Here is a 44750-nt window from a genome sequence, read left to right as displayed (position 1 = left end):
GAGATGAGGACAATGTCGGCTCATCTCATTCTGCCGGGGCTAGCCCCGGCAGAATGAGATGAAGGGGCCACCAACTAGGGAATTTTCAAAGCCCACTTTTGCGGAGAATTGCACGACCGATGACAGGTAGAGGCTGCCGTGCGCGAAGCGTTGGCGAACGGAACGGCCAGCGACGAGCTGATCCTCAACATCCTCTCCCGGCGCCGCGAGCCGGCGACACCCCACAGCATCGTCACTTCGGAAGACCGGATGCTGCAGCATCCTCCGCTCGCCGACTGTGCCCGCTATGATCTGCTGCGAGGCTATGATGCAGCGGCATGATATGATCGACACGATGCGCGGCCTCGGACTCAAGGGCATGGCGGCGGCGTTCGACGAGGCGGTCACTACCGGCCTCCAGCGCAAGCGCACCACCATGGAGATACTGACCGACCTGCTCCGTGCCGAGGCGACCCACCGGGATGCAGCCTCCATCCGCTATCGGATGACGGCTGCGAGGCTGCCCGTGGTGAAGGACCTGGAGCGGTTCAGCTTCGAGGGCACACCGATCAATGAGGAGATGATCCGCTCCCTTCACGACGGCTCCTTCCTCCCGCCTCGCCGCAATATCGTGCTGGTCGGCGGCACGGGGACAGGCAAGACCCACCTCGCCATCGCGATCACCGCCAATGTCGTGCGAAGGGGCGCTCGCGCCCGCTACTTCAACACCGTCGATCTGGTGACACGCCTCGAAGAGGAGACCCGGATCGGCAAAGGCGGGACCCTGGCGGCGCAGCTGTCGCGGCTCGACCTGATCGTGCTTGACGAGCTCGGTTATCTGCCGTTCGCCCGCTCGGGAGGGCAGTTGCTGTTCCACCTCATCAGCAAGCTTTATGAGCGCACCAGCGTCATCATCACCACGAACCTCGCCTTCGGTGAATGGCCGACCGTGTTCGGCGATCCCAAGATGACCACGGCGCTGCTCGACCGCGTCACCCACCACTGCGATATCGTCGAGACGGGCAACGACAGCTGGCGCTTCAAAAACCGCAGCTGACAGCCACCTTCGGCGCCTTCAAAAATCTATCTTGCGCTGCGCGCGCCTCCGGTCGGGCTACGCCCGCCCTCCGCCGCACGCAGCGCAAGGCCATCTTCAACAAACCAACATCATATCCGAAAAGGGGTCCCTCTTCGACGCCGATCGGGGGTCCCTTTTGAACGCCGTTTGACAATCACGACGATCCTCTACTCGGTCATGCGCGTCCCCGAACTGCCGCTCGACCCGCAGGATCGCGCGCGCATCGATGGCGAGGCTTTGACGGCGAAGGCGGCGGCGCGCGACTTTATGGCGGCGCTGCGCGATATGCCTCGACCCATGCGGCAGTTGGCCGTCGCCATGCTGTTCCAGTGGTTCGCGATGTTCGCCTACTGGCAATATATCGCTTTTGCCCTTGGCCGGTCGCTGTTCGGCACGGCGGACGCGAGCAGCGCTGCGTTCCGCCAAGCCGTCCTTGTGACGGGGCAGGCGGGCGCGCTCTACAATTTCGTCGCCTTCATCGCGGCGTTCGCGATGATGCCGATCGTCCGGCGGGTCGGCGCGAGGCCGGTGCATGCGGGCGCGATGCTGCTGGTCGGCGCCGCCATGCTGTGGCTCAGCCTGGTGACGAGCAGGATCGGCCTCGTTCCCGCAATGATCGGCGTCGGCGTCGGCTGGGCCAGCCTGATGGGCAACCCCTATGTCATGCTGGCGCGCGCCATCCCGCCTGCCAGAACCGGAGTCTACATGGGCATCTTCAACATGTTTATCGTCATTCCGATGATGATCGAAACGCTCGTGATGCCGCTCATCTACCGACCGTTGCTGGGGGGCGATCCCCGCAACGTGCTCCTCCTGTCGGGCGCCATGATGCTGGTCGCGGCGGCGGCGACGTTGCGCATGACGGAGGAGCGTGGCGTGGCGGCCTGATCTAGGCCGACCCGCGCAGGATCAGTTCTGGTTTCATCGCGACGGACGACACCGTCTCACCGCCCATGCGGCGCATGAGGAGATCGACGAGCAGCCGCGCGCCGCTGCGCATATCCTGGCGGACGGTGGTGAGTGGCGGAACCGTATGCGCGGAAATGCTGATGTCGTCATAGCCGACGATCGACACGTCCTGCGGCACGCGCAGCCCTTGGTCCGCCACAGCCCGCATCGCGCTCATCGCGATCACGTCCGAGGCGGCGAAGATGCCGTCCGGCGAAGCGTGTCCTTCCAGATAACGCGCCATGTCCTGATAGGCGTCCTGATCGGTCAGGTGCAGGGGAAGCAGGATTTCCTCGACCTCCGCGGCCCGACCGATGGCGCGGTGGAAGCCCGCATAGCGGTCGGCGAATTCGGGGACGGTCGGATCGCCGAGAAACGCCAGCCTGCGCCGCCCGATGGTGATAAGATGTCGCGCCGCCATCTCTCCGCCCGACAGATTGTCGGTGCCGACGGTGATCTGCGCCAGATCCGGGCGATGCGCGCCCCAGACGACCAGCGGCGCGAACTGTTTCGCCACGCCTTCTATGACATCGGTCTGGTCCGATTGACCGATCAGGATGATGCCATCGACCCGGCCGGACAGAACCATATTCTCCAGCCAGCTTTCGTCGCCCGGCACGACGCGGGACAGCAGCAGGTCGTAACCCTGCTCCGCCAGCGCGTCGGCGAGGGGGCCGAGCAAACCCATGAAGAAGGGATCGGACAGGCTTTGCTGCACCTCGTGCCCCAGCGGAAAAACCACGCCCACAGCGCCGGTCCTGCGCTTGCGGAAGAAGCTCGCCGTCTGATTGAGGCGAAAGCCATGTTCTTCCGCCAGCGCCCGGATGCGCGTCTTCGTCTTGGCCGAAACCCGGGGATTGTCATCCAGCGCGCGCGACACCGTGGAGACGTGGACGCCGGCGATCCTTGCGAGTTCCACCAAACCTATCGTCTTCATCGGAATGGCAAATCCTCCGCCGCCTGCAGATGCCTATGCCCGTTCGGCGGCGGACGTCCTACCATGGTTTGAGGTGTGATCCCAATCCCCAGTTCTCAGGGGCAAGGATACCGGAGATGGCGCGATCTTCACGGCTGGTTGTGCGCCTCGCGGCCCGGTGCGCGAGGCCTAGTTGATGGCGGCGATCATCTGGTCGGATAGCCACGCGCCCAGCCATTGTCCGACCACCGCCGCGCCAGCCTGGTCGCCAAGCGACAGCGCGCTGTCGCCGCACAGCTCGCCGAACGTCATGCCTCGCCGTAGGTTGAGCAACGCCTTCAACTCGGCGTCGCCCACGATCCTGATGCGGCATTGTTCGCCCTCGCGCCACAGGAGGGCGACCTCGGGCTTGTCCAGATATCGGGGCTCGGGGGGCTCCTTCTGGTCGACCAGGGCCTGCCATATCGCAAACCCGTTGGTTTCAAGATGCAGGAGGTCGATCGACGGCGCGAAGGTCACTATCGCGCGATCCCAATCAACGTCGGCCAAATCTTCCACTCCTACGGCGACGCAGTCAGCTGCGACGAACAGGTCTTCCAGCGCGAGCTCGATGGCGGCAATCTCCGCGATCTCAAGATCTGCGGGATGAAGCCGCGCCAGCGTGGCCGGAAAGTCCCGCCCGTAGGCGTCGAGCGTCCAGCTGCTCGGCGGCACGCTGTCGATATGATTCACCGCGGCATGAAGAAACATGTCCTCGCCGATCCAGTCGCGGGTCCGCTGAAAGCTGCTTTCGAGGCAGGCGACCAGTTGGGTGCGGTAATTGTTCTGATAGACGGCCAGACCGGGCTCCGCAGTCACGCCGATGCGTGCGGCTGCGGCCATGTCTTCCTGCGTCAGCCAGTCCCGCATGTCGCGTTGAAGCGCCAGCAGGCTCATGCCGCCTTCTCCATACCGCCGGCGGCGATTCCGCGGGCAATGGCGAGTTCGGCCATCAGGTCCGCCAAGGGCGGAATGGCGTCATCGCGCTCGATCATGGTCGCGACCGGCCCGAGCTTCGGGAGGACATGCGCGTAGAGATGCCAGACGGACAAGGGCACCGGCTGGTCATGCGTATCGATCAGCAGGCGTTCGCCCTGGCTGTGCCCGGCGAGGTGAATCTGGCGCACGCGGTCATGCGGCACGGCGTCGAGATAGGCGATCGGGTCGAAGCCATGGTTGCTGGCGCTGACGAACACATTGTTGACGTCCAGCAGAAGCCCGCAGCCCGTTCGCGCGCACAGGGCGTCCAGGAACTGCCATTCGGTCATGTCCGCCGGAGCGAAGTCGATATAGGTCGACGGGTTTTCGATCAGCATCGCGCGTCCCAGCGCATTCTGCGCGCGGTCGATATTGGCGCTGACGATATCCAATGCTTCCTGCGTGTAGGGCAGGGGCAGCAGATCGTGTGAACTGAACCCCTCGATCCGCGACCAGCTGAGATGATCGGACACGAACAGAGGCTCGATGTCGTCCACCAGCGCGCGAAGCCGGGCGAGATAGGTGCCGTCGAGGCCATCGGCGGAGCCTATGGACATGGACACGCCATGGAGGGCGACGGGGTAGCGCGCGCGAATATCGCGCAGGATCCGTCGCGGTCGGCCGCCGTCGATCATGAAATTCTCCGAGATCACCTCGAGAAAATCGACGTCGATACGGTCGTCCAGAAAGTCGGCATAATGCTGTTTGCGCAGGCCAAGTCCGAAACCTGGAAATGACGGGATCATGGGCACGCTTCCTGTTGGCAAGGACTGTCCGGCGCACCTGTGCGCGCCGGACATGGGAACGTCATTTCGGTTCGGTCAGGCTGCCTCCGGCCGCCTTGCACGCCTTGACGGTCATGGCCTTGAAGCCCTGGCCCTTGCAGCCATTCTGGCCCTTGCATTCGTTGCTGGCGGTCTTGCAGTCCGACGTGCCCTTGCAGCTGTTGACGCCGTAGCAGTGAACGACCTTCGTGTTCGCGTCGTCCTTCGCCACGGCAGGGGCGGCGGCGGCCACGATCGCGATGGCGGCTGCGGAAGCGGCGATGCCGATGCCGGTGTTGTAGGTGTGCATGAGGAACTCTCCGGAAGAATGTTGAGCCAAGATGGCGTCTGTCTTTCGGTCGGGCGCGGCCGGCGGTTACAGGGCAGTCCGAAATTTCCGCGACCGGCGGCGACATGGTCTGGCGGAGCTGGAATCCGGCTTCACCAGCGGAGCAACCGCGGCCCCACAATCATGCCGAGAAAGGCCGCGAGCAGCATTCCCAGCGAATACCATGTCAGCACGAAGATCGCCGACACCTCCGGACAATGGATGCAGTAGACTGTCGCAGCGAAGGCTCCCGCCGCCAGTCCAGCGGCTGCCCCGGCGGCGCGCAGACGGGTGGGGGCTAGACGGCGGAAGGACCATAGCAGGCCTACAAAGATCGGGACGGACAGCGAAAGGACCAGCCAGGGGCAACTCTTCCAGCTATGACCGAGCCACATCGCCATCCATTGCGAGTGCGGCGTTTGCGCCAGTTCGACAAGGCCGACCACGCCAAGAAGCATGACGGGTGTTGCAAGCGCCCACAAGCCGCGCAATCGCCCGCTGTCGGGGCGCGCCAGCTGGGCGGTCGTCATCAGCGCGGCGATCGACAGGGACAAGGTATATCCCCACTTCAACCAGAAGGACGCGCCCTGCATGGCCGCTCCCAGATCCGGGCGAACGCCGATCGACGCCATGATCATCAGCGCGGATGCGACGCCGCCGGCGAACACACCGACGACCAACCGCCGCGCGATGCTGTTTCGGGCCACCGGGCGGGTGTCGCCGGCAAGGGTCTGGATCAGATCGTCCGTATTCATCGCACGGCCCCGTGCACCCGCGCCATCAGCGCTTTCAGCCCGCGATGCACCGATACCTTGACGTCGGATTCGCCGATTCCCTCCGCGCTCGCGGCTTCGGCGACGCTCAGTCCCTCAAGCCGGATCGCGCGGATCATCCGCGCCTGCTTGGGCGGAAGCTGCTCCAGCAGATCATTTATATCGAGCCTGGCGATGCTGCTGGCCTCGAATTCGTCCGCGACCAGGGAATCCGCCAGATCGTCGATCGGCCTCAGCCGGCCGACGCGGCGAAAATGGTCGATCATCTTGTACCGCGCAACGGCGTAGAGCCACGCTGTGAAGGCGCGCTCGGGATCATAGGTCGCACGGCGTGTGTGAACGGCAATAAGGGTGTCCTGCACCATATCCTCGATATCGTCGTCGGCGCCGCGAACCCGGCGTCGATAGAAACCCCGCAGCAGCGGGACAAGCAGGCGCAGCAACGCCGCATGGGCGGCGGCGTCTCCGCCAAGCCCATCGATCATCAACGCGCGCAGATGCCCCTCTGTCGTCTGCATTCAGTCTCCTCGCCCGCTTGTTCGCACGAGCCCGGTCGTCGGTTACGACAGCGACCGATAATTTTTTGCGCGAGCGCATTGTAACCGCACCCTGTCGTTTCCCGAACTGGTCGATGTGACACGGGCTTCCCCGCCTCCTCCCCGGTCACCGCGCGGTCCGGCTCCTGTCCGGGCCGCGCGAAGAGGCGACGGATCGAAGAGGACATCATCATGCGCACCACTCATGCGGCGATCGCCGCCAGCATCGCCATCGCTTCCGCCAGCGCTCTCGCGGCGTCCGCCCATGCCGAAACGAAGCCGAAGATGGAGAAATGCTACGGCGTCTCGCTGGCCGGCAAGAACGACTGCGCGGCGGGCGCCGGCACCAGCTGCGCGGGCACGTCGAAGGTCGACTATCAGGGCAACGCCTGGAAGCTGGTGAAGGCCGGAACCTGCACCTCGATCAAGACCCCCAAGGGCAACGGCTCGCTTTCGCCCAAGGCATGAACATCGCGGCCGGGGCCTCATCTCGCCCCGGCCGACCTTCCTGGAGACCAACGATGACCCAGTTCTTGCCTTTGCGTGACGCCGTTGTCCGGCGGATAGAGGCGCTGTTACCGGACGCGCTGCTGCTGCTGGTCGCCCGCCTGGGCGTCGCGGCCATATTCTTCCAGTCGGGCCGGACGAAGGTGGAAGGCGTCATCACCATCACCGACAGCACATATGAGCTGTTTCGCACCGAATATGCCCTCCCGCTCGTCCCGCCCGGGATTGCGGCGACGATGGCGACCTGGTCCGAGCACCTTTTTCCGATATTGCTGGTGCTGGGCCTGTTCACGCGGTTGTCGGCGGGCGCTCTGCTCGGCATGACCCTGGTGATCCAGACATTCGTGTATCCTGACGCTTGGCCGACGCATCTGAGCTGGGCCGCGATCCTGCTGCCTCTGATCGCGCATGGCGGCGGCGCCCTGTCCATGGACGCGCTGATTTTTCCGCGATCGAAGATGTGAGGCGAGGGGGCCGCGATCGCGCTGGCCACACCGCTTGGCCAGATGAGACGTTTATGCGGGCTCATTGCCTGTCACGCTTGCGAAAGCCGTAGAGTGGTGACACGCCTCGAAGAGGAGACCCGGATCGGCAAAGGCGGGACCCTGGCGGCGCAGCTGTCGCGGCTCGACCTGATCGTGCTTGACGAGCTCGGTTATCTGCCGTTCGCCCGCTCGGGAGGGCAGTTGCTGTTCCACCTCATCAGCAAGCTTTATGAGCGCACCAGCGTCATCATCACCACGAACCTCGCCTTCGGTGAATGGCCGACCGTGTTCGGCGATCCCAAGATGACCACGGCGCTGCTCGACCGCGTCACCCACCACTGCGATATCGTCGAGACGGGCAACGACAGCTGGCGCTTCAAAAACCGCAGCTGACAGCCACCTTCGGCGCCTTCAAAAATCTATCTTGCGCTGCGCGCGCCTCCGGTCGGGCTACGCCCGCCCTCCGCCGCACGCAGCGCAAGGCCATCTTCAACAAACCAACATCATATCCGAAAAGGGGTCCCTCTTCGACGCCGATCGGGGGTCCCTTTTGAACGCCGTTTGACAGCGCAGACTGGCGCTATGGTCCCGTTCATCAACGAAAATCAGCTGAACCAAGCATGAAGGCGGCCTTTTGAGCGCCACGGTAAACGCTTGCTCCTTTCGGGAGCACCGCGGCGCACAGCGCCGCGTTCCACGGCTCAATCTGGCGTTGGCGGCTGTGGCTAGTCGGGGTTGGTGGTTCTAGGGCTGTCTCGCCGTCAGGCGTTAGGGCGTTGGCCGACCAGGCCAACTCTTCTCACAGCTTATATAATATGAATCTAGGAGCGGTTGACCATTTTTTTGAGACTCTTGGTTCTCGATGGCCATGGCGAGGCTGTCCAATATGCGCCGCAGGTCCACATCCACAATCTCCTCGGCAACAACCTGTCGGGGCGAGCGCCATAGCCTCATCGCCTCGATCTCTTCGATCCGGTCGACCTCACGCTGCACCACGTCATCGGGGAGAGGAATGGGCCGTAGAAAACGCGGAAGGAATCGCGCGAGCCTGTTGGGAAAGCTCATCCGATAGACGTTGGACGTTTGTGCGTTGCGGGCCTTTGGACGATCGGCGGGAGGATCGATCGGTACGCACCGGCGCTGTTTGTCGAGCAATCCCATTTTGGAGAGGATCGATAGCCCGCGTCCAACGCTCGCGCGAGAGAGTCCGGTGTGCGTCTCGATCCATTCCCAGGTTGGGAACACCTTGCCAGCGCAGTTGCGGGCAAGATCGGTAAGCTCCTTGAACACGCGTACCGCTGCGGGCGTTATCAGCGTGAGGAGCTGTTCATCTTCGGTGAGTGGTCGCCCCTCGGCGCGGGCAAGCCGGCGGACCGCGTTCTTGCGCTTCAGCAGTTCCGTGGCGTTCTTGTAGAGCCGATCCGGCTCGCCCTTGGCGTAGCGGTAGAAGAAGTCGTCCTCGAACGTGCCGGCCTTGCGGCTGTTTGGGTGAACATGCGCGCGCGTCGGGTTTGCCGCCCCCGATCGTGATTTCGGCCGCGTACGCTCGATTTGGTCGAGCGCCATGAAGCTGGCTTTCGCGAGGGTAATAGCTCCCATCTTCCGTCCCCTTGTTGGGACCGGGACCAGGCAAAACTATAGCGTGGCGCGAAGGGCGCTCCCTTGAACAAAAGCTCGGGAACGGGTATGAGAAGGGACTGTCTGTGGCCCGATCGATGCCTGCAAGCATCGCTCATCACGTTCCAGGGTGCCCGGCCTTCGTGCCGGGCATTCGTTTATGTGGTCACGGTCGCTCCATATCTTCGATCATCGCTCGCGATTATCTGCGGCCCCGATTTTGCAAAATTAGCTTTGCTGATGAAAGAAGAACCGTTCGTGCTTTCGCGGATGGGGAAGGGGAATCGTTCGTGCTTTCGCGGATGAAACGGCTTCTCTTCGTGCTTTCGCGGATGAAGGGGTCGGTTCCGGCTGAGGGCGAAATGACACCCTAAGCGAAACGGCAAGAAGGGGTGGGGAGCGGACATCGCGCCCCCGCCTTGCGTCATCCTGAACTTGTTTCAGGATCCATCGGGCGATTGGTGCCGGAGCGTGGTGGCTCGTGCCGCCATCTCGGTTGGCCGATCATAAACTGGGCTTTCGGATTGATGGACCCTGAAACAAGTTCAGGGTGACGGCTGATTTGGGGTGGGGCGCGGTCATCCGTCATCCCGGCGCATGCCGGGACCGTGGGCAAGTCTTGAGGCGATAGCTATCGCCAGGGCGCCCGGACGTGAGGCTGCTTCTAAAGACAGCCCACGGTCCCGGCATGCGCCGGGATGACGACCATTGGGAACGTCTGCAACGGGGCGGATGCTGCCCTTCACCATTCCGCCGGATGGATGTCGATCAAATGGATCAAATGTCAGTGAGATCCTCAGGGTACATCCCACCGCGCTGGCAGAAGAGAGCCCATGTTTCCTTCCCCTGTGCGGTTACGATCATGCGAACCGGTAAATCGACTGCGAGCGCGATAAGGCCGAGGCGGACAAGCGGGCCAATGCTCCTATCGCTGATCACCCTGTCAGGGGTGTACCCTCCTGCCACGAGTGTCCATCCGGGCGTTCCGCGTTCGGTAATAGCCGGAGCGAGATGGCCGTCACGTGGGAGATCGGTATCGCGGCCCAGGGTGTATAGGCAGATACTCCAGAAGGCATCTCGCGGTCGTGGTGGGATCAACGCCCATTCCAGCGGGCCGGCATCATCCTGTTCGGGCGCTTGAACGGCTGCGGCCGGGTCGTCCCGGACTCCATCGCGGTACGCGCGCTCTAGCGCCTGCGCGATGGCGCCAGCAGTGTCGACGGCGATCCCGTACTTCCGATTGTAGCGATCCTTGGCGACAATGCCTCGGGCGATTTCGCGAAACCGCGCCTTGCGCCGGGGATCGGGACGCAGCCGTCCAGACGCCCCGGTCATGTCGTCACCGTGACATCAGGGCTCACGTTACCCCGTGCGCGAGCCACGATCCCGGCGACCGTGTTCTTGCTGAGTCCCAGGTCGCGAGCGATCCAGCGATAGCTCCGCCCCTCGGCGATATGCGCCAACACTTTGGGCGCGAGGCGGTCCGACTTGGGTCGCTCCCCCAGTTGCCGGCCGAGTTTGCGGCCACGTGCCCGCGCTGCAGCAAGGCCAGAGCGGACCCGCTCGCTCAGCATGTCGCGCTCAAACTGGGCTATACCTGCGAGCATCGTCGCCATCATCCGCCCATGCGGCGTATCGACCTCGAACGTCATGCCGCTCATCGCGACCACCGACACGCGCCAGCCCGACAGCCGGTTGAGTGTATCGAGCAGGTCCTGGGTCGAACGCCCCCAGCGACTGAGTTCGGTAACGAGGATCGCATCGATATGGCGTGCCTGCGCCAGCTTCATCACCTCAGCCCGCGCCGAACGGTTTGCCTTCATGCCCGACGCGGTTTCGCGGAAGACCTCGACCACTTCATAGCCGCCACGCTCGGCAAAGCCGGCCAGGTCGCGGAGCTGCCGTTCGCACGACTGGTCGGCTGTCGAAACCCTGGCGTAGATGGCGGCGCGCTGTCCCAATTGAACCCTTCTGGAATTAGGCCTCGAAAAGCCTTGATTTGCGTGGGGTCAGTGTTGTCCAAAACAGACTTCTGTTCAATGGGGACAAGCCGTGCATGCCGAGACGCCATATCCTCAGCGCCCGACAGCGTTCGGCCCTACTCGACCTACCGACTGACGAAGCGGCGCTGCTGCGCCATTATCTTCTGGCAGACGATGACCTGATTCATATCGACCGGCGTCGCCGACCGGAGAACCGCATCGGGTTCGCCCTGCAGTTGTGCGCGCTGCGATATCCAGGCCGGACCCTTGCTCCCGGCGAACTGATCCCCCACACTGTATCTGCCTTTCTAGGCGCCCAGCTTGGCATCGCTGGCGAGACGCTCGCGGCCTATGCCGTTCGACGCCAAACCCGCCACCAGCACATGGAGGCGCTGCGCCGTATCTACGGATACAGAATGTTCCCCGGACGGGGACCGTATGCCAGGGCTTTCCGCGATTGGCTTCTCGCCGAAGCCGAGCAGGCACGCTCAAACGACGACCTTGCCCGGCGCTTCATTGCCCGCTGCCGTGAAACCATGACCATCCTGCCGGCGATCACGACAATCGAGCGTTTGTGCGCGGACGCGCTCGTCGCCGCCGAACGTCGGATCGAGAAGCGGATCGCGGCCCGTCTCGATCCCGTCGCCTGTGATGGGCTCGACCGACTGACTACCGAGATGCTGCCGGGGGCGATCAGCCGCTTCATCTGGCTGCGCCGGATTGAGCCGGGCAACAACTCCGCCGCGGCGAACCGGCTGCTCGACCGGCTCGAGTTCCTGCGCGCGATGAACCTCAATGATGGTATACTTGCCGGTGTTCCACCGCATCGCGTCGCCCGGCTACGCCGGCAGGGCGAGCGCTACTTCGCCGATGGCCTGCGCGACCTCGGCGCCGATCGGCGCCGCGCTATCATGGCGGTCTGCGTCATTGAATGGGCCACGGCGACTGCGGATGCGGTGATCGAAACACATGACCGGATCGTTGGCCGCACCTGGCGCGACGCGAAGCAACTGCATGACGCGCGGGTCGTAGAAACCAGAGGCGCTACCACTGCGACTTTGAACGGCTTCACTGCACTCGGTCAATCATTGCTCGAAGCGCATGGCGACGGCGCGTCGCTGGAAGATGCGGTCGCGGGCGGGGCGGGATGGGAACGGCTCACCAGCCTCGTCGCTACGGCCAAGACGTTGACGGACACCTTGGGCGATGATCCGCTGGCCTATGTTGATCAGGGGTATCACCGCTTCCGTCGGTATGCCCCGCGCATGCTGCGATGCCTCGACCTCAAAGCTGCGGCGGTTGCACGGCCTTTGCTGGACGCGGCTACCGTCATCGCTACCAAGGGCGCAGTTCCGGCGGCCGACGATTTCTTGCGCCCGCATTCCAAATGGCGGCGACAGTTGCGGGCGAAGGGCGATGATGATGCCCGCCTCCGGGAAGTCGCGGTCATGTTTCACCTGCGCGACGCGCTGCGCTCGGGCGACATATGGCTCGACCGCTCGCATCGATATGGTGACCTGCGCCACGTCCTCGTGCCGATGGCGGTCGCGCATGCCGCGAAGCTGGCGGTCCCGTCCGACCCGCATGTCTGGCTGGCTGACCGCAAAGTGCGTCTCGCTGATGGCCTTGCCCGGCTCGGTCGCGCCGCGCGCAGCGGTACAATTCCGAAAGGCAGCATCGAGGACGGCACGCTGCGCATTGATCGGCTCACCGCTGACGCGCCGGATGGGATCGAGGATCTGGTGCTTGATCTGTATCGCCGGCTGCCGCCCGTCCGCATCACCGATCTGCTGCTCGAAGTCGATACCGCGCTGGGTTTCACTGATGCCTTCACGCATCTGCGCACCGGCGTGCCATGCGGCGACCGAATCGGCCTGCTCAACGTCCTGCTTGCCGAGGGCCTGAATTTGGGTCTGCGTAAGATGGCAGAGGCTTCCAACACTCACGACTATTGGCAACTCTCCCGTCTCGCTCGCTGGCACGTCGAAAGCGAGGCGATCGACCAGGCGCTGGCCAACGTGGTCGCGGCGCAAGGGGCGCTGCCGATGGCCCAGGTCTGGGGTATGGGCAGATCCGCATCGGCCGATGGCCAGTTCTTCCCCGCCGCACGGCAGGGCGAAGCGATGAATACGATCAACGCCCGCTACGGCAACGATCCCGGCATCAAGGCCTATACCCACGTCAACGACCGCTTCGCGCCGTTTGCATCGCGGACCATTCCAGCCACGGTCAGCGAAGCACCTTATCTACTCGACGGGCTGACGATGAATGAGGCAGGGCGACGGATCGAAGAGCAGTACGCCGACACTGGCGGGTTCACCGATCATCTGTTCGGGATCAGCGCGATGCTCGGCTGCCGCCTTGTACTGCGCATCCGCGACCTCCCATCCAAACGACTGTACGTGTTCGACCCTGCCGCGACGCCGAGCGAATTGCGCCCGCTGGTGGGCGGCAAGGCGCGTGAGGCGCTGATCGTTTCCAACTGGCCCGATCTGTTCCGCTGCGCCGCCACCATGAGCGCTGGACAGGTCGCGCCGAGCAGCATCTTGCGCAAGCTCGCCTCCTATCCGCGCCAGAACGATCTTGCCTCCGCGCTGCGCGAGGTGGGCCGGATCGAGCGGACGCTGTTCATCATCGAATGGATACTCGACGTCGGCATGCAGCGCCGTGCACAGGTCGGCCTCAACAAAGGCGAGGCACATCATGCGCTGAAAAATGCCCTGCGCATCGGCCGTCAGGGCGAAATCCGCGACCGCACGACGGAGGGTCAGCATTACCGGATCGCCGGCCTCAACCTGCTCACCGCCATCATCGTCTACTGGAACACCCTGCACCTTGGCCATGCCGTTGAGGCCCGGCGCCGCGAAGGGCTCGATACCCCCGACCATCTTCTCGCCCATATTTCGCCGCTCGGATGGGCACACATCCTCCTCACTGGCGAGTACCTTTGGCCCAAGGACGCCGGCGCTTAGGGTGTCATTCCGCCCTCAGCCGGAACCGACCCCTTGCAGGCCTATCGTGAAAAGACGAAAGGGGATCTGCTGGTGATGGGCGCCTTCGGACATTCCCGGGCACGGGAATTCGTGCTTGGCGGCGCGACCAGGTCCGTGCTCGACCACCCGAGCTGCCCGGTCCTGCTCTCCCATTGATTATCGAGTTCGCATCGAATGACGGGGCAGTGCTTCATGAAAGCGTGCTCAGCAACCGATCGACGTCGACGGTCGCGAAGCTGATGAAAGAGTCAGCGATGCCGTAGGGCAGCAGCAAGGTTCGCCCGTGCAGCAGCGCGCCGCAGCTATAGACCACGTTCGGGACATAGCCGTCGCGGTATTTGGGATCGGTGGTGATCAGCGGAAGGCGGCTCCGCCCCAGCACTTGGCTCGGGTTTTCCTTGTCGAGCAGACATGCGCCCAGGCTATAGTTTCGGACCGGCCCCACGCCGTGAGTGATCACCAGCCAGCCTTCGTCGAGCTCGATCGGTGATCCGCAATTGCCCAGCTGTACGAATTCCCAAGGCCAACGCGGGCGCAGGATAATCGCGCCATCGGTCCAGTTGTAGAGGTCGTTGGAGCGAAGCAGCCAGATGCTCTCATGATCGAGCCGTGCCAGGGCGGCATAGTGTCCGGCAATGCGCCGCGGGAAAACAGCGATGCCTTTCGTGTCGGGCACGTCGGTACGCAGCGCGCTGAGTTCGAAGCTCTGAAAGTCGCTGGTTCGCAGCAATTCCTGGCGAACGGTCTCGCCACCGACTGCAGTGTACGTCCCGAGGTAGAAGCTGTAGCCATTTTCCTCCTGGAAACGCACGAGACGCAAGTCCTCGAGGCCGTGTCTTTGGCGGAAGGTGACCGGAAAGATCACCAGGGAAGAGATATCGGTGCAGCTGCCGCATGTCAGGCGCACGCCGGGGTCGTCAGGATGCCCTCCGGGCAAAGGCTCGATATGCGGAGGTATGGAAACATCGCTGATCGGGTCGAGCGTGACGGATGCGCCATCGAAATGCCCGGTGCGGAAGGTAATTGAGGAAAGATGGCCTTCGCCAACAGCTCGCAACGAGAGCACGAAACGGGCCGCGCCGCTGAGGGTCGGCGGCTCGGGATGCGGCACGATGCTGGGATTAAACAGGGCGGCCGACGCGTAGGAATATTCGGCGCTCATATAGGCGCCCACAAGAAGCATCTGATCCTTGGTCAGCGTCGGCGAGGGAAGTGTCGGCGGACAGATGAGGTCGTTGCATCGCCGCAGCAGCACCTGCTCGACATCGCCATGGCGCCCGGCGAGACTCGCGAAGATGCGCTCGAGCTCGGAGCGGCACGTCGATGCATCAAGCCCAATGATCCGTTCGATGATGCGGCCGATCCTGGACCGGCGTCCAGGTTCGGGAGCCGTCGGGTCATCGCCGGGAACGAACGGCCGAATGACGACGCGAGCAGGATTTGCATGCAACGTTGGACCGGTTTCGGTCACCAAACCATGATTGTGCAACTCGATCTCCCACTTTCATTGATAAATCGCCGCACCAGCGGCTGAACAGGACGGAGCAAGCCGCTCGAAGCCGCCGCGAGCATTAACCCACTTTCTGCGTTTCGGCTTCACCAAGCCTCGCAAACACGGGATCTAGGCTGTAGGTTGTTGCACTGCAGCAGGCGAATCGGAATCAGCAAGGGGGTCGAGGATGGCCGACGAGACCGCGAGTTCAGCCTATTTCTGGAACAGTATCATGGCGTCGCCGCTTGCCAGCGCGGCTCCTCAGATGTCGATCCTGGCGGATTTGGTTTCGACCGTGCAGTCATCGGCAGGTCAGGTGATGGAACGTTGTCAGCACGAAGCTTCGACATTGCTGGCGGGACGTTTGGAAGCGGACATGACGCTGATTGGGCAGCTGGCCGCCGCGCGGTCGCCCGGCGATCTTGTTGTAGCCTGTACAGACTTCATCAGCGACGCAGCCTCGGACTACTCGGCGGCGATTGGCAGGATGATAAAGCTCGAAATCGAGGAGGCGGCCGTGGTGAGCAATGCCGCCACCGGCGACGACCTGCGCGACGTGGCCCTCTCCGCGCAGATTGTCGCCTGACGCGCTTGGTGGGGGCAGCGCGCGTGGGAGCTGCCGTATCGTGCACATGTTTCGAGCCGAGTTCAGGTGCCCGTCATGAATGGATCAGGGCGTCGGTAACGCCTCTGCGTCAACGCGATCGCAAGGAGGCCACCGCCGGCAACCGCGAAGCTCAAGCCGAGCGTTGCCGAGAATAGTGACACGAACTCCCTTGCTTCGCCGAAAATGGTGATCATCAGCAAGGCGAAGGGCGCGCCGGCCAAAAGCAACAACCCCAAAGCGAGATCGACGAAACCGCGCAGAAGAAGCCATATCCAGTTCGCCATGGGCGTAAGGCGCGACTGAAACGCGACGTCGATCGACAGCAAGGCGCGAAGGAGGAACCAGATCATGACGAACGGCGCCAGCGGGTAAAGGCCATGCCACGGTCCGCCCACGAAAAGGGCGCCGAGCACGAGCGTGAGAGCGCCCGACCCGAAAGTGATCCGTCCGACCCAGCTGTGGCGTCCGGTCCAGGACAGCAGAAGCTCAGATAGGCCACCGGCGAGCAACAGCCAGCCGACGAGCGTGGGAAGTGCATGGACATGCAGGAGCGGCAGCGCGAAAGCTCCGGCGGCGAGCAGGAGCTTGAACAGGCCGCATCCCAGCGTCAGCTGCCATGGGGCGACGTGGAAGGGCCGATGCATCGCTTTCAGCACTCGCCCGTGCAAGCCTCAAGCGCGTCCTGGTCGAGAATGACGATTGCCCGGCGCGAGGGTGTCGTGATGATGCCGTCGTCGCGCAGACGCGTGATCTGCCGGCTGACCGTCTCGATCGTGAGGCCGAGCAGATCGGCCATGTCCTGGCGGCTGAGAGGCAGTTCGAAGCGAAGCGGTCCATCGCTCTTGTCGCTGGAGTGGCGCTTGGCGATGTGCAGAAGGAAAATCGCGACGCGCTCGCCGGCGCTCTTGCGCGCCAGCATCATCATCCATTGTCTGGCCCTGTCGAGATCGGTCAGGGTCCTTTCCAGTAGGCCGTGCTCCAGGGGCTGGTGATCTTGCGCGAAAGTGTCGAACGCCGAGCGCGAGAAGGTGCAGACACGCGAGTCGGTGAGGGCGATGACGGAATGCATGCTCGTCGCGCCGAACGGACGTCCGATAAAATCGCTGGGCAGCACGATACCGAGCGTCTGGTCGCGGCCATCGGCGCTCGAGACCGACAATTTGAGCGCGCCTTCGAGCACGTTGCCGACAAGGAGCGACTCGTCGCCCTGCCATACAAGCGCCTGCCCCTTCTTGACGATTTGATGCCGCCCCAGCCGATTGAGCCCTTCCAGGCTTTCCTCGGGCAAGGAATGGCAGATCGCCTTGTCGCGAACAGCGCATTGCGTACAGGCGTTCATGGTCTCTCCGCGAGTTGGCCGGTGGGTGCACGGTTCCTATCCGCGGCCCCGGGGCGGAGACATTAGTAGTTTACCTAAGGGAGGATCGGGTCACACGGCCGAGCTGAACCTCCTGCTGCCAGGTTGGCGGTAGGCGTCGAAAGTTGCCGCGATAGTGCGTGCATAAGGGAGCGCGGAAGGGGCGATGGAGAGCGTGTCGCCCTCCCAGCACACCAGGCCGCGGTCGAGGAACGGCGCGAGGCGATCGTGAGCGGGCAAGAGGAGATCAGCCGGCACACTCGCTTTCCCTTGGCAGAGCAGCTGCTCGATGACCCCGCCGCGAAGACGATCGTCAGCATTCCGGCGGATGCCTCGATTGCCGGTCAGGCGCTGCTGCGAAAGCATCATGCGATAGCGGCCTGCGTTCTTTTCGTTTTGGATGAGGAGGTCGGGGAAGCTGCTTATGGCAGACGCGCCAAGACCAATCACCACAGGAGCGTCATCGTCGGTGAACCCCTGAAAATTGCGCGACAGCCGGCTTTCGCGGGTCGCCTGCGCCAGGCCGTCGTGCGGCAGCGCGAAATGATCGAAGCCCACAGCCTCATAGCCGCTCCTCGTGAGCAGCTCATGTCCCTGCGAGGCCATTCGAAACCGCATCGCCTGATCGGGCAGCGCGTCCGCATCGATCCGCCGTTGACGGGCGATCAAATGCGGGACGTGCGCATAACCGAACAGCGCTATCCGATCGGCGCCTAGCTCGACCGCTTTGGCGAGAGAGTCCGCGAGGTCCTTCTCGGATTGTCCGGGCAAGCCGTACATGAGGTCATAGTTGAGGGAAGTAACGCCCGCCTCGCGCAGCATCGATGTGCACCGCTCGATGTCCTGCAGCGGCTGAATCCGCCCGATTGCCTCCTGGAGGCGCGGATCGAAAGTCTGCACGCCCAGGCTCGCATTGCTGATCCGCGTGCCCGCGATCGCCTGCGCCCACGCAGAGGTCAAAGTGCGTGGGTCCAGTTCGATCGAGACGACGGGCTTCTCGAGCCGAAAACTGTCCGTGAGCGAGAGGAACAGGCGAACGAAATCGGTAGCCGTGATCGCATTGGGGCTGCCGCCGCCGAAGGACAGGCGGCGGACCGTTGCGGTCTTCGGCAGCATCCGGCCGACCAGCGCGATTTCGCTATGCAAAGCCTCCAGATAGCTGGCCAGCCGCTGCCGGCGATTTGCACGGCCCGTGTTGCACCCGCAGTACCAGCATATCGTTTCGCAAAAGGGGATATGGACGTAAAGCGAGACATCGCCGTCTGTTCTCGAAAGGGCAGAGGCGAAATCCTGCTCCCCCACATCGTTGCCGAACTCGGCTGCTGTGGGATAGCTTGTATAGCGCGGGACCGGGGTCGCCAGCAGGTCTGGATGGTAAGGCCACATGGTGCGATCTTGCTGCGCCAAGCAGCCTGTTTCATTGAGGAGCATCAAAAATCTGGCCAATTGCCCGTGGCTTTCAGTTTTACGTGGCAGGGCAGCTCTCGAGCGGTGGTGCCAAGGACGCCGCTGCTTATCGCGATCTTAGTCGTTCGGTCGCAAAGGCGCCGGGAAGTGTCGCAAGGACAATCTTTTTGGATTGACAGAATATTGATTTGAAACAAAGTTCGGCGTCGAAGGCGCCGCTATCGGATCGCTCGAACCTTGTGGAGACGACCAGCGAGACGACATGGTCGCCCGGTTCCGGCATGCTTGTCGAGCATGCCTTGAAGCAAGCGGGAGAGGGGCCTTGGCAGTCAGCTGCGGCGCGAACGATCACGCGCGCCGTATGTCCAAGGGTCGATCATGTGCCAGTTTGCCTCTCTGAAGCCATCCGCAACATCAGTGTCGCGCTTTCTGCCTATCCTCAGAGCGTGGGAACAGGACTGCCGGCCGAGCCGTATCAGCTTCTTTGCTGTCGACGCGGAGCGTAGCCGGCAGCCAACAGCAAGGGGTTAGTGATCATGAGCCTGCCCATCGGAATGTGGGGGATGATCATCGGCGTGCTCGGGATCATCGCCATCGCAAGCGGAGCCTGGTTGCTCTTGCGCGCGCGCGACGTGGCCCGACTGACGGACACGCCGAACAACGAGGTCGCGCCGGGACGCAAGCGGAGGCCATCGGCCAGCCGCACCAAGGTGCGGATCGTGCTCGCCATCAACGTGCTCTCCACGATCGGGGCGCTCACGATCTTCGCGCTGGTCGCTTCGCGCACCATCGGCTCCAACGAAACGCAAAACGATCCCTACGCGGCACGGCCCTGACGTAGAAGCAAAGGACGGCGAGAATGGACGAACTACTCTTCAAGGTCGGGGGCTGGTTGTTGCTGGCCATATTGGCGCTCTTCGCCTGCGCGCTCGCCCTTGATTCGGGCTTCTCGGTCCACATGGCGATCGCCTCCGCCACGGCCCTGCTGATCGCCTGGATCACGATGTACAAGGCCGACTTCCAGGTCTTGTCAGGCTTCAAGCCGGCGACAATGCCGGATGTGACCCGGTACGACGACGATCTCATCCGGCTCGGCGTCATTGCGACGCTGTTCTGGGGCGTCGTCGGCTTCCTGGTCGGCGTGGTGATCGCGACGCAGATGGTCGTCCCGACCCTGAACCTCGAGCCCTGGTTCAGCTTCGGGCGCATGCGGCCGCTTCATACGTCTGCCGTCATCTTCGCCTTCGGCGGCAATGCGCTCATCGCGACGAGCTTCTACGTCGTCCAGCGCACCTGCCGCGCGCGCCTCGCATTCCCGGCGCTCGCGCGCTTCGTGTTCTGGGGCTACCAGTTCTTCATCGTCCTGGCCGCGACCGGCTACCTGATGGGCGTCACTGCCAGCCGCGAATATGCCGAGCCCGAATGGTATGTGGATCTGTGGCTCACGATCGTCTGGGTCGCCTATTTCGTCGTTTTCGTCGGCACGCTGCTGCGCCGGACCGAGCCGCACATCTACGTCGCCAACTGGTTCTATCTGAGCTTCATCATCACGATCGCGATGCTGCACATCGTGAACAACCTCGCGGTGCCGGCAAGCCTCTTCGGCTCTAAGAGCTACTCGGCCTTCGCCGGCGTGCAGGATGCGCTCACGCAGTGGTGGTACGGCCACAACGCGGTGGGCTTCTTCCTTACCGCCGGCTTCCTGGCGATGATGTACTACTTCGTGCCCAAGCAGGCGGAGCGGCCGATCTACAGCTACCGTCTGTCGATCATTCACTTCTGGTCGCTGATCTTCCTCTATATCTGGGCGGGACCGCATCACCTTCACTACACGGCGCTGCCCGACTGGGCGCAGACGCTGGGCATGGTCTTCTCGGTTGTGCTGTGGATGCCGAGCTGGGGCGGCATGATCAACGGCCTGATGACTCTGAACGGAGCCTGGGACAAGATCCGCACCGATCCGATCATCCGCATGATGGTCTTCGCGCTCGCCTTCTACGGCATGGCGACCTTCGAAGGTCCGATGCTGTCGATCAAGGCGGTCAACTCGCTGTCGCACTATACCGAGTGGACCATCGGCCATGTGCATTCGGGCGCACTCGGCTGGAACGGGATGATCACCTTCGCCGCGCTTTACTATCTCGTTCCGCGGCTCTGGGGACGCGAGCGACTCTATTCGCTGCGCATGGTGAACTGGCACTTCTGGCTCGCGACGCTGGGGCTGGTGCTCTATGCGGCCGCGCTCTGGGTCGCCGGCATCACGCAGGGCCTGATGGCGCGGGAATATGGCTCGGACGGCTACCTCGTCTACGCTTTCGCCGAGATCGTGGCGGCCATGAAGCCCTACTATGCGATCCGCGTGCTTGGCGGCCTGCTCTATCTCCTGGGTGCGCTGATCATGGTCTACAACGTGTGGATGACGATCCTGGGCCGGCTTCGCAAGGAAGCGCCCATGTCGAGCGCCGCCTACAATCCCGAAGCCGACCGGCCGATCGTGCCGGCCGCGACCCCGGCTGAATGAAGGGAAACGTCTGATGTCATCGCAGCTCGCCACCCAGCACAAGAAGCTGGAGCGCAACGTCACTCTTCTCAGCGTCTTCGCCTTCATAGCCGTGGCCATCGGCGGCATCGTCGAGATCGCGCCGCTGTTCTGGATCGACTCCACCGTCGAGAAAGTGGAGGGCATGCGGCCCTACACCCCGCTCGAGCAGGCGGGGCGCGACATCTATGTGCGCGAAGGGTGCTACACTTGCCACAGCCAGATGATCCGACCCTTCCGCGACGAAGTGGAGCGTTACGGCCACTACAGCCTCGCCGCCGAGTCCATGTACGATCACCCCTTCCAGTGGGGCTCGAAGCGTACCGGACCCGACCTGGCGCGGGTGGGCGGGCGCTATTCGGACGAATGGCACGTGCAGCACCTGAAGGACCCGCGGTCGGTGGTGCCGGAATCGATCATGCCCTCCTATGCCTTCCTGGCGGACACCGAACTCGACCTCAAGGGGATCGACGGAAAGATAGGCGCGCTGCGCAAGGTCGGCGTTCCCTATACAAAGGCAATGATCGACAGCGCCGAAGCAGACGCCAAGCTGCAAGCTTCGTCGGACGGCGACGCGGCCGATCTCGCCAAGCGCTATCCCAAGTCGCAGGTGCGCGACTTCGATGGCGATCCGTCGAGGCTCACCGAAATGGATGCGGTCGTCGCCTACCTGCAGATGCTCGGCACGCTGGTCGACACCAATGCCGCCGCGGCGCAGGAGCGGCGCCGATGACCTACGACGCGCTGCGTCACTTTGCCGACAGCTGGGGCCTGGTGCTCATGGCGATCATGTTCGCGGTTTTTGTCGGCTGGACTTTTCGAAAGGGCGCGCGCTCCCGGCAGGACCGCGCCGCCCGTTCGATCCTGGAGGAAGATGATGGCTGACAAGCGGATCGACGAGGCGACGGGGACGCCCACGGTCGGGCACGAATGGGATGGGATCGAGGAACTCGACACACCCATGCCGCGCTGGTGGCTGTGGACCCTCTATGCGACAATCATCTGGGGCATAGCCTATACGGTGCTCTATCCCGCCTGGCCGCTGGTCAATTCGGCGACGAAGGGCGTGCTCGGCTGGTCGAGCCGCGAGCAATTGGCCGGCGAAGAGGAGGCGGAGCGCCTGCGCAAGGAGCCCCTGCAACTTGCGCTCGCCCGCATCCCGATCGAGCGGCTCAACGAGGATTCGCGGCTGATGCAGGCGGCGGTCGAAGGCGGCCGCGCGGCGTTCAAGGTGCACTGCGTCCAGTGCCACGGCTCTGGCGCCGCCGGTAGCAAGGGTTATCCGAACCTCAACGACGACGACTGGCTCTGGGGCGGGGACATCAAGCAGATTCACACGACCCTGGTCCATGGTATTCGCCAGCCCGGTCACGCCGAGACGCGCATGTCGCAGATGCCCGCGTTCGGGCGCGATGGTATCCTTACCTCCGAGCAGGTGGAGGACGTGGTCAGCCACGTTCGCGTCATCTCCCGTCAGGAGAAGCCGAGCGCAGCCTCGCAGCGCGGCGCGAAGCTGTTCGCCGACAATTGTGCGGTGTGCCACGGCGCGCAGGGCCAGGGCGATCGCAAGTTGGGCGCACCCAATCTCGCCGATTCCATCTGGCTGTTCGGCGGCGATCGGGAGGCGCTCGCGCAAACGGTCAACAACTCCCGCTATGGCGTGATGCCGGCTTGGGGCGCGCGCCTCGATCCGGTCACGGTGAAGATGCTGGCGGCTTACGTACACTCGCTGGGGGGCGGCGAGGATTTCATCCCCGAGCCCGCGCCAAGCGCCGCTGCATCCGCGGCGCCGCAAGCGGCTCCCTCCCAGGCGGCCAAGAGCAATGTCCAGCCCAGATGATCTGACCGGCTCCAAGCAGCAGCTGTTCGAGAAGCGGCAGAAGGTCTTTCCCAAGGCGATCGACGGGCCGTTCCGCCGCTTCAAGTGGCTGGTCATGGCAGTGACGTTGACGATCTACTACGTCACGCCGTGGCTGCGCTGGGATCGCGGGCCCTATGCACCTGACCAGGCGGTGCTTGTCGATATCGCCAACCGTCGCTTCTACATGTTCTCGATCGAGATCTGGCCGCACGAGTTCTATTATGTCGCCGGCCTGCTCATCATGGCCGGCATCGGCCTGTTTCTCGTGACCTCGGCGGTCGGCCGGGCATGGTGCGGTTATGCCTGTCCGCAGACGGTCTGGACCGACCTCTTCCAGCATGTCGAGCGCGCGATCGAGGGCGATCGCAATGCCCAGCTGCGCCTGGAGAAGGCCCCGTGGGGGCCTTCGAAGATCGCCAAGCGCGTGACAAAACACGCGATCTGGCTGCTCATCGCCGTGGCGACTGGCGGCGCCTGGATCTTCTACTTCGCCGATGCGCCGACGCTCGCTCGCCAGCTTTGGGCGCTCGACGCGCCTTATCAGGCCTGGTTCACGATCGGGCTGCTCACCGCCACGACCTACATACTTGGCGGGCTGATGCGCGAGCAGTTCTGCATCTACGGTTGCCCCTGGCCGCGTATCCAGGGTGCGATGCTCGACGAGAAATCGCTGATGGTCACTTACAAGGCCTGGCGGGGCGAGCCTCGGACTCACGGCATCAAACGGGCGGGCCCCGCAGTGCACCAGCCCGATGGCGAGCTCGGCGCCCAGGCGCAGTACGGCTTACCCTCGCTTGTGGCGCTGGCGTCTGCTCCCGAAAACAATCCGCGTGTCATCGGCGACTGCATCGATTGCAACAACTGCGTAGCGGTGTGTCCCACCGGCATCGACATACGCAACGGTCCGCAGATCGGCTGTATCACCTGCGGTTTGTGCATCGACGCCTGTGACGACATCATGGAGCGGATCGGTAGGCCCAAGAAGCTGATCGGCTATTCGACGGTCGCCGACGAGCTGCTCGCAGGCAATGGCAAGACGCCGGAGCCGCCGCTCAAGCGGCTGTTCCGTCCGCGCACGCTCATCTACTTCCTGATCTGGGGCTCGATCGGCCTGGCGATGCTGTTCGCGCTCGGATCGCGCACGCGGCTTGACCTCAGCGTCCGTATGGAGCGTAACCCCATCTGGGTGCAGCTGTCGGATGGCACGGTGCGCAATGCCTACACCATCAACGTGCGCAACATGGAAGCGCGGCCGCGCTCGGTCACTTTGTCGATCGAGGGCCTGCCCGATGCGCAGATCTGGACCGATGCGCAGGCGCGCGGTGGCGCCGGTCAGGCCGTGGAGATCGCGATCGGCCCCGACCAGGCCCGCAAGACGCGGGTCTATGTCGCGGCGCCCGAACGCCAGCAGCGTGATTTCGCGTTCGTCATTCGAGCCAACGACGGTCAAGGAGCAACGGATCGCGAGAGCACCGTGTTCGAGGGGCCGGAGAGCGAACGATGAGGCGCGAGTTCACCGGACGCCACATGCTCTTCATCATGCTGGGCATGTTCGGGACGATCATCGCCGTCAATCTGGTGATGGCTCGGTTCGCCGTCACGACGTTTGGGGGCACGGTCGTCGAGAATTCCTACGTCGCCAGCCAGGCGTACAATCGCTGGCTGGCCGAGGCGCGGGCACAGGACGACCTCGGCTGGACGCTCGATCTGGTTCTGATCCCAGGACGGATTGTCGAGGCCAAGACAACGCCGCGGGAAGGCACGCTGGCCGGCGTAGCCGAGCATCCGCTCGGCCGGGCTCCCGACCAACCGCTGACGTTCAGGAGATCCCCGCAGGGCTTGTGGCGATCGACAACCCCGCTGCCGCCGGGACGCTGGCGCGTACGCCTCGAACTGCGGAACGGTGGACAGTCGGCGCGTTTCGTCAAGGACGTGCCGGCGTGAGCGCCGTCACCAGCACGTTCAGCGTCCCGGGGCTGCACTGCGCCGGCTGCATCGCCAAGCTCGAAGGCGGACTGGCGCGGACGGACGGCGTGATCAGCGCCAGGGTCAACTTCACCAAGCGCCGGGTCGCTATCGCCCATACGGACAAGCTTGGCGATGATCACCTGAGGGAAATCATCGGCAGGATCGGTTTTCCGGCGGAGCGCCTCCTCGGCGAGGAGGAGACGCGCAGCGCGCCGGAAAGCCGTGAACTCGGCATCGCGCTCGGCGTCGCCGGCTTTGCGGCAATGAATATCATGTTGCTGTCCGTCAGCGTCTGGTCCGGGGCGCAGGGCGCGACGCGCGACCTGTTTCACTGGCTCTCGGCGCTGATCGCGCTTCCTACCGTGGCCTATGCGGGCCGACCCTTCTTCCGCAGCGCCTGGGGCGCTCTTCGTCACGGCCGCACCAACATGGACGTGCCGATCAGCATCGGCGTGACCATGGCCTGCGCCGCCAGCTTGTACGAGACGATCAATAGCGGTCCGCACGCCTATTTCGACGGCGCGGTGATGCTGCTGTTCTTCCTGCTTGCCGGTCGCTTCCTCGACAGCGTGATGCGGGTACGCGCCGAAGACGGCGTCGCCGCGCTGCAGCGCCAGCGCGCGCCGCGGGGCCTGGTCGTCGGCAAGGACGGCGTTGCCGAATGGCGCAACGCCGAAGAGATCGCCCCGGGCATGACTCTGCTCGTGGCGGCGGGTGAAACCTTCGCAGCCGACGGCGTGATCGTCAGCGGGGCGTCGAGCATCGACCGGCAACTGGTCACGGGCGAAAGCGCGCCGGAGAATGTCGGCATCGGCGACGCCGTCCTTGCCGGCACGATCAATCTCGCCGCGCCGCTGACGGTAAAAGTCAGCGCCGCGGGCGAGGGGACGGCGATCGCCGGCATCGCCCGCCTCATGGAAGCCGCGAGTGGAGCGAAGTCGCGGTACGTGCGGCTCGCCGACCGGGCTGCGCGCTATTATGCTCCCGCCGTGCACGTCCTTGCCGCGCTCTCGCTGGTCGGATGGCTGATCGCCGGCGCCGGATTGCACCAGGCGGTGCTGATTGCGGTGGCCGTGCTCATCATAACCTGTCCGTGCGCGCTTGGCCTCGCCGTCCCGGTCGCCCAGGTCGTCGCGGCCGGTTCGCTCATGCGCCGCGGCGTGCTGATCCGCGACGGCGCTGGCCTGGAGCGTCTTGCTGAAGCGAATGTCGCGCTTTTCGATAAGACTGGAACATTGACGCTCGGCCGGCCGAGACTGATCGATGACGGGAATTTGTCACCGGACGAAAGGCCAGTGGCCTTGGCGCTTGCGCAGAGAAGCCGCCATCCGCTCGCCAGGGCATTGGCGACAGCACTGGAGGGTATCGAGGCTGCCGACATCAGCGATGTCGAGGAAGCCCCGGGTCTTGGCGTCGCCGCGATTTGGAAGGGGCAGCGTGCCTTCCTCGGCCGCATCGACGATGCCGGACCTGAAGGCGGCGAGGCTCCCGGACACCACGCGCTCACCACCGGGTTCAGGCTGGGAGGTGGGCCGGCCCGCCTGCTGCGCTTCGAAGATGCCCTGCGCCCCGATGCCGACGCCGCGATCGCCCGCCTCGATGCGCTGCATATGCAGCCTACCATCGTTTCCGGCGACCGCGAGCGCCGTGTCGCGCGGCTCGCTGTCAAGCTTGGCATGCGCGGGCAGGGCGATCTCGATCCGCAAGGAAAGCTTGAGGTGATCGCACGCCTCAGCGCGCAAGGTCACCGGGTCCTGATGGTCGGCGACGGCCTCAACGACGGCCCGGCGCTCAATGCCGCGCACGTTTCCATGGCGCCGTCTTCGGCAAGCGATGTCGGGCAAAGCGCCGCCGACCTCGTGTTTCTGGGCGACTCTCTCTCGGCGGTGCCGGCATCCGTCGCTGCCGCAAGGCGCACGATGCGCGTCGTGAAGCAGAACTTCGCCATGGCGATCGGCTATAATGTGCTGGCCGTGCCGCTGGCCGTTGCCGGCATGGTGACGCCGCTGGTCGCCGCTCTTGCCATGTCACTCTCGTCCATCATCGTCGTCGGCAATTCGCTGCGTCTTCGGAACGCCGCGCGGTGACCGGGCTTACGATACTCATACCGGCAGCGCTGTTTCTCGGTCTGCTTGGCCTTGCCGCCTTCTACTGGTCGATGCGGAACGGCCAATATGACGATCTCGACGGCGCCGCCGAACGCATCCTGCTCGATGAAGCCGACGAACTATCGCAAGATCAGTCGCCAGCCGGCCGCCGCGAACACGACCGCTGAGCCGCCCAGAGGCGCAAGCGGCACAAGTCAGCCGCCTTCGGTCAGCTCAGCTTTCGCGCATAAGGCGCTTGCGGCACCGATCGGCGTGACACGCTGTCAGGCAGCAGGATTGCCTGTCGCTGGGCTCCGGCTGCCGGTCCACCGGGATCGGAACGGTGCGCGCAGAGCCGTCGCTTGCACAGAGCTGGACCCAGAGCAGGGTGTGCGACGACGGCATGCCGCTAAGTGATCCGGGAAGGATCGCCGCAATCCCGACGAGCGCCATCAGCTTCATTTGAATCTCTTCCGTCGCCGGGCATACAGCACTGTCATTGTGACTTGTCCGTCGTCAGAACATTCGGCACAACTCGCGGCGTAGATTAGCGGAGTGCGGACCTCGTCAGGGGGTTGATGTTAGGCGGCGAACTTGCGGTGCTGCAAGCGCCGATGTTCGATGGTCTGTCGCTTGATCCTTTCGCGCAGTTTGATGATTGCCGGAGCCCTGCCGAAGTAGGCGTCGGCAGGCGTCACGTTGGCCAGGCTCTCGTGGTATCGCTGGTGATTGTAGTGCTCGACGAAGGCCTCGATGTGGGCTTCGAGGTCGCCGGGCAGGAAGTAGTTTTCCAGCAAGATGCGGTTTTTCAGGGTCTGGTGCCAGCGCTCGATCTTGCCCTGGGTTTGGGGATGACACGGGGCGCCGCGGACATGGCTCATCTTCCGGGCCTCGATGTATTCCGCCAGCTCACCCGCGATGTAGCTGGGACCATTATCGCTGAGTAGCCGGGGTTTGTGCAGCACCGTGGCGCTGTCGCAACCAGAAGCCGCCAGGGCGAGGTCCAGCGTGTCGGTGACGTCCTCGGCTCGCATGTTGGTGCACAGCTTCCAGGCGATGATGTAGCGCGAGAAGTCGTCGAGCACGGTCGACAGATACATCCAGCCCCACCCGATGATCTTGAAGTAGGTGAAGTCGGTCTGCCACATCTCGTTCGGCCGCGTGGTTTTCGTGTGGAACTGATCGGCAGCCTTGATCACGACATAGGCCGGGCTGGTGATCAGGTCGTGGGCCTTCAACAGGCGGTAAACCGTGGATTCCGACACGAAGTAGCGCTGCCCATCGGTGAAGCGCACGGCCAGTTCCCGGGGGCTCAGCTCAGACTGTTCCAGCGCCAGCTCGATGATCTGGTCGTGGATGCCCGCCGGGATGCGGTTCCACACCCGGCTCGGCGCCGATGGCCGATCTTCCAACGCCTCCGGCCCGCCTTCGAGGTAGCGATCATACCAGCGGTAGAATGTCCGACGAGGGATGCCGAGTTGGTCCAGCGTGCGCTTGGCCGACAGGTGCGACTGCTCGACGGTTCTGATGATCTCGAGCTTCTCGGATGCGGGATATCTCATTCGTCGTTGCCCCCATCCGCGACCATGCTTTTTTTGAGCAGACGGTTTTCCAGTGTCAGATCGGCCACGCATTCCTTCAGGGCCCGGGCTTCGCGGCGCAGGTCCTGGACCTCTCCGGTGGTCGCGGCACGGGCGGTGTCGCCGGCCAGGCGGCGCTTGCCAGCTTCCATGAACTCCTTCGACCAGGTGTAATACAGGCTCTGGGCAATGCCTTCCTTGCGGCATAGCTCGGCGATGCTGTCTTCCCCGCGCAGGCCATCCAGCACGATGCGGATCTTGTCCTCGGCCGAAAAGTGGCGCCGGGTCTGTCGGCGGATGTCCTTCACTACCCGCTCTGCTGGGGCCTTGGCGGGCGATTTTACATTGGAGGATCTGGGCTTCATCTTCGTTCCTTCGTCACTACGACGAAGCCCAGATCCTCCTTAAATCACAACCTCAAATCTGTGCCATTGGTGCTGACGGCGGACAGTTTCATGACAACGGCTTCTTAGGTGGGCCGCTGCTGTGGGTCCATGCGGTGCATCATCGACAGCACAATCCATGCCGACAGGATTCGAGCTACCTGCACCCGCTCGAGACCGCGATCGGCCTTTTTCTCTACAGCCTATCCATCCTGTTCTTGTCGCGCTTTATGGGCGAATTTCATTTAGTGACGATCATCCTTACCTTCGTAGTTTTCACACAGATAAACCTGCACAATCACGATCTGTGGGAAAGCGAAACGTTTCCATTCAAATATCTCAGCACGATGTCGCGGATGCACCACAATCATCATGCCCGCTTCACCGGCGGCAATTTTGCGACGATCACGCTGCTCTACGACTGGCTGTTCGGCACGCTCGATCAGGGCGAGGGATATGGGCGAAAGCCGTCCCGGTCGGGCGAGAAGAGCGGCCAGCGCGATGTTCCGCTGACATAGACCTGCTGATGGGAAATGCTTGGTGTGCCCCTGCAAAGGGCACACCATTGGCTGTCCTGACAGGCCGGGCGGAGACGGTTCAAGCTGTCGGCGCAGCCTGGCGTACGCGGATGATCGCTAATTCGCGCTCGCGACCGTCGCGATCGGGCCAGAGAATGGACTGGCCTTCACGCAGACCGATAAGACCTGCGCCGACCGGCGTCATGATCGATATCTTCCCGGAAGCAATGTCTGCTTCTCTCGGATAGACCAGTTCATAGAGGTGCTCGCGCCCTGTCGCCGCGTCGAGGAATTGGACTGACGAGTGCATCGTCACCACGTCCGGTGCGATGCGCGCTCGATCATGGATCTTCGCGCGATCGATCTCGTCCAGCAGGAGGCGGCAAACATGCGGGTTCTGCTCCTTAGCGGCAAGGGCGAGGTCGGTCAGACGGTCGGCTTCGACATCGATCATGTGAATAGGGGGGCGCCGGCGCGCCTTGCTGTGCGTCATGGTTCTCGCTTTCGAAAGTGGGAGCCCGCCAGATCTTGGCGGTAATTGACCGGTTGAGCGTGATTGGTCCCCGAGCCCGGCTCGGGACGCACCAGAGCCCGGGGCTACATGCCCGCGAGAAGCTGCCCCCCGTGGTGACGCAAACGAGACTGGATGCAAAGCCGTGCCATGGCCGCCACTGTGTCCACCGCGCCGCGGCGTGTCAAACAATCAGATCTTTGCATCTCCAGCTTCATGGGATCGCCATTTTGCGCGAGCTATTGGCAAGCAGCATCAACATGATCCCTTGCACGAGCATGTCGATGGCCAGCACCAGCCCGAGCAATTTGCGGGCCGGCTCGGGCCAATCGTTCGCGAGCGTGGCCGCAAAGGCCAGGCTGGCCAGCCCCGACATGAGTGGCCAGCCAAAGCCGTAGCCGCGCCAGGAGATGGCGGCCGAAAGGCGTGCACCGCCCGATATCGCAAGACAGCCGGCCAGCAGCAAGGTCAGCGCACGGGCTTCGAACGAGGGATCTGCGAACGCGGCTGCGGCGGCGAGCAGATAGGCGCAGCCGGCGATCTGCCAGTACCTCCCGAAAAGGCCGGCTTCGTTGAGCACGGGAAGGAGGGAGAGGCCACCGGTCAGGAGCATCAGTGCGCCGAGCGCAACGGACGAGAGCGGGGCCTCCAGAAACTCGTTCGCCATGGCGAGGCAACCAGCCATTGACGATATCGCGCCGACACCAAGGATAATCAACCAGGCCCGGGGCCGGTGCGACCCTGCTTCGGCGGACGGCGACGTAGATAGCAGTGGCGTCATGAGTGCCTCCCGGATGGCTCTTGGCGATCCTAACCGATTGCCCTGCCGACACTCCTAGGAGTATTACGGATACGATCGCGCATAGAGGCAGGGTGAGGGCCAGGGCGTCGGTTTTGTCGCAGGCCCATGCTGCAAATGGGAAACCGGTTACGATCAGCATGCAGCGGCCGATCGCACCTGCCGGGCGGCCGACAGGCCCCGCTTGTCAGATCAGGCCGTGAGCGCCCGCCATGGCGCCGACAGTCGTGACCAGCGACGCCAGAAGCAGCACGCGGTGCATACGCTCCATCCGCGCGAAATCGCGCGCAGGCTGCGATGAGGTTTCCATTCGCCGATGAAGGAACAAGGGCTCGATCAGATAGAGCATCGACGCAAAGACGAGCCAGACGGCAACCATCGCGTGCATCCACCAGAAGTGCGGATCGGCGAAACGATCCCATAGATCGGCGCGGTGGATCATCCATAGGCCGGACACGCCGGCGATGCCCACCCAGAGTCGCGCCTGCCATGCAAATCCCTGTTCGACGCGGTGGAAGGAAGCGAGGCGTTCAGCGGGAGGAACGCTGCGCCGAATGGACGGCATGAGCACCGTCGTCACAAACGCCACGCCGCCGATCCAGAACAGGATGGCAACGACGTGAACGACTCTGGCGAGCGTGAAATCGTCCATCTCCTTACTCCTTCGATCACACCAGCGATGGGTCGTCAAAGCGACCAGTTGAAGGTCAAGATCAGACTGCCGCGCAGGGACAGCAGCAAGCCCCTCATCGCAGCACCGCGGTCGGGTCCGGACCGAACATTGCGGCATGAGCCAGGAGCAAGGCCAGATAGGCCGTGACGGTAATCGCCGTCGCCATGAGCAGTTGGCCGCGAGGCCAGGCGGGAAGGCCGCGGCCGGCCAGCGTCGCGGCGAAGGGAAGGGCGGACGTTGCGGAGGCGAGCCGCTGCCAGCTCATGCCGAGCTGACGTGACTTCCGGCGGTCGATCATCGGCATTGCGGCAAGCGCGAAGACCATGAAGCCGCCGAAGAGGATCGCGGAGACGAGGTCGCCATTTGGCACCATGTGAGCCGCCGACCAGATAGCGAAGGCCCAGAGCACCGGATGACGGGTGATGCCGACGATTCCGGGGGCACGGACATCGAAGGCCTTGCTCCGCAGAGCAACCGACAAGGGGTTCGCCGCGAGCAACCCGCTGACAAGGAGGAAGATCGCCGCGGGCATCGCCAGCAGCGGCGCCCAGTAAGCCGATGCCGATACATCCCACAACGGCATGAAGGGTGCGCGTCTTGCCGCACCGATGAGCCAGGCGAGGATCAGGAGCGATGTCGCGGCATAGACGGCGAGATAGAGCCGCTCTCCGAGGAGCCGCACGAGGCCTGCGCGCACCTGCGGCACTGCCGGGATACTGTGGCTGCAAAGAAAGACGGCAAGCGCCGCCAGAAATTCGGTCATGCAGGCATAATGCATGCGACCCTGGACCCTCGGCATCCGTAATCATCCGGAAGCTCCCGAGCACCCGCCTTGGCCCCGATAAGACGGGCCAGGCAGAAGACGCCTGCGGGAAATCCCGTAGTGCCAGCGCGCCCGGCGGCGTTACTATCCCTGTCTAGCGGCTGGATCTGAAACCAAGGGGATGACGATGAGCAAAATCGACGAACTGAAGAGCGACCTTTCGCGCCTCCGCGATGAAGCGAAAGTGCAGGTCGAGCTCGGCAAGATGGAACTGCGCGAGGAGTGGAACGAGCTCGAGGCGAAATGGAACCATTTCGTCGCGGAAGGGCGGCTGCAGGAAAGCAAGGAGCAGGTGAAGGCCTCGCTGGCGGCGCTCGCCGAAGAGCTGCGCAAAGCCTACCAGCGGCTCAAGAGCGCCCTCTAGGTGCTGACCCGATACGATCAGTGCATCGGCGCCAGGGAGTAAGACTTGATGACCATGTTCGATGACCGTGAACGCGGCGAGGAAGCCAAGTTCGTGCGCGACGAAGACTTGCGCTTCCGGATACAGGCGCGCCGTAATCGGCTTCTGGGCGAGTGGGCGGCAGAGCGGATGGAGCTCTCGGAAGCCGAAACCGACGCTTATGCAGCCACCGTCGTCCAGGCGGACTTCGAGGAGGTCGGCGACGATGATGTCGTGCGCAAGGTTCTCGGCGATATGCTGTCGGCCGGCATCCCCGTCGAAGAAGCGGAGGTACGAACGGCTCTCCGGAGCAAGGAGCTCGAGGCACGCCGGCTGGTAACGAGCCAGGGATGACGAGGTCGCCTGACTTGCCGCCGGCATGGACAGGCAAGCACGGGGCGCTCAGCGGAAGGATTGCTCGCAAGTGACAAACTCTACGCAAGCCGATGTGATTATCGTCGGGGCGGGCCACGGCGGCGCGCAGTGCGCAATGGCGCTCCGGCAGAACCGGTTCAGCGGCACGATCGCGATGATTGGGCGCGAGCCTGAGCCGCCCTATGAGCGGCCGCCGCTGTCGAAGGAGTATTTTGCGCGCGAGAAGACCTTCGACCGGCTCTACATTCGGCCGCCTGCATTCTGGGAAGAGAAAGGCGTCGATCTGGTCCTAGGGACCGAAGTGGTCTCGGTCGATCCGTCCGCCAAGCAGGTAACTCTCTCCAACGGCTCTAAGATGGTTTACGGCATGCTGGTCTGGGCGACCGGCGGCGATCCGCGCCGGCTTAATTGCCCCGGCGGCGAGCTTGCCGGACTTCACCCTGTCCGCACCCGCGCCGATTGCGACCAACTCATGGGCGAGATCGATGGCGGCGTGCGCAACATCGTGGTGATCGGCGGCGGCTACATCGGACTCGAGGCTGCGGCGGTGCTGACGAAGCTCGGCTGTACGGTCACGCTCTTGGAAGCTCTGCCGCGGGTGCTCGCGCGCGTCGCCGGCGAGGAGCTGTCGGCCTTCTACGAGAAGGAACACCGCGGCCACGGCGTCGACTTGCGCACCGGCGTCGCGGTCGAAGGGCTGGAGGGCGAGGGCCGGGTCACCGGCGTCAGGCTCGCCGACGGCACCGTCATCCCCGCCGACGCGGTCATCGTCGGCATTGGCATCGTGCCCGCGGTCGGACCGCTGATTGCCGCGGGCGCGGCGGGCGGCAACGGCGTCGACGTCGATGAATACTGCCGCACTTCGCTGCCCGACATCTATGCGATCGGCGACTGCGCCGCCTTCGCTTGTTCCTATGCCGGCGGCACGGTGATGCGCGTCGAATCGGTGCAGAACGCCAACGACATGGGGACCTGCGTTGCCAAGGCGATCTGCGGCGAGCCGCAGCCCTACCATGCCTTCCCCTGGTTCTGGTCGAACCAGTACGATTTGCGCCTCCAGACCGCCGGCATCTCGCTCGGCTACACCGAGACGATCGTCCGGGGCGATCCGGCGGCGCGCAGCTTCTCGGTGGTCTACCTCAAGGACGGCAAGGTCATCGCCCTCGACTGCGTCAACGCGGTCAAGGACTATGTCCAGGGCCGCAAGCTGGTTGAAGCTGCCACCAACCCCGATCGAAAGCAGCTGGCCGATGCAGAGGTGCCGCTCAAGGAGCTGCTGCCGGCCTGAGTGCCGGAGAGAGACCAGCGCGCGCCGCCGACCGTTGGCGCTTGTGCGGACTTACAGGAATCTCTCGCCGGCATGGTCGCGAAACCGCTCGGCGTCGCGGACATATTCCGAGAGGACCTGCACCGACTTGTGCCGGCTGACTTCCTGCATCTTGAAGATGCTCGCGCCCTGGCGCGCCGCCTCGGTGATGAACCCTGATCGCAGCGAATGACCGGCAAACTGGGTGGGATCGAGACCGGCATCAGCGGCGCAGCGCTGCACGAGGCGGGCCACGGCCCGGTCGGACATCGGCTGCCGGGTCAGCCTGCCGGCGCGAGTCAGCCGCCGGAACAACGGTCCTTCTTCGTGGCCGGCGGCGGCCATCCATTCCAGCAACAGCGCCTTGGGCCGAATGCGACGCCCCTCAGGAATGGCGATGACGGCCCCTTCGCCCGCCTGGTCGGTCTTTGACCGCCCGATGAATAGCTGCAGACCCTCGGGAGCCAGTGCGACATCGTCGACGGCCAGGGCGACGAGCTCAGAACGCCGCAGCGCCGCTGCCATGCCGATCGCAAGCACGGCGCGGTCGCGGACCGCGCGAAGATCGTCGCCTTTGATCGTCTTCAGCATGGCGCCGAGCGCATCGGCGTCGGCAGGCTTCTTGCGCGTCTTGCGGACACCGACCGCGGTGCGAATGCCGGCGAGGACCTCCTTGATGGCCCCTGCGCCCGACTGCTCTAGCGGCGGATCGAAGCCGGACTGTCGATGGTGATAGCCGATAGCAGCCAGGCGCCGGCCGATGGTCGGAACCTTTACACCTCGATCGGCTTCGAAAGCCAGGAAGGTGGCGACTGCGCCAGGGGAGGCTGGCCGGCTTTCAATGCCGCGCTCATCGCACCATTCTTCGAAAACCCGCCAGTCGGACGCGTAGGCGCGCTGCGTCGACGGCGCGCGCGAACTTCGCGCATAGTGCGCCGCGCGATCGATCTCTTCGCGCAGTCGGGCAGGCACTGCATTCGGATCGCTTGGAACCGGAAGATCTGAGCTCATTGATCCAGGGCCCTCATCACCTTCTCGAGCTTCGCCAGGAAGAAGCGTTCGGACCAGAGATCGAGGGATTTGGCGTCAGCCGGACGAAGGAAACGGCGCACATCGCCTGCCGCATGGGGCCAGTCGATCGAAGCGATCCTGACGGTCAGCTTGTCCTGCAGCCAGGCGGCATCGAACCTCAAAGCCTCGCCCTGCCAGGGCCCCGTCTGCACAAGCGCCGCCTCGAGGTGAGCGAGGTTGGGAGCCCTATCTTTGGCGACATACCATGAGAAGTCGAACCAATCCCGCCCTTTGAGATAGGGCCGGCAAAGCAGCGCGTGGATTTTCAAGGCGAAGTTGGAAGCAAGATCCTGGTGGCGGACCTCGTGATCGGCGGGGAAGTCGAGGAAGGTTCCTTCTTCTCCCGACCCGGCCGGCGGATTGGTGTCGATTTCGAGCTTGATCCTGATCGTCCTGGCGCGGCGCGAGTCCGCGAATTCCAGGTCGAGCTGGAGTGCGGTGGAATCGTTCTTGAGCACCGCGTCGCGGACAGCCTTGTCCATCCTGTCCCTCGGCGACGCTTCGAGCTTGATGCCAAACTGGGCGAAGACGTCGACGAGCGTTGCAAGATAGCGGTCCCAGCGAAACTCGGGATCGGGCGCTCGCAGAAGGAAATCGAGATCTTCGGAAAAGCGTGGAAGCCCGTGGAGAATGCGCAGGCTCGTTCCGCCCTGGAACAGGGCTACATCGAAGAAATCGGCCCGCCAGAGGCCATAGAGCGCAATCTCCTGAATGATCTCCTTGGTCGCGTTTTCCTCCTCGACCACGTTCGCCGCACCGTAGCCGCGCAGCCTCTGCTGGATCATCTCGATCACCGGGCCGCCCCGTTCGCCACTCGATTGACGCCTCCGACAACCGCCTCCTCGAGCGAGCGAAGGAAGTGGTTCACCGCCTTGTGTTTGTAGACGGCCGCCAACGCCGCGAAATCCTTCTTGCTCAAGCTCGACAGGTGCTGCTCATCGATCCGCAGGCCCCCGGTCAGCCAATGCAGGTCCGTCCAGCGCTCCTTGCGCAAGGCGACCAGATCAAGCAGCGCGCGCAGCGGAGAGGCGATGAAGGCTGTCGACTGGCCGAACTGGCGTCGTTCGACGGCTCTGAGGAACTGATACTCGGCGGTGGCCAGGGGATGGAAGGTGAACCGTCCGAGGCCCGGCGCCTCGCGCACGATCGTCTTGCGTCCAGGGGTGACGCTTGAAGTTTCGAAGACCGCTTCGGGGATCCAGCCATGGTGGGATAGGGCGGTTTCGAAGGAAATGTAGCTGCCCGGCAGAATGGCCTGCGCCATCGCGAACGGGTGAATCGGATCGCTCCGGAAAGGCTCCCCTAGCGCGTAGGTGCCGCGTTTGAGGCGGATGAGCGATCCGTCTTTGAGCGCCCGATTGACGAGTGCATAACGACGAGCGCTTCCGCCGCCCAGCAACCGCGCAAGTTGCCGCTCGTCGAAAATCCGGCTGCCCAAGCCGGCCTTTGCAACCTCTGAGGCCAGGGAACTCATAAAATTCCTGATACTTTCGTTCGATGAAAGTTTCAAAAATTTTTGGCATCGTGTCCGCCAATGTGGATGGGCCACGATGACGGTCACGGCAACGCGTTCATTTGCCATCTGTGCCTGGGGCGAGGATGGGGCGTGATGCTGCCGCGCGGCTGTGCCCCGGCTATGCATGCGAGCGGCTGATAAGGTCCGGAACCACCCCGAAACGGGAAAATTCTATGTCCGAGAATCGACTTTCTCGGACATAGGATATGTCGTTCGTCCGTTATCGTTGTCTCTAGAAAGCGCTAGGCAATCCGCAGGAGAAGATCTGATCTAATAGCCGGAAAGACGGTTCCCCCCGGCAACCGGGCGCGGTGATTTACCTAATGCGCCGCGACGCGAACGATGCAACTTGATCAGCATGTCTCGCCTGAAAATGCATGTCGAACGTCACACCGTCAGGCGTATCGGATGGCTGCGCGCCGCGGTGCTCGGAGCCAATGACGGCATCGTGTCGATCGCGAGTCTCGTCGTCGGCATCGCCGCAGCGTCGGCTGGCAAAGCAGAGATCCTGCTTGCCGGGATCGCCGCGCTTGTCGCGGGCGCGATGTCGATGGCCGCAGGAGAATATGTCTCGGTTAGTTCACAAGCCGACAGCGAACGGGCGAACCTGCTAAGAGAAAGTAGGGAACTTCACAATCAGCCCGAGTACGAGCGTGAAGAACTGGCAGGCATCTATGTCGCCCGCGGTCTCACTCCCGACCTGGCCTACCAGGTCGCCGACCAGTTGATGGCCAAAGACGCACTCGGGGCGCACGCCCGCGACGAGCTCGGCATTTCCGAACTATCGACCGCTCGGCCGCTGCAGGCTGCGTTCACTTCAGCGGCGATGTTCAGTGTCGGCGCCACCGCGCCGCTATTGGCGGTCGTGTTTGGCCCGGCCGGCTCGCCTATTCCGCTGGTTATTGGCACCTCCCTCCTCAGCCTCGCTCTTCTCGGCGCATTGGGTGCCGCAGCGGGCGATGCGGCGCCGCTCCGCTCGGTGGTGCGCGTAACCTTCTGGGGAGCACTGGCTATGGCGTTGACGGCAGGGATCGGCACGCTGTTCGGCACTTCAGGCTAGCGCCGAATGATGAGCCGGGCCCCTCGTCTTCGATATATGCGAGCGCATCGGAATGCTGCGTTGACCGACGTCATCCGAGCGCAAGGCTCTCGACGGCGAGGCCATCTGTCGTTTGGTCGTATTCAGCCGCAGCGGTCACGTCCGTCAATGTGGTGTAATTTCGGTGCTGGCCATCGGGCTGCATTTTCAGGCGGCCTTGGGTGTAATCTGTAGCGGCTGAACCTCCTCGGTTATGGGTGTGGCAAGGGCGGCCATGCCCTCGATCTGCATGTAGCGGTGCTGGAGCTGGTATTCATCGTTCTGCTCGAGCAGGACGGCACCGACGAGGCGGATGATGCTGTCCTCGTTCGGGAAGATGCCGACAACATCGGCGCGGCGCTTCACTTCCTTGTTCAGGCGTTCCAGCGGGTTGGTGCTGTGAAGCTTGACCCGGTGCTGCTCGGGGAAGGTCATGTAGGCGAGCACGTCGTGCTCGGCATCGTCCATGCAGGCGCCGAGCTTGGGCCATCTGGCGCGCAATTGATCGGCGACCTGACGCCAGACCTGAGTTGCGGCCGCATGATCGGGCTGGAGGAAGACTTGGCGGATCGCAGCAGCAACAACCGTGTTTTGGCCCTTGGGCACGTAGGCGAGCGCGTTCCTCATGAAGTGGACGCGGCAGCGCTGCCAGGTGGCGCTGAGCACGCGGGTGATCGCTGCCTTGAGGCCCTCGTGGGCATCGGAGATGACCAGCTTCACGCCGGTCAGGCCGCGGCGGGAGAGGTCCTTGAGGAAGCTCGACCAGAAGGGCTCGGCTTCGGAAGGGCCGATGTGCAGGCCGACGATCTCGCGCTTGCCCTCAGTGTTGACGGCGACGGCGATTATCGCGGCGACACTGACGATCCGTCCCCCCTCGCGCACCTTGAGGTAGGTGGCATCTAGCCAGAGGTAGGGCCAGTCACCGGCGAGCGGGCGCTTGAGGAAGGCATGGACGCGCTCGTCGATGTCTTTGCACAGCTTTGACACGGAGGACTTGGATATCCCGGTCATGCCCATCGCCTGCACCAGCTCATCGACGCGCCGGGTGCTGACCCCGGCAATCCACGCCTCCTGGATTACTGCGACCAGCGCCTTCTCAACAGTCTTGCGCGGCTCCAGGAAGCCGGGGAAGTAGGCGCCGGTCCGCAGCTTGGGGATCTTGAGGTTGAGCGTGCCGAGCCGGGTATCGAGACTGCGGTCGCGGTAGCCATTGCGCCAGGTCGTGCGTTCGCCCGATCGTTCATGGCGGCCAGCGCCGACCAGGCCGTCGACATCGGCCTCCATAATGATCTGCAATACGCTCTCGGCGATCGTACGCAGGAAATCTCCATCTCCGGTCTTCGCCATCAGTTCGGCAAGCGGTAGTCTGTCGTCGGTCATCGGGATCAACTCCTCGGTGGGCGTGTGACGTGTGGTAACTCCACCTTACCGATGAGCCCGGTGGCCACCGAGTTCGAAATCGCATGGGGTTGGGCATGCCCAACCCCATGCGATCACCTCAATCTACACCGGAAATTACACCACGAGCGCGGACGCTAACGCCGCAGCCGCACAGAACAACACCTCAAGGGCAATTCGACGACTACTCCAGTCCTTCTGGAGGCGCTGGTTCACAAGGGCAAACCGACAAGGCAAGAAGAGGACTGGCGAAGCGCCAGCAGCCTTCCCCGCGATCTCGTCTCGAGGCAGCCGGAGAGATGTGATGAACGATCCTTATGAGACTCTCGGAATTGCCCGCTCCGCCAGCGAGAAGGACGTCAAGGACGCGTTCAAGAAATTGGCGCGCAAGCTTCATCCCGATTTGCATCCGGGCGACAAGTCCGCCGAGGAAAAATTCAAAGCGGTCTCAGCGGCCTACGATCTGCTGAAAGACAAGGAAAGTCGACGGCGGTTCGATGCGGGCGAGATCGACGCCAGCGGCGCCGAAACACCGCAAGGGCACTATTATCGCGATTTCGCCGATCGCCCGGTCTACGGCACCCACGCCGAACAGGATGGCTTTACCACCAATGAGGAGCTGGAAGAATTCCTGGCGCGCGCCTTCTCGGGGCGGGCGCAGCGCGCACACCGGGCGCGTGGGCAGGATGTCAACTACGTGCTGCGTGTTTCCTTTCTCGACGCGGTGAACGGCGCCCGGCGCACGGTCACGCTCGCCGATGGAAAGACGCTGCAGGTGTCCATCCCCGAAGGCACCGAAGATGGGCAGATGCTGCGCCTCGAAGCTCAGGGATTGCCGGGCTTTGGCGGCGGCCCGCCGGGGGATGCCTATGTCGAACTGCGGGTCGAGCCGCATGCGTTCTTTCGGCGAAAGGACGACAACATCCATGTCGAGCTGCCGATCACGCTCAAGGAAGCGGTGCTCGGCGCAAGAGTCGAGGTCCCGACGATCAATGGCCCCGTGGCAATGACTATCCCGGCAGGATCGAACACCGGAAAGACGTTGCGCCTGCGCGAAAAGGGTGTTCGAGATCGCAAGTCGGGCCAGCGTGGGCACCAGCTAATAGCGCTCAAAGTGGTACTGCCGACCGGCGACGAGCCAGAGCTCGCGTCCTTCTTGAAGGCTTGGCGGCCAAATTCGCCAGATGAGCCCCGCAAGGAGATGCTGAAATGATGCGCGCTGATGAAATTGTCAAAGCAATCACTGCGCTGCGGCGAAGCGACCTTGATACATGGCTCAGCGAGAAGCTGATCTTCGCGCAGGAGTGGGAAGGTGAGCCGATCTTCTCGGCCATGGAATGTGCGCGCATTCGCCTGATCTGCATGCTGCGCTATGAGCTCGAGATCGACCCTGAAACGCTGCCGGTCGTGCTGTCGCTGGTCGACCAGCTCTACCAGACCCGTCAGCGCCTGCTGTCGCTCGCTGCGGCCGTGGCAGCTCAGGACGAGTCGGTCCAGGCTGCGGTATTCGCGTCGTTAGGTCGAGAGTGTGGATCGGCGTGCAAAAAGGACCCCGTTAGCGGGGTGATCGGCGTCTAAAAGGGACCCCTCATTTCGATGGTTTAATCAGCTGGCTGGATTTTCAGGCGGCGAGATCGGGATGTTGGTTTTGGAGACAGTTGTTCGGATCCGGCGCGAGTATGCCGGAGGCAAAGCGATCAAGGCGATCGCACGGGATCTGCATGTGTCGCGGAAGGTCATCCGTAAAGCGGTCCGAGCGCCGGAGGGCGCCTTTGATTATCAGCGCAAGGTTCAGCCGCTGCCCAGGATCGGTCCGTTCCAGGAGCGCCTGAACACGCTGCTGGAAGAGAACGAGCTGCGCGGCAGGCGTGAGCGGCTGCGGATGACGCGGATCCATGATCTGTTGGTGCGCGAAGGCTTTGAGGGATCCTACGATGCCGTGCGGCGCTACACGGCGCGATGGAAGTTGGAACGGCGCAAAGATGCCGGCGATGGTGTCACGGCCTTCATCCCGCTGATATTCAGGCCAGGCGAGGCCTACCAGTTCGACTGGAGCCATGAAGATGTTGAGATCGCCGGGGCACCGATGCGGGTGAAGGTCGCGCATATGCGACTGTGTGCATCACGCGCGGTCTATGTCCGGGCTTATCCTCGTGAGAGCCAGGAGATGTTGTTCGACGCGCATGCGCGCGGCTTTGCCTTCTTCGGCGGCGTGCCAGGGCGCGGCATCTACGATAATATGAAGACGGCTGTGACGAGCGTGTTCACCGGCAAGGAACGGGTCTTCAACCGGCGGTTCCTGATCATGACCGACCATTATATGGTCGAGCCCACGGCCTGTTCGCCTGCGGCGGGATGGGAGAAGGGTCAGGTCGAGAACCAGGTGCAGACGATCCGGGGTCGCTTCTTCCAGCCCCGGCTGCGGTTCGCCAGTCTCGAAGAGCTCAATGGCTGGCTGGAGGCCGAGTGTCGGCGCTGGGCGGAACGGCAGCCCCATCCTGAACAGGGCGAGCTGACCGTAGCGCAGGTGCTGGAGATAGAACGATCTGCGCTGCAGCCGATGCTGGGGCCGTTCGACGGCTTCAATGAGAGTGAGCATGCCGTGACCGGCACCTGCCTGATCAGCTTCGACCGCAACCGCTACTCGGTGCTCTCGACGGTGGCACGACGCACGGTGCAGGTCCGCGCCTATGCCGACCGCATCGTCGTTCGCTGCGGCGAAGAGGTTGTCGCTGAACATCCTCGCTACTTTGGGCGCAACCGCACGATCTATGACCCCTGGCATTATCTGCCGGTGCTGGCCCGCAAGCCTGGCGCCTTGCGGAACGGTGCCCCTTTCCAGGACTGGGATTTGCCACCGGCGCTTGCCCGCCTGCGCCGCAAGCTGGGTAATGGCGACGATGCCGATCGCCGGTTCGTCCGTGTGCTGTCGGCCGTACTGACCGATGGCCTGGAGCCTGTCGAAGCCGCTGTGCGTGAGGCACTGGCGACGGGCACGACAAGCGATGACCTGATCCTCAACATCCTGGCACGACGCCGGGAACCTCCGCGTCCGCTGACGATCATCACCTCCGAGGATAGCGCCTTGCGCCATCCCCCGATCGCCGACTGTGCCCGTTACGACCAGCTGAGGACCTTCGATGCAGCGGCATGATATGATCGAGGCCATGCGCGGCCTTGGCCTCAAGGGCATGGCGGGCGCGTTCGACGATGCTGTCACCACCGGCCTTCAGCGCCAGCGCACCACCATGGAGATACTGACCGACCTCCTGCGAGCGGAGGCGACGCATCGTCATGCCGCGTCGATCCGATACCGGATGGCCGCTGCCAGGCTGCCAGTCGTGAAGGACATCGACGCCTTCCGGTTCGAGGGTACCCCGATCAACGAGGGGCTGGTGCGTTCATTGCACAGTGGCGCGTTCCTGCCCGCACGGCGCAATATCGTCCTGGTCGGCGGCACTGGTACAGGAAAGACCCATCTGGCCATCGCCATCACCGCCAATGTCGTCCGTTCCGGTGCCCGAGGTCGCTACTTCAACACGGTCGATCTGGTGACCCGCCTCGAAGAGGAGGCCAGGATCGGCAAGAGTGGCGCTCTCGCCGCCCAGCTCTCCCGCCTCGATCTCATCGTGCTCGATGAACTGGGGTATCTGCCGTTCGCTCGATCGGGCGGCCAGTTGCTGTTCCACCTGATCAGCAAACTCTATGAGAAGACCAGTGTCATCATCACCACCAACCTCGCCTTTGGCGAGTGGCCCACCGTGTTCGGCGATCCGAAGATGACAACCGCGCTCCTCGATCGCGTCACTCATCATTGCGACATTGTCGAGACCGGCAATGACAGCTGGCGCTTCAAAAACCGCAGCTGATCCGCCCCCACAGCCCACAATTAGAAGATGCCTTGCGCTGCGCGCGCCTCCGGTCGGGCTACGCCCTCCCTACGCCGCGCGCAGCGCAAGGAAGCGCGTCACATCAACCGTGCGCAATCCTGACAGGGGGTCCCTTTTGCGCGCCGATAAGGGGTCCCGTTTGCACGCCGATTGACAGTCGAGAGAGCGACGACAGCGAATAGGTGGACCGACTGCTGCTACGCAGGCAATCCGGATGGTATCCCCAGCGCGCGGCAAACTTGATGCCGCCGAATTTGACGCTATATAGCGTCGTAGTAAACGGCACTCAAGACTAGGCAGGACGCATGAGCATAGCTCAATATGCCGATGGCGGACTCTTTGCTCCCAGCAAGATCGCGCACATCCTGCGGACCACGAGCGAGGAAGTGGCCCGCTCGGCCGGACTCGGCAAAGACGCCGTACAGCGAAAGGATCGGGTCAAATCGGACAAGACGCAGCGTCGGCTGCGGGAAATGATCGAGGTCGTCAACAAGGTTGAACCGCGCTTCGGCTCGGCGCTGATGGCCTATGCATGGTATCGCTCGGAACCCTTGCCAGGGTTTTCAGGTCAGACCGCGATGCAGCTCGTGCGCACAGGCCGCGCCAGCGACGTGCTCGACTATATCGATGCTGTCGATGCCGGCATTCACGCCTGAGCGGTGGCGATCGACTATACCGGGCAGCTGTATCGCGCACTCAACCCGATCCATGCGCGCGAGCCGCTATCCGGCGAGGGCGCCCGGCTCTACGGCGGACGCTTCAACCCCAAAGGCATGCCGGCGCTTTATCTCTCGCTTTCGGTGCTAACCGCCCTGCGAGAGGCCAACCAGGTCGGCAGCTTTCAGCCAACCACGCTCGTCTGCTATAGGGCGGAGATAGAGCGCATCTTCGACAGCCGGGATGAAGCCGCGCTTGCCGCTTATGGCATGGACGCCGCCACGCTCGCCGATCGAGGCTGGCGCGAGCAGATGTCATCGTCCGCCCAAGCACCCACGCAGCTGTTCGCGCGCGAGTTGTTTGCGGCGAATTATTCGGGCTTGCTTGTTCGAAGCTTCGCTCCGGGGGCCACCGCCGGCGACTGAGAACGGCGGAGCAATATTCGACCACGGTAGCGGCGGGATAGTCCTGCTGCGGGCGGCGTAAAAGTCGTCCACCTTGAAGCCTTTCTGCCGAGTCAGGGAGGTGTGGGGATCTACAGCGTGGAAC

General features: G+C 63.6%; 50 protein-coding genes and 2 pseudogenes. 29 read left to right on the top strand and 23 right to left on the bottom strand.

Annotation, left to right across the window (positions count from 1 at the left end; all coding sequences use genetic code 11):
* Positions 1-126 precede the first annotated feature (126 nt).
* The 3 genes and pseudogenes from BRX37_RS22865 to BRX37_RS22855 form a co-directional block, all read left to right on the top strand.
* Positions 127-321 (top strand): annotated as a pseudogene (locus BRX37_RS22865) (IS21 family transposase); the annotation flags it as partial.
* Positions 308-1036: an IS21-like element helper ATPase IstB gene (istB, locus tag BRX37_RS22860; RefSeq protein WP_031304487.1), complete on the top strand. Its 729-nt coding sequence runs from the start codon at positions 308-310 to the stop codon at positions 1034-1036. The pseudogene BRX37_RS22865 and the gene istB (BRX37_RS22860), both read left to right, overlap by 14 nt.
* 168 nt (positions 1037-1204) lie before the next feature.
* Entirely contained in the window at positions 1205-1945 is a 741-nt protein-coding gene (locus BRX37_RS22855) for an MFS transporter (RefSeq protein ID WP_318276880.1), read from the top strand.
* Between the two features lies 1 nt (position 1946).
* Here the strand turns inward: BRX37_RS22855 and BRX37_RS22850 are convergent, their stop codons facing one another.
* From BRX37_RS22850 to BRX37_RS22825, 6 genes are all read right to left on the bottom strand, one after another.
* A complete protein-coding gene (locus BRX37_RS22850) occupies positions 1947-2942 on the bottom strand; it encodes a LacI family DNA-binding transcriptional regulator (RefSeq protein ID WP_063976421.1) in 996 nt (331 codons plus the stop codon).
* 168 nt (positions 2943-3110) lie between these two features.
* Positions 3111-3857, bottom strand: coding sequence for an HvfC/BufC N-terminal domain-containing protein (locus BRX37_RS22845; RefSeq protein ID WP_063976420.1), 747 nt, complete (start codon positions 3855-3857; stop codon positions 3111-3113).
* On the bottom strand, positions 3854-4684 hold the full coding sequence (bufB, locus tag BRX37_RS22840) for an MNIO family bufferin maturase (protein WP_063976419.1): 831 nt from the start codon (positions 4682-4684) through the stop codon (positions 3854-3856). The genes BRX37_RS22845 and bufB overlap by 4 nt, the downstream gene beginning before the upstream one ends.
* A gap of 61 nt (positions 4685-4745) precedes the next feature.
* Positions 4746-5012, bottom strand: a complete 267-nt coding sequence (bufA2, locus tag BRX37_RS22835; protein ID WP_063976418.1) for a BufA2 family periplasmic bufferin-type metallophore — start codon at positions 5010-5012, stop codon at positions 4746-4748.
* Between the two features lie 131 nt (positions 5013-5143).
* Positions 5144-5785, bottom strand: a complete 642-nt coding sequence (locus tag BRX37_RS22830) for a DUF1109 domain-containing protein (RefSeq protein ID WP_063976417.1) — start codon at positions 5783-5785, stop codon at positions 5144-5146.
* Positions 5782-6321: a sigma-70 family RNA polymerase sigma factor gene (locus BRX37_RS22825; protein WP_063976416.1), complete on the bottom strand. Its 540-nt coding sequence runs from the start codon at positions 6319-6321 to the stop codon at positions 5782-5784. Before BRX37_RS22825 ends, BRX37_RS22830 begins: the two co-directional genes overlap by 4 nt.
* A gap of 210 nt (positions 6322-6531) precedes the next feature.
* On the opposite strand from BRX37_RS22825, the gene BRX37_RS22820 reads away from it, so the two are divergent.
* The 3 genes and pseudogenes from BRX37_RS22820 to BRX37_RS22810 form a co-directional block, all read left to right on the top strand.
* Positions 6532-6807, top strand: a complete 276-nt coding sequence (locus BRX37_RS22820) for a BufA1 family periplasmic bufferin-type metallophore (protein WP_063976415.1) — start codon at positions 6532-6534, stop codon at positions 6805-6807.
* Positions 6808-6860: 53 nt separating this feature from the next.
* Complete coding sequence (locus BRX37_RS22815; RefSeq protein ID WP_063976414.1) at positions 6861-7310, top strand: DoxX family protein; 450 nt, start codon at positions 6861-6863, stop codon at positions 7308-7310.
* Between the two features lie 93 nt (positions 7311-7403).
* Positions 7404-7724 (top strand): annotated as a pseudogene (locus tag BRX37_RS22810) (ATP-binding protein); the annotation flags it as partial.
* 375 nt (positions 7725-8099) lie between these two features.
* Here the strand turns inward: BRX37_RS22810 and BRX37_RS22805 are convergent.
* From BRX37_RS22805 to BRX37_RS22795, 3 genes are all read right to left on the bottom strand, one after another.
* Entirely contained in the window at positions 8100-8930 is an 831-nt protein-coding gene (locus BRX37_RS22805) for a helix-turn-helix domain-containing protein (RefSeq protein ID WP_277788625.1), read from the bottom strand.
* Between the two features lie 795 nt (positions 8931-9725).
* Positions 9726-10283: a hypothetical protein gene (locus BRX37_RS22800; RefSeq protein WP_004213004.1), complete on the bottom strand. Its 558-nt coding sequence runs from the start codon at positions 10281-10283 to the stop codon at positions 9726-9728.
* Positions 10280-10909: a recombinase family protein gene (locus BRX37_RS22795; protein ID WP_004213007.1), complete on the bottom strand. Its 630-nt coding sequence runs from the start codon at positions 10907-10909 to the stop codon at positions 10280-10282. The genes BRX37_RS22800 and BRX37_RS22795 overlap by 4 nt, the downstream gene beginning before the upstream one ends.
* Positions 10910-11004: 95 nt before the next feature.
* Here BRX37_RS22795 and BRX37_RS22790 point away from each other — a divergent pair, with 95 nt between their 5' ends.
* Positions 11005-13902: a Tn3 family transposase gene (locus BRX37_RS22790; protein ID WP_024020823.1), complete on the top strand. Its 2898-nt coding sequence runs from the start codon at positions 11005-11007 to the stop codon at positions 13900-13902.
* 33 nt (positions 13903-13935) lie between these two features.
* On the top strand, positions 13936-14079 hold the full coding sequence (locus BRX37_RS22785; RefSeq protein WP_278986407.1) for a universal stress protein: 144 nt from the start codon (positions 13936-13938) through the stop codon (positions 14077-14079).
* A 34-nt stretch (positions 14080-14113) separates the two neighbouring features.
* On the opposite strand, the gene BRX37_RS22780 is transcribed toward BRX37_RS22785, so the two are convergent.
* A complete protein-coding gene (locus BRX37_RS22780) occupies positions 14114-15394 on the bottom strand; it encodes a glycoside hydrolase family 130 protein (RefSeq protein ID WP_234792442.1) in 1281 nt (426 codons plus the stop codon).
* A 208-nt stretch (positions 15395-15602) separates the two neighbouring features.
* On the opposite strand from BRX37_RS22780, the gene BRX37_RS22775 reads away from it, so the two are divergent.
* Positions 15603-16001, top strand: a complete 399-nt coding sequence (locus tag BRX37_RS22775) for a hypothetical protein (RefSeq protein WP_069337918.1) — start codon at positions 15603-15605, stop codon at positions 15999-16001.
* A gap of 62 nt (positions 16002-16063) precedes the next feature.
* On the opposite strand, the gene BRX37_RS22770 is transcribed toward BRX37_RS22775, so the two are convergent.
* From BRX37_RS22770 to hemN, 3 genes are all read right to left on the bottom strand, one after another.
* Complete coding sequence (locus BRX37_RS22770) at positions 16064-16678, bottom strand: DUF308 domain-containing protein (protein ID WP_081331757.1); 615 nt, start codon at positions 16676-16678, stop codon at positions 16064-16066.
* Complete coding sequence (locus tag BRX37_RS22765; protein WP_069337916.1) at positions 16672-17361, bottom strand: Crp/Fnr family transcriptional regulator; 690 nt, start codon at positions 17359-17361, stop codon at positions 16672-16674. Before BRX37_RS22765 ends, BRX37_RS22770 begins: the two co-directional genes overlap by 7 nt.
* Positions 17362-17451: 90 nt before the next feature.
* Entirely contained in the window at positions 17452-18765 is a 1314-nt protein-coding gene (gene hemN, locus BRX37_RS22760; RefSeq protein ID WP_069337920.1) for an oxygen-independent coproporphyrinogen III oxidase, read from the bottom strand.
* 557 nt (positions 18766-19322) lie between these two features.
* Between hemN and BRX37_RS22755 the strand changes: the two genes are divergently transcribed.
* Genes BRX37_RS22755 through ccoS form a run of 9 tightly spaced genes read left to right on the top strand, consistent with a single transcriptional unit; the run spans position 19323 to position 27429 of the window.
* On the top strand, positions 19323-19622 hold the full coding sequence (locus BRX37_RS22755) for a hypothetical protein (protein ID WP_020820404.1): 300 nt from the start codon (positions 19323-19325) through the stop codon (positions 19620-19622).
* A gap of 23 nt (positions 19623-19645) precedes the next feature.
* Complete coding sequence (ccoN, locus tag BRX37_RS22750) at positions 19646-21307, top strand: cytochrome-c oxidase, cbb3-type subunit I (protein ID WP_069337915.1); 1662 nt, start codon at positions 19646-19648, stop codon at positions 21305-21307.
* Positions 21308-21320: 13 nt separating this feature from the next.
* A complete protein-coding gene (gene ccoO, locus BRX37_RS22745; protein WP_020820402.1) occupies positions 21321-22058 on the top strand; it encodes a cytochrome-c oxidase, cbb3-type subunit II in 738 nt (245 codons plus the stop codon).
* Entirely contained in the window at positions 22055-22210 is a 156-nt protein-coding gene (locus tag BRX37_RS22740; RefSeq protein ID WP_020820401.1) for a cbb3-type cytochrome c oxidase subunit 3, read from the top strand. The genes ccoO and BRX37_RS22740 overlap by 4 nt, the downstream gene beginning before the upstream one ends.
* Positions 22203-23165: a cytochrome-c oxidase, cbb3-type subunit III gene (gene ccoP / locus BRX37_RS22735; RefSeq protein ID WP_081331756.1), complete on the top strand. Its 963-nt coding sequence runs from the start codon at positions 22203-22205 to the stop codon at positions 23163-23165. The genes BRX37_RS22740 and ccoP overlap by 8 nt, the downstream gene beginning before the upstream one ends.
* Positions 23149-24690 carry a 4Fe-4S dicluster domain-containing protein gene (locus BRX37_RS22730; protein WP_125989584.1) on the top strand — a complete coding sequence of 514 codons (1542 nt, stop codon included), beginning with the start codon at positions 23149-23151 and terminating at the stop codon, positions 24688-24690. The genes ccoP and BRX37_RS22730 overlap by 17 nt, the downstream gene beginning before the upstream one ends.
* Positions 24687-25130 carry a FixH family protein gene (locus BRX37_RS22725; protein ID WP_021227175.1) on the top strand — a complete coding sequence of 148 codons (444 nt, stop codon included), beginning with the start codon at positions 24687-24689 and terminating at the stop codon, positions 25128-25130. The genes BRX37_RS22730 and BRX37_RS22725 overlap by 4 nt, the downstream gene beginning before the upstream one ends.
* Entirely contained in the window at positions 25127-27241 is a 2115-nt protein-coding gene (locus BRX37_RS22720) for a heavy metal translocating P-type ATPase (protein WP_069337912.1), read from the top strand. Before BRX37_RS22725 ends, BRX37_RS22720 begins: the two co-directional genes overlap by 4 nt.
* Positions 27238-27429: a cbb3-type cytochrome oxidase assembly protein CcoS gene (gene ccoS / locus BRX37_RS22715; protein ID WP_069337911.1), complete on the top strand. Its 192-nt coding sequence runs from the start codon at positions 27238-27240 to the stop codon at positions 27427-27429. The genes BRX37_RS22720 and ccoS overlap by 4 nt, the downstream gene beginning before the upstream one ends.
* Before the next feature lie 46 nt (positions 27430-27475).
* On the opposite strand, the gene BRX37_RS22710 is transcribed toward ccoS, so the two are convergent.
* Together BRX37_RS22710 and BRX37_RS22705 are read right to left on the bottom strand one after the other, a co-directional pair.
* Positions 27476-27703 (bottom strand): hypothetical protein, encoded by a 228-nt coding sequence (locus tag BRX37_RS22710; protein WP_069337910.1) that lies wholly within the window; start codon positions 27701-27703, stop codon positions 27476-27478.
* 119 nt (positions 27704-27822) lie between these two features.
* A protein-coding gene (locus tag BRX37_RS22705; protein WP_373886176.1) for an IS3 family transposase occupies positions 27823-29186 on the bottom strand; the annotation gives its coding sequence in 2 pieces (ribosomal slippage) (positions 27823-28836 and positions 28839-29186; 1362 coding nt in all).
* On the opposite strand from BRX37_RS22705, the gene BRX37_RS22695 reads away from it, so the two are divergent.
* On the top strand, positions 29138-29722 hold the full coding sequence (locus BRX37_RS22695) for a sterol desaturase family protein (protein ID WP_318276881.1): 585 nt from the start codon (positions 29138-29140) through the stop codon (positions 29720-29722). The two genes, BRX37_RS22705 and BRX37_RS22695, sit on opposite strands and share 49 nt — an antisense overlap.
* Positions 29723-29801: 79 nt before the next feature.
* On the opposite strand, the gene rnk is transcribed toward BRX37_RS22695, so the two are convergent.
* From rnk to BRX37_RS22675, 4 genes are all read right to left on the bottom strand, one after another.
* Positions 29802-30215 (bottom strand): nucleoside diphosphate kinase regulator, encoded by a 414-nt coding sequence (rnk, locus tag BRX37_RS22690; protein WP_125989580.1) that lies wholly within the window; start codon positions 30213-30215, stop codon positions 29802-29804.
* 232 nt (positions 30216-30447) lie between these two features.
* Entirely contained in the window at positions 30448-30900 is a 453-nt protein-coding gene (locus BRX37_RS22685; RefSeq protein WP_125989578.1) for a DUF308 domain-containing protein, read from the bottom strand.
* A 319-nt stretch (positions 30901-31219) separates the two neighbouring features.
* The gene (locus BRX37_RS22680) at positions 31220-31684 is read right to left on the bottom strand and encodes a hypothetical protein (RefSeq protein ID WP_125989576.1); all 465 of its coding nucleotides are present in this window, start codon (positions 31682-31684) and stop codon (positions 31220-31222) included.
* Positions 31685-31778: 94 nt separating this feature from the next.
* Positions 31779-32468, bottom strand: a complete 690-nt coding sequence (locus BRX37_RS22675; protein ID WP_278986402.1) for an NnrU family protein — start codon at positions 32466-32468, stop codon at positions 31779-31781.
* 187 nt (positions 32469-32655) lie between these two features.
* Here BRX37_RS22675 and BRX37_RS22670 point away from each other — a divergent pair, with 187 nt between their 5' ends.
* The 3 genes from BRX37_RS22670 to BRX37_RS22660 are packed head-to-tail and all read left to right on the top strand — an operon-like array spanning position 32656 to position 34573.
* The gene (locus BRX37_RS22670) at positions 32656-32892 is read left to right on the top strand and encodes a hypothetical protein (protein ID WP_164522513.1); all 237 of its coding nucleotides are present in this window, start codon (positions 32656-32658) and stop codon (positions 32890-32892) included.
* A 48-nt stretch (positions 32893-32940) separates the two neighbouring features.
* Complete coding sequence (locus BRX37_RS22665) at positions 32941-33264, top strand: DUF1476 domain-containing protein (RefSeq protein ID WP_125989570.1); 324 nt, start codon at positions 32941-32943, stop codon at positions 33262-33264.
* A 25-nt stretch (positions 33265-33289) separates the two neighbouring features.
* Positions 33290-34573 carry an NAD(P)/FAD-dependent oxidoreductase gene (locus tag BRX37_RS22660; RefSeq protein WP_125989568.1) on the top strand — a complete coding sequence of 428 codons (1284 nt, stop codon included), beginning with the start codon at positions 33290-33292 and terminating at the stop codon, positions 34571-34573.
* A 51-nt stretch (positions 34574-34624) separates the two neighbouring features.
* Here BRX37_RS22660 and BRX37_RS22655 read toward each other — a convergent pair whose 3' ends face one another.
* Genes BRX37_RS22655 through BRX37_RS22645 form a run of 3 tightly spaced genes read right to left on the bottom strand, consistent with a single transcriptional unit; the run spans position 34625 to position 37136 of the window.
* On the bottom strand, positions 34625-35602 hold the full coding sequence (locus BRX37_RS22655; RefSeq protein ID WP_125989566.1) for a site-specific integrase: 978 nt from the start codon (positions 35600-35602) through the stop codon (positions 34625-34627).
* A complete protein-coding gene (locus BRX37_RS22650) occupies positions 35599-36456 on the bottom strand; it encodes a nucleotidyl transferase AbiEii/AbiGii toxin family protein (RefSeq protein WP_125989564.1) in 858 nt (285 codons plus the stop codon). Before BRX37_RS22650 ends, BRX37_RS22655 begins: the two co-directional genes overlap by 4 nt.
* Positions 36453-37136, bottom strand: a complete 684-nt coding sequence (locus tag BRX37_RS22645; protein ID WP_125989590.1) for a type IV toxin-antitoxin system AbiEi family antitoxin domain-containing protein — start codon at positions 37134-37136, stop codon at positions 36453-36455. The genes BRX37_RS22650 and BRX37_RS22645 overlap by 4 nt, the downstream gene beginning before the upstream one ends.
* 400 nt (positions 37137-37536) lie before the next feature.
* Between BRX37_RS22645 and BRX37_RS22640 the strand changes: the two genes are divergently transcribed.
* On the top strand, positions 37537-38238 hold the full coding sequence (locus BRX37_RS22640; RefSeq protein ID WP_125989588.1) for a VIT1/CCC1 transporter family protein: 702 nt from the start codon (positions 37537-37539) through the stop codon (positions 38236-38238).
* 186 nt (positions 38239-38424) lie between these two features.
* Here BRX37_RS22640 and BRX37_RS22635 read toward each other — a convergent pair whose 3' ends face one another.
* The gene (locus BRX37_RS22635) at positions 38425-39636 is read right to left on the bottom strand and encodes an IS256 family transposase (protein WP_099231114.1); all 1212 of its coding nucleotides are present in this window, start codon (positions 39634-39636) and stop codon (positions 38425-38427) included.
* Positions 39637-39958: 322 nt separating this feature from the next.
* On the opposite strand from BRX37_RS22635, the gene BRX37_RS22630 reads away from it, so the two are divergent.
* The 6 genes from BRX37_RS22630 to BRX37_RS22600 all read left to right on the top strand — a co-directional run bounded on the left by BRX37_RS22630 (position 39959) and on the right by BRX37_RS22600 (position 44626).
* Positions 39959-40867, top strand: coding sequence for a DnaJ C-terminal domain-containing protein (locus BRX37_RS22630; protein WP_125989562.1), 909 nt, complete (start codon positions 39959-39961; stop codon positions 40865-40867).
* Positions 40864-41232, top strand: coding sequence for a chaperone modulator CbpM (locus tag BRX37_RS22625; RefSeq protein WP_125989560.1), 369 nt, complete (start codon positions 40864-40866; stop codon positions 41230-41232). Before BRX37_RS22630 ends, BRX37_RS22625 begins: the two co-directional genes overlap by 4 nt.
* Before the next feature lie 61 nt (positions 41233-41293).
* Entirely contained in the window at positions 41294-42808 is a 1515-nt protein-coding gene (gene istA, locus BRX37_RS22620) for an IS21 family transposase (RefSeq protein WP_125989557.1), read from the top strand.
* Entirely contained in the window at positions 42795-43523 is a 729-nt protein-coding gene (gene istB, locus BRX37_RS22615; protein ID WP_125989555.1) for an IS21-like element helper ATPase IstB, read from the top strand. Before istA ends, istB (BRX37_RS22615) begins: the two co-directional genes overlap by 14 nt.
* A 326-nt stretch (positions 43524-43849) precedes the next feature.
* A complete protein-coding gene (locus tag BRX37_RS22605; RefSeq protein WP_125989551.1) occupies positions 43850-44200 on the top strand; it encodes an MbcA/ParS/Xre antitoxin family protein in 351 nt (116 codons plus the stop codon).
* A gap of 3 nt (positions 44201-44203) precedes the next feature.
* Complete coding sequence (locus BRX37_RS22600; protein WP_206434213.1) at positions 44204-44626, top strand: RES family NAD+ phosphorylase; 423 nt, start codon at positions 44204-44206, stop codon at positions 44624-44626.
* Positions 44627-44750 lie beyond the last annotated feature (124 nt).

Origin of the sequence: Sphingomonas sp. S-NIH.Pt3_0716 (genome assembly GCF_003950715.1) — a bacterium.
Classification (GTDB): domain Bacteria; phylum Pseudomonadota; class Alphaproteobacteria; order Sphingomonadales; family Sphingomonadaceae; genus Sphingobium; species Sphingobium yanoikuyae_A.
The sequence above is the reverse complement of the archived record's forward strand: the minus strand, read 5'-3'. Positions and strand labels throughout refer to the sequence as shown.

Coding starts and splice junctions, on each gene's coding strand:
- istB (WP_031304487.1), top strand. CDS start 308: ATGCAGCGGCATGATATGATCGACACGATGCGCGGCCTCGGACTCAAG.
- BRX37_RS22850 (WP_063976421.1), bottom strand. CDS start 2,942: ATGAAGACGATAGGTTTGGTGGAACTCGCAAGGATCGCCGGCGTCCAC.
- BRX37_RS22845 (WP_063976420.1), bottom strand. CDS start 3,857: ATGAGCCTGCTGGCGCTTCAACGCGACATGCGGGACTGGCTGACGCAG.
- bufB (WP_063976419.1), bottom strand. CDS start 4,684: ATGATCCCGTCATTTCCAGGTTTCGGACTTGGCCTGCGCAAACAGCAT.
- bufA2 (WP_063976418.1), bottom strand. CDS start 5,012: ATGCACACCTACAACACCGGCATCGGCATCGCCGCTTCCGCAGCCGCC.
- BRX37_RS22830 (WP_063976417.1), bottom strand. CDS start 5,785: ATGAATACGGACGATCTGATCCAGACCCTTGCCGGCGACACCCGCCCG.
- BRX37_RS22825 (WP_063976416.1), bottom strand. CDS start 6,321: ATGCAGACGACAGAGGGGCATCTGCGCGCGTTGATGATCGATGGGCTT.
- BRX37_RS22820 (WP_063976415.1), top strand. CDS start 6,532: ATGCGCACCACTCATGCGGCGATCGCCGCCAGCATCGCCATCGCTTCC.
- BRX37_RS22815 (WP_063976414.1), top strand. CDS start 6,861: ATGACCCAGTTCTTGCCTTTGCGTGACGCCGTTGTCCGGCGGATAGAG.
- BRX37_RS22805 (WP_277788625.1), bottom strand. CDS start 8,930: ATGGGAGCTATTACCCTCGCGAAAGCCAGCTTCATGGCGCTCGACCAA.
- BRX37_RS22800 (WP_004213004.1), bottom strand. CDS start 10,283: ATGACCGGGGCGTCTGGACGGCTGCGTCCCGATCCCCGGCGCAAGGCG.
- BRX37_RS22790 (WP_024020823.1), top strand. CDS start 11,005: ATGCCGAGACGCCATATCCTCAGCGCCCGACAGCGTTCGGCCCTACTC.
- BRX37_RS22775 (WP_069337918.1), top strand. CDS start 15,603: ATGGCCGACGAGACCGCGAGTTCAGCCTATTTCTGGAACAGTATCATG.
- BRX37_RS22765 (WP_069337916.1), bottom strand. CDS start 17,361: ATGAACGCCTGTACGCAATGCGCTGTTCGCGACAAGGCGATCTGCCAT.
- hemN (WP_069337920.1), bottom strand. CDS start 18,765: ATGTGGCCTTACCATCCAGACCTGCTGGCGACCCCGGTCCCGCGCTAT.
- BRX37_RS22755 (WP_020820404.1), top strand. CDS start 19,323: ATGAGCCTGCCCATCGGAATGTGGGGGATGATCATCGGCGTGCTCGGG.
- ccoN (WP_069337915.1), top strand. CDS start 19,646: ATGGACGAACTACTCTTCAAGGTCGGGGGCTGGTTGTTGCTGGCCATA.
- ccoO (WP_020820402.1), top strand. CDS start 21,321: ATGTCATCGCAGCTCGCCACCCAGCACAAGAAGCTGGAGCGCAACGTC.
- BRX37_RS22740 (WP_020820401.1), top strand. CDS start 22,055: ATGACCTACGACGCGCTGCGTCACTTTGCCGACAGCTGGGGCCTGGTG.
- ccoP (WP_081331756.1), top strand. CDS start 22,203: ATGGCTGACAAGCGGATCGACGAGGCGACGGGGACGCCCACGGTCGGG.
- BRX37_RS22730 (WP_125989584.1), top strand. CDS start 23,149: ATGTCCAGCCCAGATGATCTGACCGGCTCCAAGCAGCAGCTGTTCGAG.
- BRX37_RS22725 (WP_021227175.1), top strand. CDS start 24,687: ATGAGGCGCGAGTTCACCGGACGCCACATGCTCTTCATCATGCTGGGC.
- BRX37_RS22710 (WP_069337910.1), bottom strand. CDS start 27,703: ATGAAGCTGATGGCGCTCGTCGGGATTGCGGCGATCCTTCCCGGATCA.
- rnk (WP_125989580.1), bottom strand. CDS start 30,215: ATGACGCACAGCAAGGCGCGCCGGCGCCCCCCTATTCACATGATCGAT.
- BRX37_RS22685 (WP_125989578.1), bottom strand. CDS start 30,900: ATGGCGAACGAGTTTCTGGAGGCCCCGCTCTCGTCCGTTGCGCTCGGC.
- BRX37_RS22680 (WP_125989576.1), bottom strand. CDS start 31,684: ATGGACGATTTCACGCTCGCCAGAGTCGTTCACGTCGTTGCCATCCTG.
- BRX37_RS22675 (WP_278986402.1), bottom strand. CDS start 32,468: ATGACCGAATTTCTGGCGGCGCTTGCCGTCTTTCTTTGCAGCCACAGT.
- BRX37_RS22670 (WP_164522513.1), top strand. CDS start 32,656: ATGAGCAAAATCGACGAACTGAAGAGCGACCTTTCGCGCCTCCGCGAT.
- BRX37_RS22665 (WP_125989570.1), top strand. CDS start 32,941: ATGACCATGTTCGATGACCGTGAACGCGGCGAGGAAGCCAAGTTCGTG.
- BRX37_RS22660 (WP_125989568.1), top strand. CDS start 33,290: ATGGACAGGCAAGCACGGGGCGCTCAGCGGAAGGATTGCTCGCAAGTG.
- BRX37_RS22655 (WP_125989566.1), bottom strand. CDS start 35,602: ATGAGCTCAGATCTTCCGGTTCCAAGCGATCCGAATGCAGTGCCTGCC.
- BRX37_RS22645 (WP_125989590.1), bottom strand. CDS start 37,136: ATGAGTTCCCTGGCCTCAGAGGTTGCAAAGGCCGGCTTGGGCAGCCGG.
- BRX37_RS22640 (WP_125989588.1), top strand. CDS start 37,537: ATGTCTCGCCTGAAAATGCATGTCGAACGTCACACCGTCAGGCGTATC.
- BRX37_RS22635 (WP_099231114.1), bottom strand. CDS start 39,636: ATGACCGACGACAGACTACCGCTTGCCGAACTGATGGCGAAGACCGGA.
- BRX37_RS22630 (WP_125989562.1), top strand. CDS start 39,959: ATGAACGATCCTTATGAGACTCTCGGAATTGCCCGCTCCGCCAGCGAG.
- BRX37_RS22625 (WP_125989560.1), top strand. CDS start 40,864: ATGATGCGCGCTGATGAAATTGTCAAAGCAATCACTGCGCTGCGGCGA.
- istA (WP_125989557.1), top strand. CDS start 41,294: ATGTTGGTTTTGGAGACAGTTGTTCGGATCCGGCGCGAGTATGCCGGA.
- istB (WP_125989555.1), top strand. CDS start 42,795: ATGCAGCGGCATGATATGATCGAGGCCATGCGCGGCCTTGGCCTCAAG.
- BRX37_RS22605 (WP_125989551.1), top strand. CDS start 43,850: ATGAGCATAGCTCAATATGCCGATGGCGGACTCTTTGCTCCCAGCAAG.